The sequence below is a fragment of the Ruegeria sp. YTSA108 genome (assembly GCF_059610185.1).
In genome coordinates, this window is record NZ_JBXWND010000002.1 from 389,318 (window position 1) to 446,368 (window position 57,051).

Sequence of the window (57,051 nt, forward strand, 5' to 3'; positions counted from 1 at the left end):
TCGCGGATCGCATCAACGAAGGACAGTTTGGATCCGCCATCGGTGGTCAGATCCTCAACCAGCAACACACGCTCGCCCTCGTTCATCGCGCCTTCGATCCGGGCGTTGCGGCCATAGCCTTTGGGCTTTTTACGCACATATGTCATCGGCAGGGCCATGCGTTCAGCGACCATCGCGGCAAAGGGAATGCCCGCAGTTTCGCCGCCAGCGATATTATCGAACGCTTCAAAGCCCGCATCCCGCATCACTGTAACGGTCAGGAAATCCATCAGAGTAGACCGGATGCGCGGGTACGAGATCAGCTTTCGGCAGTCGATATAGGTCGGGCTGGGCAGTCCGCTGGCCAATGTGAATGGCTCGCGCGAATTGAAGTGAACGGCCTTGATTTCCAGTAGCATCCGCGCGGTCAGACGGGCGATTTCGGTGCTGTCGGGAAAGGAACTGGGGATCATGGCGGGACCTCTGAGCTGAAAAACCTTCGGGGCTGATAGCCTGCTGCTGCCGTCAGAGTCGAGAGGGCAGGCAAAAGAAAAGCGGGCCCAAATGGGGCCCGCTGTAAGCTTTCATAATGGCTTGGTGATTAGCTTGACATGTCGTAGGCACGTTCGCCATGCACCGACAAGTCAAGGCCATTGGTCTCAGTCTCGGCATCCACACGCAGCGGCGTGACGGCTGAGACCAGCTTGATCAGCACAAAGGTCACCACAGCGGTAAAGACGCCCACGATTGCCAGCCCGCCAAGCTGCGCGGTCCAAGTACCCAGACCGAACAAGGCGATCATGATCGTGCCAAAGATGCCGCCAACGCCATGCACTGCAAACACGTCCAGCGTGTCGTCGATTTTCAAAATGTTGCGCATGACATAGACCGCTTCCTGACACAGGATACCTGCGACTCCGCCGATGATCAGCGCCTGAACCGGGCCGACGAAACCCGATGCTGGGGTAATCGAGGCGAGACCGGCGATGGTTCCGGTCACAAGACCCACCATCGAGGCTTTGCCAAAGCGAATTTTTTCCCACAAGGCCCAGGTCAGGGATGCAGTGGCCGCCGAAAGATGCGTCACGGTCATCGCCATCGCCGCACCACCATCTGCCGCCAGTTGCGAGCCGCCGTTGAACCCAAACCAGCCGACCCACAGCATTGCGGCGCCGATCATGACATAGCCCGGATTATGCGGAGGCGTTGTGCGATTGCGGCGCGGGCCGAGTGCAACGGCAATGATCAAAGCGGCCAGACCTGCCGTTTCATGCACCACAATGCCACCGGCGAAATCTCGCACACCAATCTCGCCAAAAATGCCGCCATCGCTCAGCATTCCGCCGCCCCAGATCCAATGCACCACCGGCGCATAACACAGCAGCATCCACAGGGCAGAGAAGGTCAGAACAAAGCCAAAGCCGACCCGTTCGACATAAGCACCGACGATCAGGGCGGGGGTGATAATGGCAAAGGTCATCTGGAAGGCAAAGAACAGAATTTCGGGCAGGGTGCCGGCCAGGCTGTCGGCATCAACACCATTCAGAAAGGCCTTGTCCAACCCGCCCCAAATCCCGCTTTCACCGGGGCCGAAGGCGATGGAATATCCTGCGACCAGCCAGAGAATGCTCATCAAGCAGGCGATGCTAAAGCAGTGCATGAACACGCTCAGCACGTTGCGGGCGCGTACAAGGCCGCCATAGAAGAGGGCCAGGCCCGGAAGTGTCATGAACAGGACCAGTGCGGTTGCTACTATGATCCAGGCGGTATCGGCTCCATTCATCAGCCACTCTCCTTTTCAGAATGCGTGGCGGGGCTTGAAGCGGATTGCGACTGGGGAAAAAAGAGGCAGAGCCCAAAAAAGCAGCCTATTTCAGGGGCCTTTTTTGAAGAGTTGATTAATTGGGCGTCAAATTGTCGAGCATGCCCGATTATTGGGCAGTGCTGAAAAGTGCCTTTGACAGCAGTGCCAGCGCGTGATCCCGCGCAGCGCGGCGCACCCGATCGCGGCCCAATGCGCCGAATTCGACGGTTTCTGTCATGGGTGGGATGCCGTCACCGGCCACACCAAAACATACCCGGCCTTCGGGTTTAAACTCGGACCCGCCCGGGCCTGCAATGCCGGTAACCGACACTGCCAGATGCGCCTGTGAATTCCGCAAGGCACCCTCGGCCATTTCGCGCGCGACCTGTTCAGAAACCGCGCCATGGGCATCCAATGATTCCTTGCGGACACCCAACATTTGCTGTTTGGCAGTATTTGTGTAGGTCACAAAACCGCGCTCAACGACCGCAGAGCTGCCGGGGATGTCGGTTAGAGCCGCAGCGACCATCCCGCCAGTGCAGCTTTCGGCGGTGGTGATCATCACCCCTTTCGCTTTGGCGCTTTCTAGCAGGTCGGAAACGGTCACAACCCCAGAACTCCGTGGCTGAACCCGGCGGCCAACATGATGCCTATGGCCGCGAATACCCCGGCAATCACATCGTCCAGCATAACGCCCATCGGATCGCCGCGCCGGTCGGCCCAACCCACGGGGCCGGGTTTCAGGATGTCGAACAGGCGGAACAGTACAAACCCAGTTACCCAACCTGGCCACAGCGCTGTAATGTCGATCCCGTGCGCCCAACTGGGATAGGATATCGCCCAAAGTGCGAGGAACTGACCTGCGACCTCGTCAATTACAATCTCGGAAGGGTCGTGGTCTTCTTGCCCGGCGGTCATCACCCGCGTGGCCCACAGACCGCCGAAAAACACCGCGACTGTCGCGACCGCCAGTAAGGGGAAGCCGCCCAGAGTATGCAGAACCCATACCAAGGGCAGGGCAACCAAAGACCCCCAGGTGCCGGGGGCGGGTCGCAGATATCCGACGCCACAAACAGTGCCAATCAGCTGTGCAACGGTCATGATTTCACCAAACAAGCTGTTGCAATAGAAGCAATTCCTTCACCACGCCCGGTAAAACCCAAACGCTCGGAGGTTGTGGCCTTGACCGAAATCTGATCCTGGCGCAATTGCATGATCTTCGCCATCTCTGCCCGCATGGCCGCGGCGTGAGGCCCGACCTTGGGGTATTCGCAGACCAGCGTGCAGTCGACATTCGAGATACGATATCCCATCTGCCCGGCCAACTCGACCGCGTGGCGCAGGAAAATTTCGCTTGCCGCGCCTTTCCATTGGGGATCTGAGGGCGGAAAGTGCTGTCCGATATCCCCTTGTGCCAATGCTCCGTAAATCGCATCGGTGACTGCGTGCATACCGACATCCGCATCAGAATGGCCTTGAAGCGATCGGTTATGCGGAACTTTGATACCGCACAGGATTACGTGATCCCCGTCACCAAAACGATGCACGTCGTAGCCGTTCCCCAGCCTTACATCCATATCCGTTCCCAATATGCGTTCCGCCCTGGCAAAATCCTCGGGTCGGGTGATTTTCAGGTTGTCCGTATCGCCCGGCACGATGCAGACGTCCAGCCCGGCGGCGCGCGCGACTTCCACGTCATCCGCGGAACCTCCGGGATGCGCGGTGTGGGCAGCGACGATTGCGTCATAGTGAAAGCCCTGCGGGGTTTGCGCTGCATGCAACCCGGATCGATCCTGCGTGCCAGTGACCATAGTGTCGCTTGCTGTCCACAAGGCGTCCGTCACCGCAAGGCCAGGTGCGGCACCGGGGAAATTGTCCAGAGCGGCCAGAACGGCATCAATGATCTCGGTGCTGACACAAGGACGTGCGACATCGTGGATCAAGACGCGGGTCACATTCATGCCGTTCAACGCCGACAACCCGCTGCGCACCGATCCTGCTCTGTCTGACTCGCCTTCCGCGAGGATCAGATCGGCGCTTTCAAATTCTTCCCAGGCGGGGGCATCCTCCTTCGACAGCACAAGGACGATGTGATCGACTTGCCCGCGGAATCGGTCGATGGTCCAGTCGGCCACTCGACGACCTGCCAGATGGCGCCACTGTTTTGGCGTGCCGCCTCCGGCGCGTTGACCGCGTCCTGCGGCGACAATGATAGCTGCGGTCGTCATGTGTCGTGCTCTCCGACGAGTTAAGGGCAATGTTTAGGGTGCGGTGAAAGCAGAGGCAATCACTCGGCTTCATCTGCTTAAAAAATAGGCAAACGATGATTTTGCATGCTTGTTCATAGCGGTTTTGTTGTTCATATGCACTCAATTCGATATCAAAGCTGCAACTGCTCAAGGATTAAGCACGTTGACTCTGCGACTTGCCGACAAAGATTTGAACCCGCCCGTACTACTGGCGCCCATGGCCGGAATCACTGATCGCCCGTTTCGCGATCTGGTGATGCGCTTTGGTGCCGGTATGGTGGTCAGCGAAATGGTGGCTAGCCAGGAAATGGTGCAGGCCAAACCCGGTGTGCGCGAACGGGCCGAGCTGTCTGCGGATGTGGAAAACACTGCCGTCCAGCTTGCCGGACGCGAGGCGTATTGGATGGCCGAGGCGGCCCGCCAGGTCGCTGATCGGGGTGCGCGCGTGATTGATATCAATATGGGCTGCCCGGCCAAGAAGGTGACAAATGGATATTCGGGCTCGGCCCTACTGAAGACACCTGACCACGCGCTGACATTGATCGACGCTGTTGTCAGCGCCGTGGACGTGCCCGTGACGCTGAAAACACGGTTGGGATGGGATGACAAACTGCTGAACGCGCCCGATGTGGCAAGGCGGGCGCAGGATGCGGGGATACGAATGGTCACGATCCATGGCCGCACACGTTGCCAGTTCTACAAAGGACATGCCGATTGGAGCGCAATCCGGGCGGTCAAAGAAGCGGTCTCGATTCCGGTGATTGCGAATGGTGACATAGTTGATTCTGGCGCTGCACGCATAGCACTGGATCAGTCCGCCGCCGATGGGGTCATGGTTGGGCGTGGGGCACAGGGTAAACCGTGGCTACTGGCGCAGATGGGGCATGAGTTATACGGGGCAGAGGCGCCAGTCATTCCCGCTGGTTGTGATTTGATCGACATGGTTCGTGCCCATTATCAGGCCATGCTGGGGTTTTATGGTTTGGATCTGGGCCTGCGCGTCGCTCGCAAGCATCTCGGCTGGTATATGGATGAGGCTGGAACACCGGCCCCGTTGCGCCGGGCGGTGCTGACATCGCGCAACACGGATGAGGTGATGCACCTGCTGAGTGTTGCACTTGGCAGTGATGCAGAGGAGGCGGCATGACCTCGGATCACAGCATCTGGACCTCGCTGCCCGTTCCTGCCTTTGTCATAGATGCAGATGACCGGATCGCAGACATAAACTCCGCCGGTGAAGGGTTCCTGAATGCCTCGCGCAAATCCGTGATCGGGCATCCCGTCTGGGATCAGATTGCCGTGGACGCTCCATTAGAAGAAGCGTTTCTGAGAGCGCGTCATCAAGGTACGCCACTATTTGTGAACGATGTGGATGTAGGGTCAGGCAACCGCGCGCCGTTGCAATGTGCGCTTCAGATCGCACCGCTTGTTGGGCATCCGGGGTCAATGATCATGATCATCACGCCGCGTGAACTTGCTGGGCGTATGACCCGTGGAAACACGGTGAAATCTGCTGCGCAATCGGCGATCGGCATGGCCGAGATGCTTGCGCATGAAATTAAGAACCCTCTGGCAGGAATTACCGGCGCGGCGCAGCTTCTCAGCATGAATATCTCGCAGCAAGACCTTGAATTAACAGATCTTATTGTCGAAGAGAGTCGCCGTATCGTAAAACTGTTGGAGCAGGTTGAACAATTCGGAAATCTCTCTGAGCCCGATTTCAAACCGGTCAACATACATGACGTGCTGGATCGGGCACGGCGGTCGGCCCTGTTGGGTTTCGGTGCCCATATGACGATCATCGAGGATTACGACCCGTCGTTGCCACTTGCTTATGGCGACCCGGATCAGTTTCTGCAGGTCATCTTGAATTTGTTAAAGAATGCCTCGGAAGCCGCTGACCCTAAAGGGGGAACCATACGTTTAAGGACGTATTTTGAACATTCTTTCCGCCTGCGACGCAGCGACGGGTCAGGTCATTCTCTGCCACTGCAAATCGAAGTGACCGATGACGGCCCCGGTCTGCCGGAGAAGATTCGGGGCGAGATATTCGACCCGTTTGTGTCGGGCAAGGAAAACGGCACCGGCCTGGGGCTGGCGCTGGTCAGCAAGATCATTTCGGACCACGACGGCTGGATTTCGGCCGAGTCGGTTCCGGGACGAACGGAATTTCGCATCTCTCTGAGACGCGCGCCGCGTGACGCGAAATAGTCAATAAACCGCCGGAAAGAGCAAGAATAAGGAAAGCACCTGATGGATGGAACAGTACTGGTTGCAGATGACGACCGCACAATTCGGACCGTTCTGACACAGGCCCTGACACGCGCTGGGTGTAAGGTGCATGCAACCTCGTCGTTGACCACTTTGATGCGTTGGGTGGCCGAGGGCAAAGGCGACGTGGTCATATCCGATGTAGTTATGCCGGATGGCAATGGGCTCGAGATGTTGCCAAAAATCGCACAGGACCGACCGGGATTACCGGTCATCGTGATTTCGGCGCAAAACACGATCATGACGGCCATCCAGGCAGCCGAGGCGGAAGCTTATGACTATCTGCCGAAACCCTTCGACCTGCCGGATTTGATGAAGCGTACCGCGCGCGCGCTGGAACAGAAACAGCGCACGCCGTCAGATGCCGGTAACACGTCCCAAGAGCGTCCGGAAGAGCTGCCTCTGGTGGGGCGGACACCAGTGATGCAGGCGCTGTATCGCTTGGTGGCGCGGGTGATGAATACCGATCTGTCGGTCATGATTTCGGGCGAGAGTGGAACGGGCAAGTCGTTGATCGCCAAAGCGATACATGATTTTTCCGATCGCAGGACGCTGCCATTTGTAACGGCCACTGCCGCCGACCTGCTGGATCTTGAAGGCCCGGCGCGCGTCATGGCACGGGTGCGGGGCGGTACGCTGCTTATCGACGAGATCGCGGATATTGATGACGAACTACAGGCGCGTCTCGTTCGGATGATGGACACTCCAGGCGATCATGTTCCTCGGTTCATGGCTACGAGCCAATCGGACCTGACCGAAGCCATGGAGAACGGGCGCGTCCGGCAAGACCTGTATTATCGCCTTTGCGGTGCGACAGTGCATGTTCCGGCCCTTCGCGAAAGGGTCGATGATATCACCTTGCTTGCCGATCATTTTCTGGCGCGTGAAGAACGCGAACATGGCGCGAAACGCTGGTTCAGTCCGGATGCGGTCGAGCTGGTACGGCGCTATTCCTGGCCCGGAAATGTACGGCAGCTTGAAAATGCGGTCCGTCGTTTGAGCCTGACCAGCCGCGCCGATGAAATCTCCAAAACCGAGGTCGAGTCGGTGCTGGGCAGCCAACCCGAAGCCGAGCCGGTGCTAGGCAATGGAGAACGCGAAAAGCTCTCGGCTTCGGTCGAACGCCACCTGCGCCGCTATTTCGATCTACATGGAAATATGTTGCCACCTCCGGGTCTGTATCAGCGTATTTTGCGTGAGGTTGAGGCGCCTTTGATTGAACTGGCCCTGGATGCGACCGGGGGAAATCAGGCAAAATGTGCTGATCTTCTAGGGATTAACCGGAATACGCTGCGCAAAAAGATAACAGAGCTCGATATTCAGGTGACACGGCGGCGCAAACTGATGTAATATCGCCACACAAAGCGTGGCATCCGGGTTTCGACCGGGCAACGACCACGACATATGGCGGTAAGTCGCGCAAGCGGCACATCAGGATGAGGGCAGACGGTGGCAACCCGAGCACAGAGCGGGCTGATTTTATCAGTCAATCGGTGGCGAAAATCCCGAAGGCTGCGCAATTTTGGAACTTTGGGTCTGGTTTTGCTGGGCCCGGTGCTGGCTTTGACCACTTATCTGGTCATTGGTCCATTCGATCTGGGGGCAACCGCGCCCTCATTGCGCCTGATCCTGCTTGCGGATCTGGTCTATGTTCTCGTGGTTGCGGCGCTGGTTCTGGGTCAGGTAGGCAACCTGATCGCAGCACGCCGGGCCAAATCCGCGGGGTCCCGTTTGCACCTGCGACTGATCGGAGCCTTCACACTGTTGGCTCTGGTGCCGACTGTCACGGTTGCAATCTTTGCCGGTCTGACGGTGAATATTGGTCTTGAGGGCTGGTTTTCCGACCGCGTAAGGCAGGTTGTCGGATCCTCGCTTACTGCTGCGGAAGCTTATGAACAGGAACACCGAGAGGGCCTGACGCAGGACGCCGTCGTATTAGCGCTTTTTCTGGACAATGCCCGGACGCGTGATTTCTATATTTCCGATGCTGAACTGCGAGAGGTTCTGGCGCAAGGGCAGGCGCAAATCCAGCGCGGTCTGCGTGAGGCCTATGTCATTGATGGAAATGGTGAAATCCGATCCCGGGGGGATCGCTCTTATCTGTTCAACTTCGAAAAGCCGACCTCTGAACAGATGGCCCAAGCGACTGAGAATGAATTGCTGATCATTGCCGATTGGCAAAACAGTGAATTCAGGGCGCTTGTGCCTTTGAAGGCTTATCTTGATCGGTATCTCTATGTCAGCCGGGAAGTGGACGGGCAGTTGCTGACGCTGCTGGACGATACCAAGGAAACAGTTCAGTTCTATCAACAGCTTGAAAGTGAACGCGGACGGGTATTGTTTGAATTCGGCCTGCTTTATCTGGGTTTTGCCGTGATCCTGATCCTGGCCGCAGTGTCGCTGGGAATGTGGTTCGCCGAGCGTCTCTCGCGCCCGGTTGGACGCCTGACCACCGCTGCGCAGCGTGTCGGGGCAGGCGATCTGGGCGTTCAGGTTATCGAAGAAGCCACCGATGACGAAATTGCGATGCTGGGCCGTTATTTCAATCAGATGACCCGACAGTTGAAAGGGCAGCGCGATACTCTTTTGGAGAACACACGGCAGATCGAACGCCGGCGTCGGCTGTTCGACTCGGTTCTGACCTCGGTCACATCCGGTGTTGTTGGTGTCGACCCCGATGGTTGCGTGACGTTTGTGAATCGATCCGCCGAACGCCTGTTGGATTGGTCCCGTGGAGAGGAACATCTTGCCATTGGCATTGCGGTGCCCGAATTCATGCCTTTGTTCGAAAGCCTCAAGGACAGCGGGCAAGAGGCTGTGCAGGGTGAAATCAAAGTCACGCGAAAAGGCCATTTGGAAAACCTGTTGGTCCGCATGGCGATCCGCCGCGGCGAAGATGGCGGGCTTGAAGGATATGTGGTTGCCTTTGACGACGTGACCGATCTGGTCAGTGCACAACGAATGGCAGCCTGGGGTGATGTGGCGCGCCGCATCGCGCATGAGATCAAGAACCCCTTGACCCCGATCCAGCTGAGCGCCGAGCGGATCAAACGAAAGTTTTCGTCCAAACTGGATGAGGATGATTGCGATATCCTTGTATCCATGACCGATGTGATCGTTCGCCAGACGAATGACCTGCGGCGGATCGTGGATGAATTCTCAAAGTTTGCGCGCATGCCGGAACCGGATCGGCACGAAGAAAATCTGGTGGGGTTGGTGCGCGAGGCTGTTCTGTTGCAGCAAGCCGGTCAGCCGGATGTCGAAATCGAAGCGATGCTTCCAGATCAGCCGATTTCAGGTGATGTAGACGCAACAATGCTGAATCAGGCGCTGACCAACCTGATCAAGAATGCAGGCGAAGCGATTGAAACGCTGAAACAAAAAGGGGCACCTGAGAACCTCAAGCCTCAGATCAAGGTTACTGTGATCGGCGACGATGCGGGCACAGTAATTACCATTGCCGACAACGGTATCGGCTTGCCGGAAGATCGTGCGCGGCTGTTTGAGCCTTACGTGACCACACGCGACGAGGGCACCGGGTTGGGGCTGCCGATCGTCAAAAAGATTATCGAAGAACATGGCGGGGTGCTGACACTTGAGGACGCCCCCGTATTTGACGGACAGGACCATTTTGGCGCAATGGCCGTGATCCGTTTGCCCGGGAGCAATACTTCCTCAAATTCAGCGCCGAAAAAGCAGGCAATTGATACAAACAAACTGAAAGCAGGCCAAAGATGAGCGACATTCTGATTGTAGATGACGAGCGTGATATTCGCGAGCTTGTGTCCGATATTCTCGAGGACGAAGGCTATTCCACCCGGCTGGCTGGCAACTCGGACGAGTGTATGGCAGCCATCAATTCCGAACCCCCGGGGCTTTTGATCCTGGATATCTGGCTGAAAGACAGCCGGATGGACGGGATTGATATTCTGAAGACTGTAAAGCGCGACAACCCAGACATTCCGGTGGTGATCATTTCGGGCCACGGGAATATCGAAATCGCTGTCGCTGCGATCAAGCAGGGGGCGTATGACTTTATCGAAAAGCCCTTTAACATCGACCAGCTGATGGTTGTGATCCGCCGCGCGATGGAAACCTCGCGCCTGCGCCGCGAAAACGCCTCGCTAAAGCGGAAAGAGGTCACAAGCTCGGATATGATCGGCAAATCGGCCTCGTTCCGGGCAATGCAGAGCCAACTGGACAAGGTAACCAAGTCCAACGGGCGTGTGATGCTGACAGGCCCTGCCGGTTCAGGCAAGGAAATCGCCGCGCGCTATATCCATGCAGAATCGAACCGGGCAAATGCGCCTTTTGTGACCGTGAACTGCGCCGGGATCGAGCCGGAGCGCGTTGAAGAGGTTCTGTTTGGCCGTGAAACCACCGAACGCGGGGTTGAGGCAGGCCTGTTGGAAGAGGCCCATGGTGGCGTCGTCTACTTTGACGAAGTGGCAGATATGCCCATGGGAACCCAGTCAAAAATCCTGCGGGTTCTGGTTGATCAACAGTTTCAACGGGTTGGAGGTACCGACAAGGTTCGGGTCGACCTGCGGGTGATCTCTTCGACCAATCGTGACCTTGATGCAGAAATCGCCGCTGATCGTTTTCGGGAAGAGCTTTACCATCGTCTGAATGTTGTGCCTATTTCGGTGCCTTCGCTAGAAGACCGGCGCGAGGATATTCCGGTTCTTGCCGAGTTTTTTATTGAAATGTGCAATGAATCCCAAGGCCTGCCGGTGCGCGAGATTTCAGACGAAGCTGTCGCGTTGCTGCAGACCATGACCTGGCCGGGCAATGTGCGTCAGCTTAAGAACCTGATCGAACGGGTGCTCATTCTGGGTGACGGTACGGGCCCGATCGAAGCGCGTGAGCTGCCAAACGAAGAAGAAAAAGCCGATGAATCGGGACGCGTCGTTCTGTCCGGGGCATTGGCGACCCTGCCGTTGCGCGAAGCTCGCGAGGCGTTCGAGCGTGAATATCTGCTGACCCAGATCAACCGGTTCGGGGGCAATATTAGCCGCACTGCCAGCTTTGTCGGCATGGAACGCAGCGCGCTTCATCGTAAGCTTAAATCTCTGGGCGTTGTGACCTCGAACAAATCGGGGGCGCGAGTTGCACAACTGGACGAGGCTGAACCGGCGGAGTGATCCGCCGGCCTTTACCCTGCCTGACCTGGGGTAATTATCTGAAACGTTCCGTTGTCGAATTTGACGAAACATGAATCGGTGCTGAGCGGTGGCAGCTGTGTTGTTGGGACCGCAGCAACACGCGACTTTACGCCCTGCTTGCAAGGCGGAAGGCTGACCGGGCGATAGCCTTTCTGCGCCATGCATTGTGCTTCCAGCTTGTTGCGCAGCCCTTTGTTCACATCGACCGTATAGATCTGACCGGGCTGCCACCAGCCTCCGGTGCGATGACACCTTCCCCGACCATCGCAGTAGGTGCGACCTGGCCAATAGGTTGGTGCCCCTTGTCGCACCTGATTGGCAACGGGGGCGTCTTTGAGGGACTGAACCTGACATCCGGTCGTTTCCGACTGCATTTGCGAAACTGTCTCGCCCTCTTGATAATACAGGGAAAGCGGCCCACACGCAGTTAGCAACAGAGTCAAAGAAATCGTGAGAGCTATTGTTTTCATACGCTTACCTTGCCTCAGCTTTGCTTGTGTTACAAACTAATTGACCGTCTGGGGGGCATCTGTCATTCAAAGATTTCAGGCAGAAGGGCCAATAGCATGAAGGTCATCATTTGCGGTGCGGGTCAGGTTGGCTGGCAGATTGCACGGCATCTTTCGGGCGAGTTGAACGACGTTACTGTGGTTGACAACAATCCTGATCTGGTGCGACGGGCGACCGAAACCTTGGATGTTCAGGGGATTGCGGGATTTGCAAGCTATCCGGATGTTCTGAACCGAGCGGGCGCGCGCGATGCGGATATGATTATTGCTGCCACCCATTCGGACGAGGTGAACATGGTCACCTGTCAGATGGCACATTCGGTTTTCTCCATTCAGCGCAAAATCGCCCGGCTTCGGTCGAAATCCTATCTCGAGGCGATTCATTCGGATCTGTATCGCCGCGATCACCTGCCGATTGATGTGGTGATCAGCCCCGAGCGCGAGGTTGCCGCCGCGGCGATGCGCCGGTTGTCTGCCCCATCCGCATTTGACACCGAGATGTTCATGGACGGCAAAGCGCAGTTGCTTGGCATACGCATCGCCGAGGATTGCCCGATCGTGAACACGCCATTGCGGCAACTGACCGATCTGTTTTCGACGCTCAGCTCTATCGTGGTGGGTGTCCGGCGCGAGGGTACGCTGTTTGCACCGGAATCCGAGGACCAGCTGTTTGTCGGTGACGAATGCTATGTCTTTAGCAATGTCAAAGACGTGGACCGTACGATGGAGGTTTTCGGCAAGGCGCAAAAACGGCAGGACCGGGTGGTGATTGTCGGCGGCGGCAATGTTGGTCTTGAAGTTGCTCGGACATTGGAAGAACGTGAAAGCCGCGTGCGTGCCAAGATAATTGAACGAGACCGCCACTGTGCGGAAGTGGCAGCCGAAGCGCTTGAGCGAACGATTGTCCTTCACGGTGATGGTCTGGACGCGGCGCTGCTGCGCGAAGCTGGCATCGAACGCGCGGATGCAATGTTGGCCGTCACGGATGATGACCGTGTAAATATGCTGGTTGCCGTGCGTGCCAAGGCCGAAGGCTGTGCTCTGGCGATTGCACTGATCAATGATCCCAGCATGGTTGCCCTGATGGGGCCGCTGGGTATCGACGCCTATATCAACCCCCGCGCCACCACCGTCAGTTCGATTCTGCGCCATATTCGGCACGGACGCGTGCGGCAGGTTTATTCCATCGGCGATGCCGAGGCCGAAGTGATCGAGGCCGAAGTACTTTCAACCTCGCCCATGGCCGGGCAGAGGCTGCGCGACATTGATTTCCCCGAAGGTGTGCTGGTTGGCGCAGTGCGTAAGGGCGATGAGATGTTGCGCCCCACCGGTAGTCTCAGGATTGAAGAAAAGGATGTGGTGGCGATTTTTGCCTTAGCCAAAGACGTGCCCGAGGTGGAACGGCTGATGCAGGTCTCGATCGATTTCTTCTGATGGCGCATGCACGGAAAAAACAGGTTAGCCTCATTCGGCGATTGCCGCTGTTTCTTCTGCTCTGGGGTATTTTTGCCGCCGCTATGTGGATGCCTGCCATATTTGCGCTGGTGCTGGATGATCACGAAACGTCCCGGTCGTTCTTCTATTCCGGGTTGCTGGGGTTGTTCGTGGTCGGGATCATCTCGCTGGCAACATCCAACAGAATGCCGCGCCGAGGGACATTGGGCCAGTTGGCGGTCTTGTTAGGCTGTTTCACCGTATTGCCCTTGTTTCTTGCGATCCCTCTGCATGATGCGTTGGGTAATACGAGCTTTCTGAACGCCTATTTCGACATGGTCAGCGCATTGACCACTACCGGGGCTGATTTGTTTCCTGATCCAGACCGGTTGTCGGCGCCGTTACACCTTTGGCGGGCTCAGGTCGGATGGATGGGCGGGCTTTTGATGTGGATTTCAGCGGCCGCGATCCTCGCGCCGTTGTCGCTGGGCGGGTTCGAGGTGACAGCCCGTGGTCAACCCGGTCGCCCGGTTTCAGGCGTGGCGCAAAGCGAGATGGTAGACCCGCGCGGGCGTCTTATCCGCGTCACGCTGACTTTGACGCCGGTTTATGTCGGGCTGACCGCTGTCATTTGGCTGTTGCTCGTGATCGCAGGAGAGCAGGGCCTGACCGCCATCTGTCATGCGATGTCGACCATGGCCACATCGGGTATCTCACCGGTTGGTGGGCTTGAGGGAGCGCAGGCCGGCGTAACCGGTGAGGCCATCCTGTTTCTGTTCCTGTTCTTCGCTTTGTCGCGGCTTACCTTTTCCTCGGACACAGCTACCTCAGGATATTCGCGGCTGGATAAGGACCCCGAGTTCCGGATCGGGCTCATGATCGTTGCAGGCGTAGCGGCGCTGCTTTTCTTCAGGGTTCTTGCCGGCGTCAGCGAAATTGGCGGCCAGATGGAACCTCTTCAGGCGTTGAGCGTAATTTGGGGCATGATTTTTACGGTCTTGTCATTTCTGACAACCGCGGGGTTCGAAAGTGCGAACTGGGATGATGCCCAGCAAATTTCCGGTCTGGGCACCCCGGGATTGATCCTGATGGGGCTTGCGCTGATCGGCGGTGGAGTTGCAACAACGGCGGGCGGGGTAAAGCTGTTGCGGGTTTTTGCTCTGTACCTTAACGGCGCGCGCGAAATTGACCGTTTGATTTATCCGTCTTCGGTCAGCGGAGTAGGTGGTGGAAACCGCCGCATCCAAAGCGATGGGGCCTTTATCGCTTGGATATTTTTCATGATGTTTGCCCTGACAGCTGCTGTGTTCAATGTGTTGCTTGCTGCCATGGGTACGGGGTTCGAACACGCTATGGTGCTTAGCGTTGCAGCGCTGAGCACGACAGGGCCGTTGATCGAATTGGCAACCGATGTTCCTATCCGATTGATCGACCTTTCGGGCGGTGCCAAGCTGACCATGTGTGCCGCTATGGTGATCGGCAGATTGGAAACGCTGGCGATTATTGCCTTGATCACACCCGCTCTATTGAGGGGTTAAGAAACAATAACCATGCTAGTGACTGATTTTTCATCTGGAATATCGGTTAACGACACTCCATACTCCGCCGGAGGGAGCGCGTTGGTCCGCAGCGCGTAGCAAGAACAATGGCGAGATTATAAGAATATGGCTTCGGACAGACAGAATCTGCAGGACGCGTTCCTGAATAATGTACGGAAAGCAAAAGTCCCGGTCACAATTTTCCTGATCAACGGTGTGAAATTGCAGGGTGTGATCACCTGGTTCGACAACTTCTGCGTATTGTTGCGCCGCGACGGACAGTCGCAGCTGGTCTACAAACACGCGATTTCGACCATCATGCCATCGCAGCCGATCAGCCTGTATGAGGGCGAAGACGCCTCTTGATGGAACATGAAAGGGTGCGCACCCGAGCGTGGGTGCTGCATCCGGAAATCAAATCAGATGAACAGCGCCGCGTTCCAGGACCGGCGCTGGCAGAAGCGGTGGCGCTGGCCGCTGCATTGCCCGACCTTGATGTGATCGGATCCGAAGTTGTGCGCTTACCTCGAGCGCAGGCCGGTTTTCTGTTCGGTAGCGGCAAGATCGAGGAACTGGCCGAACGGTTGCACGAGAACGAAGTCGAGCTGGTTTTGATCGACGGATCGGTTACGCCCGTTCAGCAACGCAATCTTGAAAAGGCGTGGAAGGTCAAGATCCTCGACCGGACCGGGCTGATCCTCGAAATCTTCAGCGACCGTGCGCGCACCCGTGAGGGCGTTTTGCAGGTGGAAATGGCCGCGCTGAGTTACCAGCGGACCCGGCTGGTGCGTGCCTGGACCCACCTGGAACGGCAGCGGGGCGGATTGGGCTTTGTGGGTGGCCCGGGTGAGACCCAGATCGAAGCTGACCGTCGGGCCATTGATGAACAACTGGTGCGCTTGCGTCGTCAGTTGCAGAAGGTGGTCAAGACCCGCACGCTGCATCGCGCCGCGCGGGCCAAGGTGCCATATCCGATTGTGGCGTTGGTAGGTTATACCAACGCGGGCAAATCAACCCTGTTCAACCGCCTGACCGGGGCCGATGTCATGGCCAAGGACATGTTGTTCGCCACCTTGGACCCCACCATGCGTCGGGTCGAACTGCCTGACGGTCCCGAAGTGATCCTGTCGGACACGGTGGGATTCATTTCGAACCTGCCCACCGAATTGGTCGCCTCATTCCGGGCCACGCTGGAGGAAGTGTTGGGCGCTGATATCGTGGTTCATGTGCGCGATATCAGCCACGATGGATCTGAGGCGCAGGCGAAGGATGTCGAAACTATCCTGACTTCACTGGGTATTGACGATACGCGGCCCCGGATTGAGGTCTGGAACAAGATCGACCTGCTGTCCCCGGATGAGCGCGAAGCCGCGATGGCGCGGGCAGAGCGGGATCAGGGGATTTTCGCGATTTCAGCCGTCACCGGCGAAGGGATCGCCCCGCTTTTGGCGGAAATTGCCGTCACGCTACAGGGCGTACGTTCTGAGGCAACGCTGGAACTGGGATTTGCCGAAGGCAACAAGCGCGCGTGGTTGTTCCGCCAGGAGGTCGTGCAGTCCGAAAAGCAGACCGAAGATGGCTTTGTGATCGACGTGCTGTGGACAGAGAAACAAGCTTCGCAATACGCAGCGCTTTGAACCCTGACTGGGGAAGAACTTTCCTATACCCATCGAACAAAGTGGTCCGTGATCAGCCGTCAATCTGGCGCTGAAAATCCTCGGCATCGAACCAACCCAAAGAGTTCTGGACCTGGTTGGTGTCGGTCATTTCCCATTCTTCCCAGCCCCGCGTCACGACGTGATTGCCGGTTTTGGAATGGTGCCCTTCAAGGGTCCAGACAAATATTGCGTGGCTTCCCGCCCAGCGAAACATGTCGCAGCGGACCTCAAGATCGGGGAAATCAGTGTAAAACCCGCGCGCCATTTCCGCCACCGCAGCGCGGCCAATGATCGGTTCTCCACGGTTGATCGTGATCTGTCCGTCGGGCGCATAGAAACTGGCAACGGCCTCGGGGTCGCCCGAGCTCCAGGCGATCGCATAATCTCGCGCGAGATTGTTCAGCTTATCCCGGATACTGGCCATTTGGTCCCCCGCACACAAATCCTAGGCCTATGGATCGTATGCCAAACGCCATTCAGCGTCCACGCGATGGAAAATAAACGGGCGAGGTCTTGCCGAAGCACGGAACTTAGCGGGGGATAAGGGTGGTCACTCCGACGGCGGCTGCATGTGCCAGGTCGAGGTCCAGGGACATCGGGATGTATTCACCCCGACGCCAAAGCTGGGCCTGATCGTCATAGTAGCGCGACAGGAAGTGACCTGACTGGCCCGTAGCCGTGATAAAGACCGAGCTGTCGGGATCCGCAAAATCATATACGCCGCGATAGCCTGCACCGTGCACGTTCTGAAACGGATCGGGGCCTTCGCCCGATGTTCTGCCGCGCAGCAGGGTGTTGTCGCCACCACTGGTGGACTGTCGGATATTCACAAAGAATCGCAACACCGGAACCGATCCCAGAACCGGGTGGTCATGTGTCGCTTGGTGCGCGTCACCCCAGCGTAGAGATTCCAGTGATCCTCCGTATTTTTCGGAAATCCAGATCAGCGCATCGTCCAGCGCCATGCGCGCCATATCGGTGCAGGTCTCTGTCGGCGCGCTCTGACGCACATTACACCAGGCCGAAGCTCCGTCGATGTCGCGATAGACACGTTCGATGAACAGTGGTTCGACATGTTTGTATTCAGCCGCCAGGGGGCCAAGCTCATCTGCGATCAACCGGATTTGCAGCGCCCGAACCCAAGCAGCATAGATCAGGGGTTCTGGCAGGTGTTCATTCATCTCACCATTCCACTCGGCCAAAAGGTTCAGCGCGATCTGGCGCTGGCGTTCCTGGGTACCTTCGGGGGCAGAGGCGCCGGTGTACCACAGATCAGCCCCGATCAGCGGAAGCAGAGAGCGCGCGGTAAAGCTGACCGTGTCCAGCTGTGCCTCGATAAAGCTGTCGCGCGTGTGTACCTCGCGCGATTGCATCAGCCGTTCCCAGCGATGGATGCGCTGCGTATCCCCCCATTCATACGAGACATGTTCGGGAAATGGCCGGTCGATGATCTTGTTGTTTGTGTTGCCCAGAATGCCGCCCGCAGGTGCGACGAATTCGGGGTTGTCAGCATAGGGCAGGCGGCCTTGCCACCGGTTTTCGGCCAGCCAGCCAGGCGTCGGAATACGCCCCCGGCTTTGGTTCTTTGCGGCACGGTGCGGCATTGCACCGATCAGCTTCATGCCGATCGTGTCCTTGTCGACCAATGACAGGTTCTGAGATGGCGCCATGAACAGCTCGGCTGCGGTGATGGCTTGTCGGACAGTGTCCGCATTCATCAGCGCCATTGAGGCTGACATGGAAGTGTCCCGTGCGCTCAGGGCTGTCCAGGACAGCGAGGCGACATGACCCGGCGGCGTGATCGTCCCAAGATCGTAATGGGTGCCCGGCAGAACCGGTCCGTTCTCGGTCCAACGCAGGGTCAGAGTGATTGGGGCTTCGTCTTTGATCTCGATGATCGAAGGGCGGCTGCGAAAGGTCTTGTATCCTTCGGGGGTCAGGTATTCCTCGGGGTTTTCTGGGTTCAACTGCTCGATATGGATGTCCTGATCATCCAGATAGGATGAGGTCAAACCCCAGCCCAGCCGATCACTGCGTCCGGTCATCACCGCCGGGATGCCGGGGATCGTGGCACCGATCACGCCGCCTTTGGCCAGTTCCAGACGGGCCAGATACCAGATACCCGGCGCTGTGAAACCCAAATGCGGGTCATTGGCCAGAAGCGTCCCTCCGCTGGCAGATCTTGTGGGCGCGGCAGACCATGCGTTCGATGCTCCGGCCAATCCGCGCTTTGGAAAGGGCGAGATGGGCGTGTCCGGCATCGACGATCCGGCCGCATATCTGGGCAGGTTAGGAAACAAGGTGGCGTATTCGGGCAGAGCGGCGATTCCCGGCCCGGGAACATCAGGCAGAATATCCGTCAGTCGGGTCTGGTCATCCAGCATAAGCGATGTGCGCGCGCGCAGCACTTCATCCTCAAGATGGCCAGAAAGTTGCAGGCTCATGAGTTTGATGACGGCCAGGCTGTCGCCCGGTTGCCAGGGCGATACAGGCGCATTGAACAAAAACATCTCTGGCGCACCGCGGCCCAATGCGTTTTCGTTAATCTCGGCAAGTCGTGCATTCACCCCGGCGGCATAAGCGCGCAGGGCCTCTTTGGTATAGTCGTCCTGGGCTTGTACCGACCGGTGTGCAAGCCCGTACAGATCAAACCGTCGCAACAGCTTGTCGATATGAACAGTGCGAGCGCCAAAGACTTCGGACAATCGGCCCTGCGCTGTCCGGCGCAGAACGGTCATCTGCCAGAGGCGATCCTGTGCATGGGCATAGCCAAGCCCAAAGAAGACATCCGGGTCTGATGCGCCCAGAATATGGGGAACATTCGCTGTATCCCTGACAACCTCAACCGGCGCAGTCAGGCCATCAACTTTAACGGTCTGATCGTAATCCGGCAGGGATTGACTGGCCAGAAAATACACCAGCATTACAGCCGCCAATGTCAGCAGAACAAGGCCCGAGGCGATACGCACAAGCCAGCGAAAGACAATTCCCATCAGCGGTCACATTTCCGTTCACTCTATGATTGTGTAGACACTAGAGGATGGCTGGACGGATCGAAAGAGGAACCGCATGAGAACATGCGTGTTTACCGCAGTTTGAATGAAAAACCCCGCCTCGGGCCAAAGGCCGAAAGCGGGGTTTCTTGAAGGGGGAGGGTAGTCCGGTATCAGGGAATGATGCGGGTGTATTTCGTGCCTTCGACCGTCGCGCCGAACTTTAGCCCTGCCTGTCCGAAGACCGCCGCCAGAACCGGCGAACGCAGGGTGGTGGTGTCGGTCGACAGAGAGTCGCCCGTCGCATCGACCACGTAGCCGACTTCGGCCCCGGCGGTCCATCCGCTGGAACGGCGGAAATCGTTCAACGCATCCTGTGTCATGAAGAACAGGACATGCGCATATTGCTGGGCACCGATTTGCAGGCCGGCGGTTCCCGAAATTGCGGAATAGTAATCAACTGTCGCGCCCTGAATGCGTAGCGCGCCTGTGCCGTAGGCACCGCCAAAGACGATTAGTCCGGCATCGGTTATCAGAGGCATGACCAGCATGCCGTTGGCCTTGTTCGCGATTTCGAGCGTGTTGGGGTAGGTGGCGTACATCTGGTTCAATGTCGCATCCACACGGGCGTCAATCGTCGCTGCATTGGAACTGCCGACGCCATTGCCGCAAGCGGCGGTCACTGACAGACCGGCCATGCCAAAAGCAAAGCCACGACGGCTTAATCGAGTAGGTTTGGAACTGCTCATGTTTTTTATCTCTGTATAAATGCCTGATTGTCGGGTGCTCCCGATCTTGTCCGCAAGAATACGCCGATTGTCGCCTCGTGTCACGGGAAAGCTGCCCAGTGACCAAAGATAGTCGGCGAAAAATCGCGGAAACGCGGGGGATTAGCCCTGCAGGATCCGGGCGGCCTGAGGCGCGAAATAGGTCAGTATCCCGTCGCAGCCCGCGCGTTTGAACGCCAGCAGACTTTCGAGCATGACCTTCTCTCCGTCGATCCAGCCATTCTGCGCCGCGGCCTGTATCATCGCGTATTCACCCGAGACCTGATAGGCATAGGTCGGCGCGCCAAACGTGTCCTTGACCCGGCGGCAGATGTCCAAATAGGGCATGCCGGGTTTGATCATGACCATGTCTGCGCCTTCGGTCAGGTCACGCTCGATCATGCGCAGCGCCTCGTCCGAGTTTCCGGGGTCCATCTGATAGGTCTTTTTGTCCCCCGTCAGCGCGCCCGAGGCGCCCACTGCATCTCGGAACGGTCCGTAGAACGCACTCGCATATTTGGCCGCATAGCTGAGGATCATCACGTTGTGATGGTCTGCGCCTTCCAAGGCGCGCCGCATTTCACCGATCCGGCCATCCATCATATCTGACGGGCCGATGATGTCGGCGCCCGCATCTGCTTGCGCCAGCGTCATCTTTACCAGCGCCTCGATCGTTTGATCGTTTATGATCTCACCATCGACCACATAACCGTCGTGGCCGTTGATATTGTATGGGTCCAGCGCCACGTCCGTCATCACTGCGATATTGGGTGCGGCTTTCTTGATGGCGCGAATGGCTCGGTTGGACAGGTTATCGGGGTTCCACGCTTCGGCGCAATCTTCGGTCTTTAGGGATGCGTCGGTGTAGGGAAAGATGCAGATTGCCGCGATACCCAGGGCCTGCGCCTCGACCGCAGCCTGTGCGATCAGATCGACCGAGCGGCGCATGACACCAGGCATCGAGGGGACAGGCTCTTCAATACCTTCGCCGTCTCGGACGAAAACCGGCCAGATCAGATCATCGGTGGTCAGTGTATTCTCGCGGACCAGCGCCCGCACCGCCTGTGATTGGCGTGGTCGACGAAAACGGGCCAGGGGATAGGGGGCAATGGTCGGTTTCATGACGCGCTCTCCTTGTAAATTCCAGCATTGGGTGGCATGAATTCCGTGTAGTCTCAAGGGTAACGATGGACGCGTCTTTGCGAAGAAGGTCCCTGAAGACGGAAATTAAGGGCTGACGCGTGGACTTATACTCTTCGATTTTTGAACTCATCGACATGCGCAGCTTTTCGAATCTCTGGTATTGGATCGGGCTTGCGGTGTTGTGGTCATCGGCCAGCCACTGGGCCATGGGCGTGCCGTATGACCTTGTTGTGCGCGCAAGACGGGTAGGCGGGCAATCGGAACAGGATTTGATGGATATCGTCCGCATTAACGGAAACCGATTGCTCTATATATTGGATGTATCCGGCCTCGCGATATTAGCGTTTAGTTGTTTTCTGTTCACGGGTCTCGCCACTTTGGGGTTCTATTACGGTGTCGAATTCGCGCAGGCCGTGTTTTTGTTGCTGTTTCCGATTTGTCTTGTCGTGCTGATCAATGTATCAGCCGCACGGAAACTGCGCCGGGAAACACCCAGTCTGGAGTATATTTCCAAGATTCTTACGCGCTGCCGGATCTATACGCAGATAGTTGGTATGATTTCGATCTTGATCACTTCGCTTTGGGGTATGTACCAGAATTTTTCCATCGGCGTCCCGGGTTGGTAAAATCAGAAAGGCTTGGCGATGACGGGTCCGAACCAAGTAATCGTTGGCGGCGCCCCCGAAGGGTTTGACGCACAGCTTGTCCTGAATGAGCTGGCGCGCTCGGGCGGGCCGGTGTGCCATGTTGCGCGTGATGACAAACGGCTAGAGGCGATGCGCGCGGCGCTTGCCTTTTTTGCGCCTGACATGCCGGTATTTGTGTTCCCAGGTTGGGATTGTCTGCCATATGATCGGGTATCGCCCAATGCGGATATCTCGGCAGCGCGTGTGGCCACCCTTGCTGCACTTGTGCACCAGATGCCGCAGCAATACGTGCTGTTGACAACTCTGAACGCCGCAACCCAACGCGTGCCCGCCCGTGCAGTGCTGCGAGAGGCGGCGTTTACCGCCCGTGTCGATCACCGCATTGATGAAACCGCGCTGCGGAATTTCCTTGTGCGCATGGGGTTCACCCAAAGCCCGACCGTGATGGAGCCTGGCGATTATGCCGTTCGAGGGGGTATCATCGACATTTTCCCGCCCGGCGAATCCGGGCCGGTGCGGCTGGACCTGTTCGGGGATGTTCTGGATGGAGCACGTCGGTTTGATCCGGTGTCGCAACGTACGACCGAAAAGCTGGCTGTTGTGGAGCTGGCACCAGTGTCCGAGGTCATTCTAGATGACGCGGCCATCACCCGGTTTCGGCAAAATTATCGCATCGAGTTTGGTGCGGCGGGCACAGATGATCCCCTGTACGAGGCCGTTAGCGCAGGGCGCAAGCATCAGGGGATCGAACACTGGCTGCCGTTCTTTCACGAAAAGCTGGAAACGCTGTTTGATTATCTGCCCGGTGCCACCATCTCGCTGGATGATCAGGTCACGCCCGCGCGTTTGGCGCGGTGGGACACGATTGCGGATCAATACGAAACGCGGCGGCTCGCGCTTGAGAACCGGTCGCGCATGGACACGGTGTATAAACCGACACCACCGGGCCTACTGTATCTGGATGACACTGCTTGGGAACAAGCTGTCGGCGATAGGCGCGTTCTGCAATTCAATGCATTGCCTCAGGCCCTTGGGCCCGGGGTGATTGACGCAGGTGGACGGATTGGACGGAATTTCGCGCCCGAACGGCAGCAGGAAAGCATCAGCTTGTTCGGAGCACTGGCCAGCCATATCACGGACAGAATGGCTAAGGGGCCGGTTCTGATTGCGTCTTACTCCGAGGGTGCCCGCGAACGTCTGACTGGGCTGATCGAGGATGAAGGCCTTGCCGAAGCGATCCCTGTGCCCGACGGTACGCGCATCGGCAAACGCGGGCTGCATCTGGCCGTCTGGGCGCTGGAGCACGGGTTCGAAACGCCCGACCTGACCGTGATCGCCGAACAGGATGTGTTGGGCGACCGGCTGATCCGGCAGCCCAAAAAGCGCCGCAAGGCCGAGAATTTCCTGACCGAAACCCAATCCCTCAGCCCGGGTGATTTGGTGGTCCATGTGGATCATGGCATCGGGCGTTATCTGGGGATGGAGGTCGTAACGGCGGCCGGTGCCGCCCATGAATGTCTGCTGCTGGAATACGCAGAACAATCCAAACTGTACCTGCCGGTCGAAAACATCGAACTGCTGTCGCGATACGGTCATGATGAGGGTCTGCTGGACCGATTGGGCGGCGGCGCGTGGCAGGCCAAGAAGGCCAAGCTGAAAGAGCGCATCCGCGAGATGGCGGATAAACTGATCCGCATCGCTGCCGAACGGGCTTTGCGCAAGGCCCCGATCATGGACCCGCCTCCGCACGCGTGGGAGGAGTTCAGTGCGCGCTTTCCCTATCAGGAAACTGACGATCAGCTGCGCGCAATCGGTGAGGTCATGGAAGACATGCATTCCGGCGCGCCGATGGATCGTCTGATTTGTGGCGACGTGGGCTTTGGCAAGACCGAGGTCGCAATGCGTGCCGCTTTCGTTGCCGCAATGTCGGGCGTGCAAGTGGCGGTGATCGCACCGACAACGCTGTTGGCGCGTCAGCACGCGGCCAGCTTCAAGGATCGCTTCCGGGGCTTCCCGCTTGAGGTGCGGCAGCTGTCCCGCTTCATCTCGGCCAAAGAGGCGCAACAGACCCGTGATGGGTTGGCGCGCGGCACGGTGGATATTGTAATCGGCACCCATGCCTTGCTGGCAAAAGGGATTCGGTTCAACAATCTGGGTCTGCTGATCATCGACGAGGAACAGCATTTCGGTGTTGGCCACAAGGAGCGTCTGAAACAGCTGCGTAGCGATATCCATGTCCTGACCCTGACCGCGACGCCGATTCCACGAACGCTGCAACTGTCCCTGACCGGCGTGCGTGACCTGTCGATCATCGGCACACCTCCCATCGACCGGCTGGCGATCCGCACCTATGTCAGTGAGTTCGACGCGGTCACGATCCGCGAAGCCCTGCTGCGTGAACATTACCGTGGCGGGCAGAGTTTCTATGTCGTCCCGCGCATCTCGGACCTACCCGAGATTGAAGAATTCCTGAAAGAGCAACTGCCCGAGCTGACTTATATGGTGGCGCATGGGCAGATGGCGGCGGGGGAACTCGACGATCGGATGAATGCGTTCTACGACGGCAAATACGATGTCTTGCTGGCCACCACGATTGTGGAAAGCGGGCTGGATATCCCGACTGCAAATACGATGGTTGTGCACCGGGCGGATATGTTCGGGCTGGCGCAGCTCTATCAGATCCGCGGCAGGGTCGGGCGGTCGAAAACCCGCGCCTATGCCTATCTGACCACAAAACCGCGCGCCCGTCTGACTGCCACGGCCGAAAAACGCCTGCGCGTTCTGGGCTCGCTCGACACGCTGGGGGCGGGGTTCACGTTGGCGTCTCAGGACCTTGATATTCGAGGGGCGGGTAACCTGTTGGGCGAGGAACAGTCGGGCCAAATGCGCGATGTGGGCTATGAACTCTATCAGTCGATGCTGGAGGAGGCGATTGCCAAGATCAAAGCCGGTGAGATGGAAGGCCTGTCGGATGCAGATGACCAATGGGCGCCGCAGATCAATCTTGGCGTCCCTGTCCTGATCCCAGAGGATTATGTGCCCGATCTGGATGTCCGCCTAGGCCTGTATCGCCGTTTGTCGTCGCTGTCGACCAAGGTGGAATTGGAAGGCTTCGCCGCTGAATTGATCGACCGCTTTGGCACGCTGCCGAAAGACGTCAACACCCTGATGCTGGTCGTGCGCATCAAGGCGATGTGCAAACGGGCGGGGATTGCAAAGCTAGATGGCGGGCCCAAAGGCGCGACGATCCAGTTTCACAACGACAAATTCGCCTCGCCTCAGGGGCTGGTCGAGTTCATCCAGAACCAGCGCGGGTTGGCCAAGGTCAAGGATAACAAGATCGTCGTGCGCCGCGATTGGAAGAAGGACAGCGACAAGATCAAGGGGGCCTTTGCCATCGCCCGTGATCTGGCGGAAAAGCTGCTGGCCGAAAAGAAAAGGGCCAAAGCCTAGTCACCGCTGACAAAGGTGCACAGCTGCCAGTCGCCGGCGTCGGATTTCGCCAATGCGGCCCGGAACCCGGTCATGGGCCACAGGAAATCGCTGTGCATATAGCCCTGACCCCCATCAGTCAGCAGAACCCTCTGGTATTGCGCGATGGGAGAGAAGTCGCGGATGATGACGACCTCATAGCTGATGAGGTCCAGTATCGCCGCGCCTCGATTTGGTGCGTTGCGCAGAGTTACATCCTGAGCGGTCACAAAATAGGCCAACGCCGGATCCAGCGAAGCGGGTAGGGTGAGCTGCCATTGGTGGGGCATCCAGAACTCGCCATCTTCGTTGAAATAGCCAGGCTGTGTCAGGGTGTTTTCCAGATCGGACCAAAAGGTTTCAACGACCTTTTCCCTGTCATCATCATCTTGCTCTGACGTTGCCGGTCCGGGAGTAAGATACTCGCGCAGCTCGTCCGGGCCGCCATTGCCGCCGTGGCTAAGGTAAATATCCGGGCAGGCAACAGACAGCACGCCTTCGATGTCGCGCTCGGCTACCATGTTCAGCAGGTTTGCCCGGAACGAGACGAGGGTGACATCCCGCTCGGCCTCGTCGACCGGCGGAAAGGATTGTCGATCCGCCAGCGCCGGGCTGCAGAGCAAAGCGAGCAGAAAGGCGTATCTCATTCGGCGGCCCTCATGGCGGCTTGAGCACAGAAACAGGACGCGCCAACAGCCCGGTCCGCACGAGCCAGAGCCAAATCCAGCCGTTGCCTGATCTGCACGATCTCAACCGTCTCACCGCGCGCCTTCAGGCAGTCATGCAGGCCCTTGAGGCTCCAGACATTGTCAGGATGGACAGAGGCACGGCTGAGCGTACCGCCCAACCCCAAATCCTCGCGGTATATGGCCTCGGCTTCGGCGGTATGCCCTTGTTCGAACAGCAATGCACCCAACGCGTGTCGAGTGGGCTGCATCCATCCCCATGGCTCGTCATAGGGCAAGGTGTCGTCCAGTTCGACCGAGCGGCGCAGATGGGCGTAGGCCGCATCGTAGTTTTCCATGCGATACTCGATTTCGCCACGCAGCATTTCGCGGGCAATGTCCAGCAGGTCGATCACACTGTTATTGTGCAGCAATCGCGTTTCTGGCACGCGGGCCTTGGCAGCGAGGAACAACTGCTCTTCAGCTTCGGCTTCGCTGACCTGCCCTGTGGCGGCAAAAGCAATGGCCCGGGCATAATGCGTGGTTGCCGTGAGAGTGCAGTACAGATCGGGGTCCGAGGGCAGCTCAAGCGCCATTGCCTCTTCCCAACGGCCAAACCGGATCAGGATATGCGGGCCCATTGACATGTAACTTTCGAAGAAATCCGCCATAGGCGGGCTTTCTATGCGCAGCATGTCTTCGGGTGTGGTGTCCCACAATCCCTGATTGGCCCGCAGAGCCGGTTCCATCTGTCCCAGAAATAGGGCGCCATATATGACAAAATGATAATTGTGCTGGCGGTAGCCGGTGTAGATGTTGAACGCGCCTTCGCGTTCGTAATATTTCAGGTCGGCCTCAACGGCTTTTTGGTTCCAGTGGACGACGTTCTGGTAATGGCCGCACAGCACATCGATATGGGTGGGCATATGCACCAAATGGCCCGCATCGGGAACCAGCGTCCGCAGAACATCCCCCGCTTTCAGCGCTTTTTCCGGGGTCGGAGACATCTCCATCAGGTGGACATAAAGATGCAGTAACCCGGGATGAGACATCGCTGCTGGATCATCAGCCATCGCCTCCTCCAGCGCTTTTTGCGCCTCGACCGTGGCGGCCCCTTCGGCGGGCTGGCCGGTCGTCAAATCCCACATTTGCCAGGGAGTGAGGTTCAAAAGCGCTTCGACATAGATCGTGCGCAGGTCCAGATGAGCGGGCTGCGATGCAAACGCTGCGCGCATAGCATCGGCAAAATCGTTATCCCAGTTGTGCATGTCGTCAATGGCTTCGCGCTGGGGATAGCGGGCGGGAAGCGCGCGGATCAACGCTTGTTCAACCGGCGTACATTCGCCCGCAAGAGACATGGCCAGCTGCGTCGCATCATAGGCCAGCGCCAGCGCCTTTTGCCGGCCCGCGTCATCGTGCAGGTCCCAGGGCATGTTGTAATTCGGCCCCGCCGCATAGGCGACGCCCCAATGGGCCATGGCGCAGTTCGGGTCATGCTCTAGCGCGCGCTGAAAACAGACGACGGCCTCTTCGTGGTTATAGCCATAGGTCCAGACCAGCCCCCGGTCGAACCACAGTTGCGCATCGGGCGAAGAGGTGCTTACCGGACAGGAATGCGTGCCCAGATCGTAGTAATCGCTCATTGAATATCTCCCCTCGAAACAAGGGGAGGATAACGTGTTTCACGCGCTCTGCACAGATCAGGCGGGCAATCTGTCTTCTATCCGGCCCATATACAGCATCAGGCCGAACCCCATCGTGCACATAGTCAGGACACCTATTGCCAAGGGCAGGATCGATCCGTCAAACAACTGTCCCAAGGGGGCTGCTACTGCAGCGGCCAGAACGGTTGATACCGCGCCTATGACTGACGCTGCCATGCCCGCAATATGGCCCATCGGCTCCATCGCTATGGCATTCAGGTTGCCCATCGTCATACCGGCCATGAAGAACACGGCAGTCTGCCAACTGACAAAAAGCGCAAATGAGGCGCCATCAGAAAGGTCCAGACCATTCATTACCATGACAAAACACGTAAAGATGATCTGTGCGCCCAAAGTCCAGGTTACAATCCGGCGCATCCCCAATCGGATGACCAAAGTCGCGTTCAACAAACTGGCCGAGCCAGCCATCAGAGCAACGAAACCAAACCAGAAGGGGAAACTGTCTGCTCTGTCGTAGATGATGTCATAAACAGGTTGTACCATCGTCAGCATGGTGAACAGCATCCCAAGGCAAAGCGTTTGCACCATGATCGAAACCCGCACAGTCGGGTGTGCAAACATCTGCCGCGCGGCATCAATCATAAGCGGCAGGCGCAGGGGGCGGCGATTTTCGGGTGCCAGAGGTTCGCTCAGACGCAGGCCCATCCACGTGATGGTGATCAAAGAGAACAACATGAACGAAGCGAAGATGCCACGCCACCCGGCCAGAGCGATCACCCCGGCACCCATCATAGGCGCGATGGCGGGAACCAGCGTAAAGATCATCATGGCAATCGAGACGATGCGGGCCATCTCACGGCCGGAATAGAGGTCACGGATAATGGCCATGGCCACCACGCGTGGGGCCGCGCTGCCGATGCCTTGAAAGATGCGCGCAATCAACAGCATCTCAAGCGAGGAGGTGGCCCAGGCAACTGCGGCAGACAGGATATACAGCGCAGAGCCGACGTAAATTACCGGCTTGCGCCCGAATGCATCCGACAGAGGGCCGGTGAAAAAGGTGCCGATCCCCATGCCCAGCACAAATGAGGTCAGGATCAACTGCGCCTTGTTTGCATCACCTGGGCTGAGTTGCGCGCTGATCTGCGGCAGGGCGGGCAGCATCGAGTCGATAGAAAACGCGATTGTCGCAAACATCATTGCGATCAAAGCGACAAATTCTCCGCGCGGCATGCGATTACTCATGGGGCTCTCCTGACCCGTTCGCGCTATCACAGCGGATTGGGCACGGCCAGTGATCAGAATGCACAGGAGGCTGTGCTATTTTGCAGGGGAAGCCTCGATTTGAGACATGATTTCACCGATCACGCGTTCCCACATTTCCGGTGGTTGCGCGCCGGGGACAGCATGTTGGTTGGCAACGATAAAAGTCGGTACCGACGTCACACCCATCTGCCGGGAATGCGCGTCACGGTTGCTGATGTCGGTGCGGTCGGCGTCGGATTTCAGCAGCTTCATGACGACGGCGGCGTCCATCCCCTGACTGTCGGCAATATCCGCCAGAACCTCGTGGTCGCCGATATCGCGACCCTGTACAAAATAGGCCTGAAACAGGGCATCAACTATAGCGTTCTGCTTGTTTTCGATCCCGGCCCAGTGGATCAGCCGATGAGCATCCAGCGTGTTCGGGGTGCGCTTCATCCCCTCAAAGTCGATGCCCAAACCTGCATTTTCGGCATGCTCGACCACCGGGGCATACGCACGGATGGCACCGTCTTTGCCGCCGAATTTGCGCTCCAAGTATTCGCGCCGATCCATGCCTTCGACCGGCATATCGGGGTTCAGCTGAAAGGGGTGCCATTCAATGATGAATGGATGATCCGGAGTTGCAGCCAACGCCTTGTCCAGATGAGTCTTGCCAATATAGCACCAGGGGCAGATCGGGTCAGACATGATGTCGAGCTTGACGGTCTGGGTCATGTATTGGTCGCCTTGAAATAGGCCGGCAGCGCCCGGCGCAAAAGTTTGCCATTGCCGCCTGTTGGCAGCTGAGGCAGATGGATAAAGGCGCGCGGTTGCTTATAGCGCGCCAGATTTGTCTCGACATAGGCGCGCAGGGCGTCCTCGTCCAGCTTTTCCGGCCCGGTATAGAATGCCACTATGACAAAACTGTCCTGCTTGACCTCAACGGTGGCCGCGCCGACCTGCGAGATGCCGGGATATCGGGACAATGTGGCCTCGACCTCGATCGGTGAGACCCGGTAGCCGCCTGCATTCATCATATCATCGTCTCGGCCAAGATAGGTGATCTGACCATCAACTGCCATTGCACCCTGATCGCCGGTCAGAAACCACTCGCCCTGCATCCTGGCCAGCGCTTCGTCCGGCGCGTTGAGATAGGTCAGCATTAGGCCGGGGTCTGATCGGTGGATGGCGATGGTCCCTTCTTTCCCCTGTGGAACCGGCCCGTCTGGACCCAGAATTGCCACACGTCGCCCGGGTTGTGGTTGCCCCAGTGCATCGCCACGTGCCGGATAGGCTGGGCTTGAAGAGATGAAGGTCGAGCATTCGGACATTCCAAAAGCTTCATACAACTCGCGCCCGGTGATCCGTGTCCATTTCTGGTGCAGATGCCGTGAGAGTTTTTCGCCAGCGCAAAGACCGTGCCTCAGATCGGGAAGGTGCAGATCGTTTGCTTCGTTCAAAATTTTCCGAAACACGCCCGGAGCTGCAGCAAATATCGTGGCACGGTGATTGCGCAGCATATCGGGTAGGTTCGACAGATCGGTGCCGGGTTCCGGTATCAACGCTGTCGCGCCAATAGTCCAGGGATCCATCAGTCCTGTCCCCAACGTATAGGTCCAGTTGAACGCACCTGCATGGCACAATCGATCCGTTTCCTGCAGGCCGTACCACCCATCCACCATCATCTGCCGCGCCCAAATTGCACGATGGGCATGTGCAACGGCCCGTGGCTTGCCCGAGGTGCCAGAGGTATAGACCACATAAGCCATGTCTTCGGGGTCGCCCATCCGAAACTCGGCCAGAGGTAGATCGCGCATCTCGCGCAGTTGGCTCAAAGATATTTGGTTCGGGTGATCCGCGCTGGCGATATCGGGATCGCGCAATATGGCGGCGGGCTTCAGATCTTGGATGATCTTTGCCGTTTCCGGCTGTGTCAGCTGTGACGATGTCGGCACGGGTACAATGCCGACCGCGATTGCACCCAGATAGGTTATTGGAAAATCAACCGTGTTCCCCAAACGCATCAAGACCAGATCGCCCGGTTTCAGACCGGCCCCCAGCAGACCTGTACCGGTTGCAAGGATCGCGCGTTTCAACGCAGAAAAGCTCCAGTTCTGTGCCGACGTTGCGCCAAGTACCGACAAGGCAATCTTGTCGCCATTGCGATCTGCTTGACGCAACACATGCGCGGCCAGATTGAAAGGGGTGGGGCAGGCCTTGGGCGGGCCTTGATCGAAAAGGGAAAGCATGGCGTCTGGCTAACGCGGCAACTGCTGCGTTGCAAGCGGGACAGGCTGGCCCTATAGAGTGGCGCATGAGAACCAAAGAGCAGACATCTCTGATCCGAATTGCCCGAAACTCGGGCGAGCACACAGAGGTCGAACCGCTGGACCTTGGCGTCCGTGTGCGTGAATTGCGCAAGGCGCGCAACTGGACTTTGGAACAAGCGGCCAATCAGGCGGGATTGGCGCGTTCAACACTCAGCAAAATCGAAAACGGGCAGATGTCGCCTACATACGATGCGCTGAAGAAACTGGCGATCGGGCTGGAAATCTCTGTTCCGCAGCTGTTCACGCCGCCACAGCGCGAGCAGGTGATCGGGCGTATGGCTGTGACCCGGATGGGGCAAGGCACCAGCCACGCAACCACAACATACGAGCACGAACTGCTGGCTGAGACGCTTACGAAAAAGCAGATGCTGCCCTATCGCGCCCGTGTACGTGCCCGGTCGATGGATGAGTTTGACGGGTGGGTCCGCCACGATGGCGAAGAATTCCTGTACGTGCTGACGGGTGTCGTTCGCCTGTATACCGAGTTCTACGAACCCGTCGAAATGCGCCGCGGTGACAGCGCCTATTACGACGGCAGCATGGGGCATAATGTCGTTTCGGTCAGTGAAGAAGACGCGATGATCCTGTGGGTGACGTCACTTACCTAGATGTTTGGTGACTTCACGGGTTAGCGCTTCGGTGAACAGGAAATCCTCAAGCTCTTCATGTGCCTCGTTCACCGTCAGATGATGGCGTTCGGCCAGATAAGCCTCGAATTGCGCACGGTCGCGCCCGACCGCATCCATGTCTCGGTCGCGCAAATTGGGAAACCGCCGTTTTGCACGGGCGTACATTTCATTCCAATCTTGCGTCAGATCGTTCCACTTAAACATCAATTGGGCTTTCTGTTTGTCTGGCTACAGATCTGCTCGGCCCTGAATTCAGGGTACGAATGGTGTTTGCAGGTAGGGCTATGGCAAAATGTCGCACCTTGAGCGTGCGAAGTTTAAATCAGTTAGGCCCGCCACAGGAAATCTGAGACGGGCCTACGGACCAAATAGTTTTGAGTGAGTGGAGGCTGGTCCGAAAATACTGTTCCTGATGTTGTAACACAGCTATGTGTCGGTAATGTTTGGCGTAATTCAAATTGGATACATTTGTACTAGTCGCAGGCTATATCTTTCGAACCCGTTACGTAAAGCCCCTTGTTGAAATTTTTCAAATTTGTCTGAAACTAGGGATCGCATCAATTTATAGCGGAATGCCCACAGCCTTTACCTGCATGTCGTGGTACTGCGGGTCTGTGCCAGAATCCGCCGAAGGGTATGAGACCCACACAGCAAACGCCGAACGGGTCTTATTGCATCACATCTGCAGCGGTTGCGATCCTCTGGAACGAGATTGGCACGGACAGTTAGCAATTAGGAAAGGACGGGGCCGCCTCTTTTGAGGCGCTGCTATTCCTCGTACCACCAGACCTGCGGCATGTATTCCGGCCCGTCACCGTATATGGGCAGGGTTTCCGGCTGTTTCAGCTCACGCGCATGTGCAATCCGGCCGACGTCAAAGCTCCAGATCGGGATGACATACCGGCCAGCGGTTAGAACGCGATCCAGCGCGCGGGTCGCAGACACGAAATCTTCGTGGCTTTCAGAGGCCAGCATCGTATCGATCAAACCGTCCACTGCTGGCGACTGAACCCCCATCAGGTTACGTGTTCCTGCCGTGTCAGCATTTTCACTGCCCCAATACAGGCGTTGTTCGTTACCCGGCGACAGGGAAAGAGCCCGGCGAAATGGGGTCATGTCAAAATCATGCGCATCCATCCGAGAGGTGTATTGTGCGTCGTCGATTTTTTCGACTGTAAGCTCGATGCCAAGCCGTTCAAGCGTACGCGCATAGATTTCGGCGATCGTTCCGACATTCTGGACAACGTTGAGGCTGCCCTGGCTGATGACCATGTCAACGATGAACGCTTCGCCATCTGCGTTTCGCAACACGCCATCCTGAACTGTCCAGCCAGCCTCTTGCAGAAGCTTGGTTGCCTTGCGCAGATTGGCCCTGTTGCGTTCCGAACCGTCACCTACCGGCAGCTCGTAACCTTCCAGCGTACCGGGCAACAGTGTATCGGCGTACGGCTGCAGCAGTTCAGCCACCTGACCGGTGGCAGTACCGGGTTGCATCGCCAGATCCGAGCCCGAGAAATACGAGGTTATCCGCGGTTGCGCGCTTCCGGTGACGGTGTCGTTGATGAATTCGAAATTGAAAGCCAGAGTCAGAGCCTCGCGCACGCGCCAATCATCGAAGGGTGGCTTGCGCGTATTCATGACAAATCCGGTCATGCCCGAAGGCTTGCGATGCGGGATTTCGGTTTTCAGCACATCGCCGCGCTGTACCGCGGGGAAGTCATACTGGTTGTTCCACTTATCGGCGTTAAACTCGCGCACGGCTGAGAGCTCGCCTGCTTTGAAGGCCTCGAATGCGACTGTGCCATCCCCGTAGAACTCGATCCGCATCTCATCCAGATTCATGGTGCCGCGCCGAAACGGAATGTCAGCGCCCCAGTAATCCGGATTGCGACGCAGGTTCACATACCGTCCGGCTTCGTACCCGTCGATGACATATGGTCCAGACCCCAAGGGGATGTCTTGCAGCGGCGCGTCGGCAAAGTCTTTACCCTCCCACTGTGCCTTCTGAAGGATCGGGCGCATCCCGGCGATCAACGCAAGCTCGCGGTCGGGGTCGTTAAACGTGATGCGGACGGAACGCGGTCCGGTTTGTTCGATACTGTCGATCTTTCCCCAAAGGCCGCGATATCTCAGATGCCCTTCGGTTCCCAAAGTCTCATATGACCATATGACATCCTCGACAGTGACTGGTGACCCATCCGAGAATCGGGCATTCTCTCGCAGGGTAAATTCGACCCAGGATCGGTCTGGAGCCGTCTCAACTGATTCGGCTAACAACCCGTAAAGAGTGAAAGGTTCGTCCCAGGAACGCCCCATCAGGCTTTCATGGGTCCAAAATCGCAACTGCCAGGGTGACGTGCCTTTTTGCACAAACGGGTTAAGGCTGTTATAGCCGCCGGTATTTCCAAATACGACTTTGCCGCCTTTGGGTGCATCAGCGTTGACATAGGGTAGCGACACAAAATCCGGTGGTAGGGCAGGGTCGCCATACATAGCTATGCCATGGGTCGATTCTGCATGGGCTGCTGCAACGGCAAAAACACTAACGATTCCCGCGATCATAGGGCGAACGGGGCGAAGGAAATCGGGGCTCATTTTGGAAACAATCCTGCTCTGGCCTTATTTTGTTGGGATTCACCGTAGCCATGATTTTTCATATTATCAAACTTTTAGCTTGGACGAAGGCGTAGAATTGCTTATAAAGGGCGTACTGCTCGATAGGTTTCTTGCCTGTATGAAACCTGCCTCAATAACTTAACGCCCGCTTCGTGCGGGCGTTTTTTTGTGCGATTTTCGCTGATACAGCGCCCTCAATCTTTCCCCGTTTTCTTTGCAGGTGCAGCATGGCACTGTGCCGTCAACACGGAATCTGACGGAGAGCACCCATGAGTCTTTCGGGCAAAACAGCAATCATCACAGGATCGAATTCGGGCATCGGGCTGGGCATCGCCCGCGAGCTGGCCAAAGCCGGGGCGGATGTGGTGCTGAATTCGTTTACTGACCGCGACGAAGATCATGCTCTGGCCGCAGAGATCGGGCAGGAAACCGGAACCAACGCGCGCTATATCAAAGCGGACATGTCCAAGGGTGACGAGTGTAGGGCGCTGATCGAAAAGGCTGGAGCCTGCGATATCCTGGTCAACAATGCCGGCATTCAGCATGTGGCGCCGATTGATCAGTTTCCAACCGACAAATGGGACGCGATCATTGCGATCAACATGAACTCGGCCTTTCACACCACTGCCGCCGCGTTGCCGATGATGCGCAAGGCGGGCTGGGGACGGGTGGTGAATATTGCATCGGCCCATGGGTTGACGGCATCGCCTTTCAAAGCCGCCTATATCGCGGCCAAGCACGGTGTTGTCGGGATGACCAAAACCGTAGCCCTCGAGACCGCACAAGAGCCGATTACCTGTAATGCGATTTGCCCGGGATATGTGCTGACGCCGCTGGTCGAAGAGCAGATACCCAATACGATGAAAGAATACGATATGAGCCGTGAGGATGTCGTGAAGAATGTCCTGCTAAAGCGGCAACCTTCGAAAGAATTCGCTACGGTCGAACAACTGGGCGGTACGACGATCTTTCTGTGCTCGGATGCGGCGGCGCAGATCACCGGCACGACGATTTCAGTTGATGGCGGGTGGACCGCGCTCTGAGCCTTGGGGAGTAGGGCAGTGATACGTATCAATCTGGCTTTGCAGGGCGGCGGCGCGCACGGCGCGTTCACTTGGGGTGTGCTGGATCGTCTGCTGGACGAAGATGATATCGAAGTCGCGGCGATCACCGGAACATCGGCAGGTGCACTGAACGGTGCGGCCTATAAGTCTGGCATGGTACGGGGCGGCCGGGAGGGCGCGCGCGCCAATCTTGATGCGCTCTGGGCTCGTATGGGGGCCGTCGACGATACGAACCTGACCAACTGGATGCGTGCGTTTGAGCCCTCACATATCGCACAGTCCATCGAAAATTCGCTGCCGTTTGCTGTAGGCGACGCCTGGTCGCGATTGGTTTCGCCTTATGCCTATGGGCCGTTCTACCGTAACCCCTTGGAACCTGTGGTCGAGCGCTTTGATTTCGATGAAATATGCGCTGCCGAAGGTCCGCGTCTGTATGTCTGCGCGACATGCGTGCGCAGCGGAAAGATACGGGTGTTCACAGGGAATGAGCTGTCGACTGAGGCCATCCTTGCTTCCGCCTGTTTGCCAACCCTGTTTCAGGCGGTCGAGATATTCGATCCAAAATCGGGCCGGACCGAGGCTTACTGGGATGGCGGATATACCGGTAATCCAGCTCTGTATCCCTTGTTCAATTCCGATCTGCCCGAGGACGTGGTGATCGTGAACATCAACCCTCTGGAACGGGAAGAAATCCCAAAGACGCCGCAGCAGATCCAGAACCGGATCAATGAGATTGGCTTTAACTCATCGCTGTTTCGGGAACTGAGGGCCATAAGCTTCGTTCAGCGCTTGCTGGAAGATGGCAAGCTGAAAGCGGGCGAAATGAGCCGTGTTTTGGTTCACATGATTGCCGATGACGCGTTGATGAATGACCTCTCGGTCGCGACCAAGACAGTGCCCAACCCTGTGGTCCTGCATAAACTCAAAGAAGCTGGCCGCAATGCAGCTGATCAGTTTTTGACAGATCACAAGGCCGATTTGGGTGCACGCAGCACGGTCAATCTGCCGGAAATGTTTGGATAGTCACTCTGGTGGCTGGGTCGGGTCTTTGTCGTTCGGGTAAACAAGACCGGCCGAAATCACCAGCTTGGCGGCATCTTCGATCGACATGTCCAAAAGGATGACGTCCTCGATCGGAAAGAACAGCAAGAACCCCGATGTCGGGTTGGGTGTCGTCGGAATGAACACGCTGTACAGATCGCCACCCGCTTCTGCACGTTCGTTGACTTCTCCCTTGGCGGTGGTCGAGACGAACCCGATGGCCCAGATGCCACGGCGCGGATATTGAACCAGACAGGCTTTTTCAAATGACCGTTCAGTCTGGGCAAAGACGGTCTCGGAAATCTGCTTGATGCCTGAATAGATGGACCGGATGACCGGCATCCTGTTCACCAGGCTTTCGGTGAACGAGATAAAGGATCGGCCCAGGATGCCCTTGGCAACCCAGCCCACCACGACGGTGAACACCAGAAAAAAGATGACACCTACACCGCGCAGGTTGATGCCAACATATTGTTCAGGCTGGAATTGGTGGGGAACCAGCGGCAGAACCGCACTGTCGATCCAGCCGACAACAGACCAGATCAGCCAGATCGTCAACCACACCGGAGCAATAACGACGATGCCCGTCAGAAAGGACGCGCGCAGCCTTGAGAACAGGCCGGGCTGTCGGTTGGGTTCTTCGTCAAAAGGAGTGTTCATTGCGGTCCTGAGTGGCTTGCGAATTTAGTTAAGCAGTCCTTGGCCTTGGTACAATAGCTATATGTCAATCCGCCTTGGCGGACAGGGCGCGGGCGATCCCGGCTGCCAGACGGGCATTGTTGCGGACCAATGCGATATTGGCGGTCAGAGAACGACCTTCGGTCTGCTCATAAATCCGTTGCAACAGGTAGGGAGTAACCCCTTTACCGCTGATCCGATGCGCATCTGCATCCGCCTGGGCCGAGGCGATGATCGGGGCCAGTTCCTCGGATGGGATCTGATCGGCCTCCGGGATCGGATTGGCGACAAGTTGGCCGCCGGGCAGGCCAAGCGCGCGTCTGGTCGCATGTGCGTGCGCGACGTCTTCCGCACTGTCCATGCGCAGAGGGGCTGCCAGCGGGGATTTTGCCGACCAGAAGGCCGGAAATTCGTCCTGGCCATAGGCAATGACCGGAACGCCCAGTGTTTCCAGAACCTCAAGCGTCTTGGCCAGATCGAGGATGGCTTTGGCGCCTGCGGCAACAACCGTGACCGGGGTATGGGCCAATTCGTGCAGGTCAGCAGAGATATCGAACGAGGTCTCAGCCCCTTGGTGGACGCCTCCAATACCGCCGGTGGCGAAAACGTCGATCCCGGCGTGATGGGCGGCGATCATGGTTGCGGCGACCGTTGTTGCACCGGTCCCACCGGTTGCCATGCAGGCGGCCATATCGGCACGGGACAGTTTGGCGACCCCATGCACTTGGCCCAGCGCTTTCAACTCTTCGGCTTCCAGACCGACGTGAAGCGTACCATTGATCACCGCCATGGTGGCTGGTACAGCGCCCGCCTCTCGGATGTCTTGTTCAACCTGTGCCGCAACCTCGATGTTCTGCGGGTAGGGCATACCGTGGGTGATGATCGTGCTTTCCAGCGCAACGATAGGTTGGCCTGCGTCTTTGGCGGCGCGGACCTCGGCAGAATATTGAATGTTGATCACAGTGGGGTTTCTCCGGAAACGTAAGTTGCGGCGGCATGCAGGGCACGTGACAGGGCCTCATCGCTTGGGGCACCGGTGGCCTCGGATGCGATATGCGCCGCCATGAAGGTATCACCCGCGCCGGTCACACGGGTGACTAGAACGGATGGGGGTTTTTGGGTCAAGATTTCCTCAGCGCAGGCAACGGTTGCCGAACTGCCGCCATCAGTCACCAGCACGCGCAGCGCGCCGCGATCTAGCAGCCCCTTGGCGGCGCTTGCCGAATCCGCGAATTCGCGCTGGCACAGGATGCCAGCTTCTTCGAGGTTCACATAAAGCGTCGCGCGGGCATGTTTGAGGAAAGGCAGCAGGCGATCGGCCTTGCCGGGTGAGGCCGGTGCCACGCGCAGGTCGGCCCCGGCGAAGGCTGGGCTTTGCGCGATTTCTTCCAAAAGCGACAGCGTCAGGTTGCCATCCAAAGCGACAGGGCCACTGAATGGCATGGTCTCTGTGCCTAATGGGCCTTGCATCAGGGGTTTCAGAATTTTTGCCCCTGCAGCCTCAAGTGAATGGGCGTCCGCAATCGCGGCAATCAACCCATTGGCGCCCTCGACAGCCATATATCTGTCGGTCGGCAGGTCCTGCGAGCGATAGATGTGATCCGTTACCATCCCTAGCCGGGCGCAGGCATTGACCAGCTCATCCCCTTCGGGATCGCGGCCAATGGCGGTCAGCAGGGTGGGCGTCATGCCAAACCGCACCAGCGTCATGGCAATGTTCATTGCCACGCCTCCGGGCAGGCGGGTGATCCTGCCGGGAACATCCGACCCCTGCCGCATGGCGCTGGCAGAACGCCCGATCACGTCCCACAGGACAGAACCGATACAAAGAATTTCGCTGTTCTGAGTCATGTCGACGTCATGCCGCAGCCCCGGCGTGGGTGCAAGGGTTAACGCTCACATCCTGCTCAGCCCATGGCGGTGATCAGGTCGTTCAGTCCAGCGGCCGGGTCATCTTGTGACCAGATCTCATCCCCGATGCCAAAGAAATCGGTGCAGGGGCTGAGGTCACGGATCAATTCGGGGGTCAGGCCGCCTTCTGCCACAACCGGCACTTCGATCATCTCGGACCACCACTGGAACAGATCGAGCTCGGCCACGGTTCCGTCACCCAAAGAGGACGTACCAACCGGGCCAAAAGCCACATAATCCGCCCCGGCCTCACCAGCCGACATGCCGTCATGGCTGGAGGTGCCGCAGAAGCAGCCGACAATGGCATCCGCACCCAATTCCTTACGCACATACCGGACCGAGCGCGCGCCATCATCCAGATGCACACCATCCAGGCCCAGACGCTGGGCCAACAGGACATGGTTGGAAATCACCAGCGCCACGTCCCGCGTATGTGCCACCTCGCGACAGGCATCAGCGGCGCGGGCAATCGTATCCTCGTCATTTCCCGCAAGGGCCAGACGGATGCAGGCGATTTCGGTGCTGTCCAGAACGCGGGCCAGTTGGTCGGGGAACGTGCTCAACGTGATGGTCGGCGGGGTGATCAGGTAAATCTGCGGCTGCTCGGGGGTGTCCATCGGCGCGTCCTTAGCTTTAAGTCTTTTGCGCGGTTTAGCGGATTGCGGGCCGGAAGCAAACTTTTATGCCTGTTTCAGGCAGAATTGGCGCCGCCAATGGCTTGCCCTGCGTTGGCGCGACGATTACAGCAGGCGCAGTTTTCGGAGACAATCATGCCAAGCGACAAATCCCAGCCCTCATTTGTGCTCGTGCGCCCGCAGATGGGTGAAAATATCGGTGCCGCCGCGCGGGCGATGTGGAATTTCGGGCTGGACCGGATGCGGATCGTGGCCCCACGTGATGGCTGGCCAAACCCCAAGGCGGTGGCCATGTCCAGTGGGGCGGGCCGTCTGCTGGATGAGGCGCAGCTGTTTGACGATCTGGCTGGCGCGCTGTCTGACAGTACCTATGTCTTTGCTACTACGGCCCGCCAGCGCGGGTTGACCAAGCCGGTCTTCAGCCCCGAACGCGCTATGCAGATCGCGGCCGAAAAGGTCGCTGCGGGCGAAAAAGTCGCCGTGCTGTTCGGCCCGGAACGGGCAGGGCTTGAGAATGAGGATATCGCCAAGGCCAATGCCATCATCTCGGTCCCGGTGAATCCGGAATATGCCTCATTGAACCTTGGACAATGCGTGTTGCTGACCGCCTATGAGTGGATGCGCCAGACAGGCGACGTCGTGCATGAGGCAACCGATCTGGGCAAAGGCGACTGGGCCACAGGCATCGAGGTCGAAAAACTGGTCGAACATTATGAAGACCGGCTGGAAGAGGCGGGGTTCTTTTACCCGCCTGAAAAAGCCGAAAGCATGAAGACCAATCTGCGCAATCTGTGGTCACGGATGCGGATGACGCGGGCGGATGTGCAGATGTTGCACGGGGTCATGCGTCAGATGGTCCGTTGGAAAGACAAAGGGTAAGGCTGGACCTCGTCCCATGGTGGTCCTAGCTTGCAACGAAATTCAAGACACATGAGGAACGCATGAGCGGCAAGCGCAGCATCTTCGAAGAGGTCTCAGACTCTGAAAAACAACAAGCGGTTCAACCTGGTATGATTGACCGGGGCCGCGGTGGTGCGCGTAAGGCTATCCGGGCCTGGCTGATGATCCTGTTTGCGCTTGTGGTTGTGATGATTGCGGTGGGTGGGCTGACCCGCCTGACCGATAGCGGGCTGTCGATCACCGAATGGCGCCCGCTCACCGGGGCTGTCCCGCCGATGACCGAAACCGACTGGCAGGCCGAGTTCGACAAGTACAAGCAAATCGACCAGTGGCGCATCCAAAACCAGTGGATGGAGCTTGCGGACTTCAAATCCATCTATTGGTGGGAATGGGGCCACCGGCAGTTGGGCCGTGTGATCGGGCTGGTCTGGGCGCTTGGCTTTTTCGGGTTCCTTATTGCCCGCAAGATACCAACAGGCTGGACCGGCAAGCTGATGATCCCCGGTGCTTTGGGTGGGATTCAGGGAGCGGTTGGCTGGTGGATGGTTGCGTCAGGCGTGACGCAGGGCGAGGGGATGATCGCCGTTGCCAGCTATCGCCTGGCGATCCATCTGGGTCTGGCCTTTGTGATCTTGGGTTTCCTCGCCTGGTATATGTTCGAACTTGGCCGGGATGAGCGTGACCTGATGCAGGCCCGCCGCGCGAAAGAGGCCAAACTGTTTTCCCTGTCTACCGGCCTGATGCATTTCGCATTCCTGCAGATCCTCATCGGCGCACTTGTCGCAGGTATCGACGCTGGGCGGTCTTATACCGACTGGCCATTGATCGGCGGGCAGATTTTCCCGCCGGACGCGGCGATACTGGAACCGATGTGGCGGAACTTTTTCGAAAGCCCCGGGCTTGTGCAGTTCATCCATCGTTGCGCGGGTTATCTGCTGTTGATCTTTGCCATCGTTGTCTGGCGGCGTGGCAATTCCAGTGCGCATCCGCAAACGCGCTTTGCCTTCAACATGATGTTCGCTGCCTTGTCGCTGCAGGTGGTTGTCGGGATCATGACCGTGATCTACGCGGCCCCCTGGCAGATCGCCATTTTCCATCAGTTCATGGCCGTGATCGTGTGGACTCTGATCCTGCGTGCGCGCTTCCTGACAGCCTATCCCATCGCAACTTCGATCCGCGGAGCCTGACCCAGATGACTGCCTATGATAAACTGATGGCCTTCCAACGTGAAACTTCAGCCCTTGGTCAGATTGCCGGGCGTCTGGGATGGGATCAGGAAACAGTTATGCCGCGCGGCGCAGCACCGCAGCGCGCAGAAGAAATGGCCGCGATCGAATCTGTTTTGCATGCCCGACGGTCTGATCCGCGTGTGGCAGAGTGGCTGGAGCAGGCCGACCCGCAGGACGATGTCGCCCGCGCGCAACTGCGCGAGATCCGCCGGTCCTATGAGCGGACCGTGAAAGTGCCCGCCGATTTGGCCAAGACCATCGCACGCGTTACCTCAGCCGCGCAGGGCACATGGGCACAGGCGCGCGCCGATGAGGATGTGGCGGCCTTTTTGCCCGTGTTGGAAGAGGTTGTGGCGCTCAAACGTCAGGAAGGTCAGGCCCTGGCACAGGGCGGTGATGTCTATGACGCCATGGTCGAAGATTACGAGCCCTATACGACCGGCACTCAGATCGCTGCGATCTTTGACCAGATGCGTCCGCGTCTGGTGGCATTGCGAGCAGCCGTACTGGATCAGCCCGGACCGGCCGCCCTGACTGGGACGTTTGACTCAGCGACCCAGATGCGCCTGTCACAGAAGCTGGCCACCGGATTCGGTTACGACCTGAACACTGGCCGGGTCGACAAGGCCGTTCACCCGTTCAGCTCGGGCAGCGGATTGGACGTGCGGATCACCACGCGCACCAGCGAGACCGATCCGTTCAACTGTTTCTATTCAACCATTCACGAGGTCGGCCACGCCGCCTATGAACAGGGCATCGACCCGGCCTACCTTTTGACCCCGCTGGGGCAGGGCGTGTCGATGGGCGTGCACGAAAGCCAGAGCCGGATTTACGAAAACCAACTGGGTCGATCACGCGCCTATACCGGCTGGCTGTTTGGCCAGATGGTCGAGGCTTTTGGCAGTTTCGGCGTCGCCGATGCCGATGCGTTCTATGCCACGGTCAACCGGGTCCATAACGGCTATATCCGCACCGAGGCGGATGAGGTGCAGTACAACCTGCACATCATGCTGCGCTTTGATCTTGAGCGTGCGTTGATGAGCGGCGATCTGCAGGTCAGAGACCTTGAGGGTGCATGGAATGACCGGTTCAAGGCCGATTTCGGCTATGCGGTTGATAAGCCCTCGAACGGGTGTCTGCAGGATGTCCATTGGTCCGTCGGTCTGTTCGGGTATTTCCCGACCTACTCGCTGGGCAATGTCTATGCCGGATGCCTGAATCAGGCTCTGCGATCCGCGCTGCCCGATCTGGATACTCAACTGGCCGAGGGTGACACGTCGGGCGCCACCGGTTGGCTGCGCGAAAACCTCCAACGCCACGGCGGCCTTTTCGCCCCACGCGAGATCATCCAACGCGCAAGTGGAATGGAACCGGGTCCAGAACCACTGTTGGAGTATCTGGAGCAAAAGTTTGGATCGTTGTACGGGTTGTGATAGTGGGCCTAACTGGGCCTGACCAGACAACGCACTCAATCGTACACCCAATTCGTGATAGGAGACGAAAGCTTGCTCTGAGCCCAAACCTGCCGAGAAAGCGCCAACCTGCTTATAAGTTGACACTTGTCAAGGATCGAGACTTTTAGTTCACCTACTCTGACAATGGATTGTCCACTACTTAGGCGCTTCCGACATGAACGGATTTATCCAAATTGGTATAGCAATCAGTATTATAGTTTGGGCAGTTCCCTCAACTGCCCAGAGGGCGAATCCCCATTTGATCTACGAAGAGAATTGCGCATCTTGTCACCTGCCGCATGCAGGAGATTTTGTCTCCGAAAAATTGATTGTGTCAGAAAGCGGCATTGTCGGAAAAGCTTCTGGTCGTCCCGTCATTGATTATCTGAAGGCAGGACACGGCGAGTTGTCAGACGAAGAAATCAATGTGCTGATAGAACAGTTTGAGTTCATCCAAGAATCTGGCCGTCTATTCCAAGAAAAATGCATTATTTGCCACGACAACGCCGCCGAATTTGCGCGCCAAAAGTTGATCTTGCGCGATGACATAGTTACGGGCCGGTACACAGACAGAGATGTCGCAGAGTTTTTGTTGCAGCACGGACGGCTTGATGCTTCTGAGGCACAAAAGATGGTTGAGGTCCTTATGCGCCAACTTCAGGTAAAATAAAGAGCATCAAAATACCACGCGATGCAGGTCGGTTCTTAGCCTTAATTCGGGCATTAGGTCTATGCATTGATAGGCAGTTTTGTCCGCACACCAGACACCCAGAAACATCGCCGAGGCCAGAGAGCCTCGGCTTTCATTGCTTATTCTTCCGTCTCGTCCTCATCACCCTGATCTGCGATCCAGGCAACGGATACGACCTCTTCGCCTTTGCCGGTGTTGAACACCTTCACGCCACCTGCTGACCGCGAGCGGAATGAGATGCCTTCGATCGGGACCCGGATCGACTGACCCTTGGACGTGGCCAGCATGATCTGATCTTCGATATCGACCGGGAACGACGCCACAAGTGCCCCGCCGCGCATCGCCTTATCCATCGCCGCAACACCCATGCCACCGCGCCCGCGAACGGGGTAGTCGTGGCTGGAGCTCAGCTTGCCCGCACCGCCCGTGGTGATCGTCAGGATCATGTTCTCGGCCGCAGACATCTCGGCATAGCGTTCCTGCGTGATGGTGCCGGGGGTTGCTTCATCCTCATCCGTCTCACCGTCATCGGCGATGCCTGCCACTGCGCGGCGCATCTTGAGATAGGCGGCGCGTTCATCCGGATCAGCTTCAAAGTGGCGGATCACCGACATCGAGACGACACGGTCGCCACTGCTCAGCCTTATGCCCCGAACACCGGTGGATTCGCGTGAGTTGAACACGCGCACATCAGTGGTGCGGAATCGGATTGCGCGGCCCGAATTGGTGACCAGCATCACATCTTCGTCTTCTGAGCAGATGCGTGCATTCACCAGTTCGATGCCTTCGGGCAATTTCATCGCAATCTTGCCGTTGCGGCGGACATTGGTGAAATCCGACAGTCGGTTCCGGCGCACATCGCCTGCGCTGGTGGCAAAGATGATCTGCAGGTTTTCCCATTCTTCGTCCGGCACATCCACGGGCATGATCGCCGCGATGGACACCCCGGTCGGAATCGGCAGGATGTTGACAATGGCCTTGCCCTTGCCAGTGCGCCCCGACTGCGGCAGACGCCAGGTCTTGAGCTTGTAGACCATCCCGTCAGTGGTGAAGAACAACAACTGTGTATGCGTGTTCGCCACGAAAAGGTTGGTAACGACGTCCTCTTCCTTGGTCTGCATTCCCGACAGGCCCTTGCCACCACGTTTTTGCGCCCGGAAATCGGCCAGCGGAGTACGCTTGATGTAGCCGCCCGACGTGACGGTCACGACCATATCCTCACGCTCGATCAAGTCCTCGTCTTCCATGTCGCCGGACCAATCGACGATCTCGGTGCGACGGGGCACGGCAAACTGTTCACGAACGCTGCGCAGCTCATCCCCGATGATCGACATGATGCGCTCTCGCGAGGACAGAATATCCAGGTATTCCTGGATCTTACCCGCCAGTTCTTCCAGTTCGTCCGTAACCTCTTTGACACCGATCTGGGTCAATCGCTGCAGGCGCAGGTCGAGGATCGCGCGGGCCTGAACTTCGGTCAGGTTATAGGTGCCGTCGTCGTTCATCATGGACAGAGGGTCGTCGATCAGGCGCAGATAGCTTTCGATCTCAGCCGCGGGCCAGCGGCGGGTCATCAGCTTTTCACGCGCTTGCGCGGCGTCAGCGGATGAGCGGATGGTTGCAACCACCTCATCCACATTCGAAACTGCCACGGCCAAACCGCACAAGATGTGACTGCGTTCGCGGGCTTTGCGCAGGTCGTACGCAGTGCGACGGGCGACGACGTCCTCGCGGAAGTCAATGAAGGAGGTCAGGAACCGGCGCAGAGTCAGTTGCTCGGGTCGCCCACCATTCAGCGCCAGCATGTTGCAGCCAAACGAGGTTTGCATCGGCGAAAAACGGAAAAGCTGGTTCAATACAACTTCGGGCGTGGCATCACGTTTCAGTTCGACCACCACGCGTACGCCGTTACGGTCGGATTCGTCCTGAACGTGGCTGACGCCTTCAATCCTCTTCTCACGCACGGCCTCGGCGATCTTTTCGATCATCGAAGCCTTGTTCACCTGATATGGAATCTCATCAACCACGATGGCATAGCGGTCTTTGCGGATTTCCTCGACGCGGGTCTTCGAGCGAATTATGACGCTGCCGCGCCCTTCCAAATAGGCTTTGCGCGCGCCGGACCGGCCCAGCATTACGCCGCCGGTCGGGAAGTCGGGGCCTGGAACATACTCGATCAGCTGCTCGGACGTCAGATCGGGATCGTCGATCAGGGCGAGGGTGGCGTCGACCACCTCACCAAGATTGTGCGGCGGGATATTGGTCGCCATGCCCACGGCAATGCCGCCAGCGCCGTTGACCAGCATGTTCGGGAACCGTGCGGGCAGGACTGTCGGCTCTCTGTCTTTGCCGTCATAGTTGTCCTGAAAATCGACGGTGTCTTTCTCGATATCCGCCAGCAGAGAGGCGGCGGGCTTGTCCATCCGCACTTCGGTATAGCGCATGGCCGCCGGGTTGTCGCCGTCCATCGAGCCAAAGTTGCCCTGACCGTCCAGCAGCGGCAGCGACATCGAGAAATCCTGAGCCATCCGCACCAACGCGTCGTAGATCGCGCTGTCGCCGTGTGGGTGGTATTTACCCATTACGTCGCCGACCGGACGGGCCGATTTGCGATAGGATTTGTCATGGGTGTTTCCGGTCTCGTGCATCGCGTAAAGGATGCGCCGATGTACCGGTTTCAACCCATCGCGCAGATCAGGAATCGCACGGCTAACAATGACCGACATCGCATAGTCCAGATAGGACGTGCGCATTTCGGATTCGATGGAGACCGTCGGGCCACCGTAAACGGGGCGTTCTGGTGGGTTTTCTTCCATATTTTCAGGAACTTCTGGCGTATCGCTCACGTAAACTGCCCGTTCTGTATGCAGACTCTATATCTTGTGGATACACCTTATCAGACCCGGCACATAAGGTGCAAGCAAGCAACCATTTTGCAAGTGAGAAACTCCGGTAACATCACGGTAACATATTGTTAACTAAGGATTAGGGTGTTTTCGTGATACAATAGGGGGACCTTGCAATTAATATTGAGGTCGAAATGGAGCGCAGCGAAACGGAATTGATGCTTAAAGGATATGGGCTGACAACGGCGGAATTATTCTACCACATGCCCGACTATATCCATGTTCTAAACACCTTCATCTGGCAGGAATACGATCTGGCGCCGGATCATCCGAAACTGTTCGAGTTCATTGATTTCTGGCAGCGAGAGATCGAAGGCCCCTTACATTCCGTAAAATTCACCCACCGTAAGATGATCGCGCCCGGAGAGTGGCGCAATCAAGTTGGCGAGTTTCGGGTGAATTAGCCGCCCTGACAGATTATTGGCTGTGTAACGAAAGGGCGTGTTCCATTTGATTTTCTTAGGCTAGGGTCGTGTCCAAACCATTGATCAGCTAAGGAAATGCCGCATGCCCAGAATGTTGCTGTTTGTCGCCGCCGTTTTGCTTGGTGGGCCAGTCGCCGCTGAGGGAGTTTTGGACAAGATCAAAAAAGGCGCGTCAAACGCGGCTGACGTTGTAGGGCAAGGGGCCGAAACCGTTGGCGAGACAATCGATAAAGGCGCGAAAGCTGTTGAGGGTACGGTTGACTCGACCACCGAATTGCTAAGCAATGAGGCCACTCCGGAAGAGACGCGCGCCAAGCTGGACACATTGGCCACGCAGATTCTGGATCAGTTGCTGGCCGAAGATCCCGAAGCGCGTGCGCTGTACGAGGTCTGTGCCGGCTATGCCGTGTTCGACTCGCGCAAGGTTACGGTGTTTCCAGTCTCGGCTGGGTATGGGCGGGGTGTGGCGGTGTCAATGGACACCGACCAGCACACATATATGAACATGGGAACAGGCGGCGTGGGTGGCGCGATCGGCATCGGCGGCTTTGAATCCAAGTTTGTGATCATGTTCGAAACCCCTGCTGATCTGGATAAGTTCATCACCCAGGGCTATGACGCGACGGCCGAAACCCGCGCCATGTACGGCGATGAAAACACGACGGAAACCGTGCGCTTCACCGATGGCCGGTCTTTTTTTGAACTGTCCAAGAAAGGGTGGCGCGTGGCAGCGGGCGCGTCGGGCTCAAAGTTCTGGAAATCGCCGGAACTGAACTGATCACCCCGAACAGCTGGCCCCGCCCAGGACGCAGAATTTGGCGCAATGCGGATGGTTCAGATGCACGTCCGCTTCCGCCTCGGCCAGCGTATGGCCCATCTCGAATTCCGGCTCATAAGGCAGCAGCGTGCAGGCCAGAACAGCCGGTTTTTCAGCGCCTTTGCGTTTGACCACCATCCGGGCGCTGGCACACATCACGGATGCAGGAGATTTGTTCAGGATACCCCAGCAGGCGGTGGTGATTTCCGGCACTTCCACGGTCTCGTCCATTTCCGGGAAAAGGACCGTTCGCGCAGGGTCATGCGCGTCGATGCCAAACCCGTGGTGGTTGAATAACGTAGCATATCCCTGACGGCTTTTTTCATCGTCCTCGCCCCATACGGTTCTGCCGGCAACAGCCATCCGGAATCCGCCATCGCGTAGCCACTTCATACCTTCCACGGTTTTGTCAAAACTGCCTTTGCCACGTTCCTTATCGTGCAGGTCGGCACGATAATGGTCGAGCGATACCCGCAGCGTCAGTTTCCCAGCGTAGTCGCGCTGAAGTTCAGTCAATCCCTCGCGCATCTTCTGGCGCATCATTGGCCGCATGGCGTTGGTCAGGATCAACACCTCATAGCCGCGTTCCAGCGCAGCGCGCGCCATCTCGATCATGTCGGGGTTCATGAACGGCTCACCACCGGTAAAGCCAATCTCACGCACGGGCCAGTTTCTGTCTTCGATCTGGTCCAGATAGTCTCGCACTTCATCCGCCGAGATATAGACCAACGCATCATTGGTCGGGCTGCTTTCGATATAGCAGTTGACACATTCGATGTTGCACAAAGTCCCGGTATTGAACCAGAGCGTCTCGGGGTTGGTCAACGCCACCGAGGCACGAGTCTGGCCATCCGCTGTCACCAATTTGTTTTGAAACTTGCCGATATTGACGATCTGAGGGGCGTTGTCTTTCATTCCGGTTTCCGGTTCTTTTCTGTTGTCACCTTGAATTAGAGGTTTCAGACCGTTTCGCAAAGTGAGACATGGGTGAGCTGACAGAGAATTGATGTCGCGGAAATCCGCAAAAATGGTTGCGCTAACATTGGACATTGAGCATAGGGCAAGGTAAGGAAAACACATGGTTTCTCGCGTCATACCTGTAGACCCCTTTGATCTGGTCATTTTTGGCGGAACCGGCGATCTGGCGCAGGGTAAAATCCTGCCTGCTCTGTTTCGCCGGTTTTGTGCTGGCCAGTGGGCTGAAGGCGCGCAAGTAATCGGGGCGGCCAGAACGGATTACGACCGTGACAAGTTCCGCAATTTGGTCCGCAACTCGCTTGAGGCACATGCCGGACGACACAGTCAGGACACCGCTGCACTGAACGCGTTTTTGCAGCGGGTTGATTATGTGACATTGGATGCTGTTGCGGATCATGGCTGGGTCGAGCTTGCGCAGAAACTTCAGCCGGATCGGGTTCGGGCGTTCTATTTTTCGGTGGGGCCGCGGTTGTTTGGCCCTCTGGCGGAACGGATCGAGGCTTATGATCTGACTACGCCGCAGACGAGGATCGTGGTTGAAAAACCCTTTGGCCATGATCTGGAAAGTGCGCGAGCTTTGAATGCCACGCTGGCCGCGCATTTCAGGGAAAGTCAAATCTATCGAATCGACCACTATCTGGGCAAGGAAACCGTCCAAAACCTGATGGCTGTTCGGTTCGGCAACATGTTGTTCGAACCACTTTGGAACAGCCAGTATGTCGACCATATCCAGATCACCGTAGCCGAATCCGTCGGAATTAACGGCCGTGAAGAGTATTACGAGCGCGCAGGCGCAATGCGCGACATGATGCAGAACCACCTGATGCAGCTTTTGTGCCTGATCGCCATGGAACCTCCGGCCAAGTTCGACCCGGATGCGGTGCGTGATGAAAAGCTCAAGGTCATTCGCGCTCTGGACCCAGTAAAGCCACATCATATCGTGCGGGGGCAGTTTGAGGGCGAAAGTTCAAGTTACCGCAAAGCGGTTGGAAATCCGCGCTCGACCACGGAAAGCTATGTGGCGCTGCGGGCGCATATCAGCAACTGGCGATGGGCAGGAACACCGTTCTACTTGCGCACGGGCAAGCGCCTTGTGGCCCGGTCTTCGGTGATCAACGTGATGTTCAAAGACGCGCCGCACTCGATCTTTGGAGCGGATGCCGGGCGTCATGCGAATGCGCTGTCGATCCGCCTGCAGCCAAATGAGGGCATCACGCTGAAAGTGACGATCAAAGAGCCCGGGCAAGGAGGTATGCGTTTGGTCGACGTGCCCCTGGATATGAGCTTTGCCGAGGCATTGGGCGCCGAGAACCAGGACCCGCCAGACGCCTATGAACGTCTGGTGATGGATGTGATCCGAGGCAATCAGACGCTGTTCATGCGCGGTGATGAGGTCGAGGCCGCCTGGGCCTGGACAGACCCGATCATCGCAGGATGGCAGGCGCGTGGCGACGTGCCGAAACCTTATGAGAGCGGCAGCACTGGGCCGGGCGACGCCGAGCTGCTGATGAAACGGGACGGTCGCCGTTGGCAAGGGATAAACCCATGAAAATTCAGGAATACGCCGACCGGGATATGCTAGCCATCGACGTGGCCAATGCTATCGCCGGAGATCTTGAGGCGGCGCTGCTGCATCACGATCTGGTCTCTTTTGCTGTGCCGGGCGGTACCACACCCGGGCCGGTCTTTGACGGATTGTGCGCCGCTGATTTGGATTGGGATCGGGTCCGAATTCTGCCAACGGATGAACGGTGCGTGCCCAGCGACAGCGATCGCGCAAATGCGCGGCTGATCCAAGAGCGTTTGCTGACCAATCGCGCCTCGGTCGCGCAATATGTGCCGCTGTATCTGGATGGCAAAGATCCGGAATCGGTGCTGCCCGAAATTGAAAGCTTGATTGCGCCTGTGCTGCCTCTTTCGGTTCTCATGCTGGGTATGGGCGAAGATATGCACACCGCCTCGCTGTTTCCGGGGATGGACGGGTTGGCCGCCGCATTGGACGGGCATGCGCCACCTTTGGCCGTGGCCCGACCCGAAGTTCAGCCCGAGGCGCGGATTACATTAACGGCTCCGGTCTTGGACGGCGCATTGTCTAAGCATCTGGTGATTTTTGGGGAAACCAAACGCAAGGCGCTGGACCGGGCCATGTCCCTGCATCCCAAAGAGGCGCCGATTGCTGCTGTGTTGGGCGGCATGACGGTCCATTGGGCGGAGTAGAGTTATGAACCTGGATACTCTCAAGGCATTTGCGTCAGATGGCGGTCGTTCCATTTTGGACTTGTTCGAACAAGACGTGGATCGGGCACAGGTTTTCTCGACCTCAACGGGCGATATGCTGTTTGACTATTCAAAGACGCAGATTGACGCAGATATTCGCGCAGCCCTGATCCGCCTATGCGACGAGGCGGGGCTTGCCGACAGGCGCGACGCGATGTTTGCGGGTGCCAAGATCAATGAAACCGAAGAACGCTCGGTTCTGCATACGGCATTGCGGAATCTGGATGGCGGTCCGGTCGACGTGGATGGTCTGGATGTCATGCCTGGCGTTCTGGATACGCTGCAGCGGATGCGTGTCTTTGCCGAAGAGGTGCGCGGTGGCGCGGTGGCCGGGGCAGGGGGCAGCTTTACCGATGTGGTGAATATCGGAATTGGTGGGTCTGATCTGGGACCGGTTATGGCCACGCATGCACTGGCTCCGTATCACGACGGGCCGCGGCTGCACTATGTCTCGAATGTAGACGGGGCACATATTGCCGATGTTCTACGGCAGCTGGATCCGACGCGGACACTTGTGATTGTCGCGTCCAAGACGTTCACGACCATTGAAACCATGACCAATGCCCGCACCGCGCGCGCCTGGATGGTCGATGGCGGCGGGGAGCCGGCCCGACAGTTTGCTGCGGTTTCCAGTGCTTTGGACAAGACTCAGGCCTTTGGCATTCCCGAACAGCGCGTGTTTGGTTTCGCCGATTGGGTCGGCGGACGTTATTCGGTTTGGGGGCCTGTGGGCCTGCCGGTGATGATTGCCGTAGGCTCGACGGCCTTTGACGCGTTTTTGCGTGGTGGACAGGCAATGGACGTGCATTTTCGCGCCGCCGATTGGTCCGAGAATATGCCGGTGATGTTGGCTTTGACCGGTATCTGGCATCGGCAGGTTCTGGGATATGCCAGCCGGGCCGTGCTGCCATACGATCAGCGTCTCCTGCGCTTGCCCGCATATTTTCAGCAGCTCGAGATGGAGTCGAATGGCAAATCCGTTGCCATGGACGGCAGTGCGCTGACCATTCCTTCGGGTCCGGTGGTCTGGGGTGAGCCTGGTACCAATGGTCAGCATGCGTTTTATCAGCTGATCCATCAGGGCACAGACGTTATCCCTTGCGAATTCATGGTCGCTGCCGAGGGACATGAACCTGAGCTGACCCACCATCACCGGCTGCTGCTGGCCAACTGTCTGGCCCAGTCCGAGGCGCTGATGCGCGGCCGATCGCTGGACGAGGCGCGGCAGCGCATGGCCGACAAAGGGTTGACGGGTGAAGAATGCGAACGTCAGGCCCGACATCGGGTGTTTGCTGGCAATCGTCCCTCGACCACGCTGATGTACCCCAAACTAACGCCTTTTGTTCTGGGTCAGGTCATTGCCCTGTACGAGCATCGCGTATTCGTCGAAGGGGTCCTGTTGGGGATCAACTCTTTTGACCAGTGGGGCGTTGAACTGGGCAAGGAACTGGCGACTTCACTGGGGCCAATCGTGGACGGTGCAGAAGGTACCGAGACCAAAGACGGGTCAACCGCCGCCCTTGTTGCCTATGCCATGTTGCACCGGGAAACCGAATAAAAGCCAGCTTTACAGCCCTGGCATGACGCATTCTTCTATTGTCAGACAATTAAATGCTTGGCAGGGTTTCTTTTGACCGCGCCGATTGCAGAAGATGCGTGGCAAACAAGAAGGTGCTGCAAAAAGCGGCCCCGACACAGGGAGGATGTCCATGCTGGGACAAATGATGACGCAACCGTTGCTGATCTCGTCACTGATCGAGCATGCCGATCGCTATCATGGCCAAACCGAGATATATTCTGTCGAAACTGACGGCAGCTTGACTGAAACGAACTGGTCGCAAGTCGCCGCGAACGCACGAAAATTAGGTTCTGCACTGTTAGGTCTTGGGCTGGAACCGCACGCTCGGATAGCGACATTGGCATGGAACAACCGCCGCCATCTGGAAATCTACTATGGCACTTCGGGTGCTGGATTCGTCTGCCACACCGTAAACCCCAGGCTGTTTCCAGAGCAGCTGACCTATATCATCAATCATGCGCAGGACCGGGTTCTGTTTTTCGACGCCACATTCATCCCGCTTGTCGCCGCTTTGAAGGACCAACTGACAGAGGTGCAGCATTTCGTGTTAATGGGTCCGCGGAATGATGACGCAATCGCGCAGGTTCCAGGGGTGCAGTTCTATGATGAGCTGATCGAAACCGGTGATTCCGGCTTTCAATGGCCCAGACTGGACGAAAACACAGCCTCAAGCCTTTGTTACACCTCGGGCACAACCGGAAACCCCAAGGGGGTGCTCTATTCCCATCGCTCGACAGTTTTGCACAGTTTTGGATCCAACACGCGTGACGTGATCGGGTTTTCGGCGATGGATGTGGTACTCCCAGTTGTGCCGATGTTCCATGTGAACGCTTGGGGATCGCCGTACGCTTGCGCGATGTCGGGGTCTCGGATGGTATTACCGGGACCAGATTTGCATGGCGAGGCATTGGTCAATTTGATTGACAGCTATGGGGTGACACTGGCCATGGGCGTGCCGACGATCTGGCAGGGTCTGCTGGCCTCTGCAAAGAAGTCGGGCAGTCAACTGTCCAGTCTTGAGCGCACAGTTATTGGTGGGGCCGCATGTCCGCCGTCGATGATCGAGACGTTCCGCGAAACCTATGGTGTCGATACAGTCCACGCCTGGGGGATGAGCGAGATGAGCCCGCTGGGAACCGCGAACCAGCCCTTGGCGAAACATGGAAAACTGCCCAAAGAAGAGCAGTATGGGCTTCGGGAAAGTCAGGGCCGTCCTTGTTATGGGGTCGAATTGAAAATCGTTGATGATTTCGGCAATGAGCTTCCGCGTGACGGTGAAACACAGGGAGACCTGATGGTGCGCGGATACTGGGTATTGGACAGCTATTTCATGATGCAGGATCAGGGTCTGCTGCAAGACGGTTGGTTTGCCACTGGCGACGTGGCGACACTGGACCCGGACGGGTATATGACGATCCGAGATCGCTCAAAGGACATCATCAAATCCGGCGGTGAATGGATCAGTTCGGTCGAGCTCGAAAATATCGCGGTGGCACATCCAAAGCTGGCAGGCGCAGCCGTTGTGGGTGTGCCGCATCCGAAATGGGACGAACGGCCCGTTCTTGTGGCGGTGAAAGCCGAGGGGGCAAACCCAAGCGAAGAAGAATTGCTGGCGTTTTTTGGTGGTAAGATCGCCAAGTGGCAGATCCCGGACAGGGTAGTCTTTGTGGACGCGCTGCCACTGAACGCGACTGGCAAGATCCTGAAACGCAACCTGCGGGAAGACTTCAAAGATGTGCTGAGTACCTAGCGCAAGATCACTGGCCTGGCAGACACAAGCGAGATGGTTTGCCGGGTTTTCTGACTTCGCGGCGAACGTAGATCTATAGCCCCTCAGCCTTCTGAAGTTCCACGCCTGAAATCTGCCAGTTTGGGCTTCCTCGTGCGCCTGAAATACTCGAATGAACTGCCGGGCCAGTTGGTGGTTATCCGCTCGCCATCTTTGTAATAGCTGCGCTCGATCCGCGCCCACTGACTTTTGGCAAGACGCTGTTGCATCTCGTCATCGAAACGCAATGCCGCCTCAGGTTTTACTTCGATCGTGCCGTGATCGGCCGCCTTGATAAGTTGGATGACAAAACCGATTTGCGCTTCGATCATGGCCAGAACCGTCGTGTGGCCAAGGTTTGTGTTTGGTCCGTAAATAATGTGCAGATTAGGGAATTTGGGAACCGAGATGCCAAGATAGGCCCGCGCACCACCTTCATCCCAAACATCGCGCAACAAGATACCATCACGTCCCTTGATATCAATAGCTTGCAGGAAGGGGTTGGATTGGAACCCAGTGCCAAGAATGACCACATCATGGTTGCGTTCGGTACCGTCTGTGGTCTTGATCCCGTCTTTGGTGAAACAGTCGATTCCGTCCGTCACCAACTCAACCTTGTCCTGGTTTAAAGTCTGATAGTAGCTGTCCGAGACCAAAAGACGACGCGCGCCGGGCGGGTATTTGGGCCGAAGCGCCTCGCGGAGTTTTGGGTCCGATATCGTCTTTTCCAGATGCCGGTTCAGTATGTTCTGCATCAGCATCTCGTGCAGTTTCGATCCTTTCATGACTGGAAAGATCTTGAATTCATTCTCGGCCCAAAGGCGGAACCGATAAAGTTTTTGAAGGAAAGGCATCGAACGCATCAGCGACTTGAAGCTCTCGCCATAGGTCTTGTTGCCTTTGGGCATGACCCAATTTGCCGTGCGTTGATAAACTGTCAGACTGCGTGCCTGTTTGGCGATCTCTGGGATGAACTGCAGCGCGCTGGCTGCATTTCCAATCACGGCAACCGATTTGTCCTTCAGGTCGATATCATGGCGCCATTCGGCAGAATGGAATATGGTTCCCCCGAAGAGTTTCATCCCCGGTATCCCAATACGGTTGGGAAAGTGCAACTGACCAACCGAGCAAACCACGTGGCGGCAGAGATAGGTTTCATCTCCATTGCCCCTGGTCGTCACAGTCCACATTTCACTTGTCGGATCGAAGCTTGCTGAAGTGACGGCGCAGCCAAGGCGTAAATGCGCGATCACTCCGAATGTTTCCGCACAATCCCGGATGTAATCCAGAATCTCTTTCTGTCCCGACCATTTTCGGCTCCAGTCCGGCGTTTTGCTGAAAGAGTAAGAATACAAATGCGAGGGCACATCGCATTCCGCACCGGGATAGGTGTTATGCTGCCAAGTGCCCCCAAATTCAGTGGCCTTGTCGAGTATTGCGAAGCTGTCGATTCCCGCTTGTCTGAGCTGGTAGCCCATACCAATGCCGCCAAAGCCAGCACCTATGATCAAACAGTTCACCTGCTTCATGATACTTCCTTATGCTCGTATGTCCGTTTCGCGACTTGCCAGTGGCGTTTCTGATCTGCCTGGTTTGGCTTTGGGACAAGCGTGACCGGCATAAAATCTTCTTTCAATTTATCTCAAGTTCACCTGAGCCTGCTAATAACTTGGGCCCAGACTAAGTCCTTCAATGCAAATGTAATTGGGAACTTATCCCTCAACTTTGAGTTGAATGGAATGAAAAAATTAGAGGATGAACCTTTGAAACCGTTTATCATCTGCCCTGAGTTATGGCGCACGGCCTGAGGCAGGGTGTTTTTATAGTCGTGAAGATTTTGGAAGATTGGCTCCGGCGGTAGGGATCGAACCTACGACCAATTGATTAACAGTCAACTGCTCTACCGCTGAGCTACGCCGGA

Annotated in this window: 48 protein-coding genes and 1 tRNA gene (1 of these 49 running past the window's edge); 24 read left to right on the top strand and 25 right to left on the bottom strand. The window is 57.4% G+C overall.

The window, feature by feature from the left end; genetic code table 11:
- The 5 genes from AC2FHW_RS05010 to AC2FHW_RS05030 form a co-directional block, all read right to left on the bottom strand.
- On the bottom strand, nucleotides 1-452 hold the 5' portion of the coding sequence (locus AC2FHW_RS05010; protein WP_142633501.1) for an orotate phosphoribosyltransferase. The gene continues 229 nt to the left of window position 1, outside the view; the window shows 452 of its 681 coding nt (coding positions 1-452); its start codon is at nucleotides 450-452; the stop codon falls past the left edge of the window.
- Nucleotides 453-580: 128 nt separating this feature from the next.
- Complete coding sequence (locus AC2FHW_RS05015; protein ID WP_281972005.1) at nucleotides 581-1,762, bottom strand: ammonium transporter; 1,182 nt, start codon at nucleotides 1,760-1,762, stop codon at nucleotides 581-583.
- Between the two features lie 148 nt (nucleotides 1,763-1,910).
- A complete protein-coding gene (locus AC2FHW_RS05020; RefSeq protein WP_496695626.1) occupies nucleotides 1,911-2,390 on the bottom strand; it encodes a CinA family protein in 480 nt (159 codons plus the stop codon).
- Nucleotides 2,387-2,884, bottom strand: coding sequence for a phosphatidylglycerophosphatase A family protein (locus tag AC2FHW_RS05025; protein ID WP_142633508.1), 498 nt, complete (start codon nucleotides 2,882-2,884; stop codon nucleotides 2,387-2,389). Before AC2FHW_RS05025 ends, AC2FHW_RS05020 begins: the two co-directional genes overlap by 4 nt.
- Nucleotides 2,881-4,011, bottom strand: coding sequence for a bifunctional 2-C-methyl-D-erythritol 4-phosphate cytidylyltransferase/2-C-methyl-D-erythritol 2,4-cyclodiphosphate synthase (locus tag AC2FHW_RS05030; RefSeq protein WP_496821513.1), 1,131 nt, complete (start codon nucleotides 4,009-4,011; stop codon nucleotides 2,881-2,883). The genes AC2FHW_RS05025 and AC2FHW_RS05030 overlap by 4 nt, the downstream gene beginning before the upstream one ends.
- A gap of 184 nt (nucleotides 4,012-4,195) precedes the next feature.
- Here AC2FHW_RS05030 and dusB point away from each other — a divergent pair, with 184 nt between their 5' ends.
- The 5 genes from dusB (at nucleotide 4,196) to ntrX (ending at nucleotide 11,447) form a co-directional block, all read left to right on the top strand.
- Complete coding sequence (dusB, locus tag AC2FHW_RS05035) at nucleotides 4,196-5,179, top strand: tRNA dihydrouridine synthase DusB (protein ID WP_496706054.1); 984 nt, start codon at nucleotides 4,196-4,198, stop codon at nucleotides 5,177-5,179.
- Complete coding sequence (locus tag AC2FHW_RS05040; protein ID WP_282021918.1) at nucleotides 5,176-6,243, top strand: two-component system sensor histidine kinase NtrB; 1,068 nt, start codon at nucleotides 5,176-5,178, stop codon at nucleotides 6,241-6,243. Before dusB ends, AC2FHW_RS05040 begins: the two co-directional genes overlap by 4 nt.
- Before the next feature lie 42 nt (nucleotides 6,244-6,285).
- Entirely contained in the window at nucleotides 6,286-7,653 is a 1,368-nt protein-coding gene (locus AC2FHW_RS05045) for a response regulator (RefSeq protein WP_282021919.1), read from the top strand.
- Nucleotides 7,654-7,752: 99 nt separating this feature from the next.
- A complete protein-coding gene (locus AC2FHW_RS05050; RefSeq protein WP_271947352.1) occupies nucleotides 7,753-10,041 on the top strand; it encodes a sensor histidine kinase NtrY-like in 2,289 nt (762 codons plus the stop codon).
- Nucleotides 10,038-11,447, top strand: a complete 1,410-nt coding sequence (ntrX, locus tag AC2FHW_RS05055; protein ID WP_142633520.1) for a nitrogen assimilation response regulator NtrX — start codon at nucleotides 10,038-10,040, stop codon at nucleotides 11,445-11,447. The genes AC2FHW_RS05050 and ntrX overlap by 4 nt, the downstream gene beginning before the upstream one ends.
- 11 nt (nucleotides 11,448-11,458) lie before the next feature.
- On the opposite strand, the gene AC2FHW_RS05060 is transcribed toward ntrX, so the two are convergent.
- A complete protein-coding gene (locus AC2FHW_RS05060; RefSeq protein WP_142633522.1) occupies nucleotides 11,459-11,938 on the bottom strand; it encodes a hypothetical protein in 480 nt (159 codons plus the stop codon).
- A gap of 96 nt (nucleotides 11,939-12,034) precedes the next feature.
- Between AC2FHW_RS05060 and trkA the strand changes: the two genes are divergently transcribed.
- From trkA to hflX, 4 genes are all read left to right on the top strand, one after another.
- Nucleotides 12,035-13,411, top strand: coding sequence for a Trk system potassium transporter TrkA (gene trkA, locus AC2FHW_RS05065; protein ID WP_142633524.1), 1,377 nt, complete (start codon nucleotides 12,035-12,037; stop codon nucleotides 13,409-13,411).
- Complete coding sequence (locus tag AC2FHW_RS05070; RefSeq protein ID WP_142633526.1) at nucleotides 13,411-14,949, top strand: TrkH family potassium uptake protein; 1,539 nt, start codon at nucleotides 13,411-13,413, stop codon at nucleotides 14,947-14,949. The genes trkA and AC2FHW_RS05070 overlap by 1 nt, the downstream gene beginning before the upstream one ends.
- 126 nt (nucleotides 14,950-15,075) lie before the next feature.
- On the top strand, nucleotides 15,076-15,315 hold the full coding sequence (gene hfq, locus AC2FHW_RS05075; RefSeq protein ID WP_010440340.1) for an RNA chaperone Hfq: 240 nt from the start codon (nucleotides 15,076-15,078) through the stop codon (nucleotides 15,313-15,315).
- Nucleotides 15,315-16,586, top strand: coding sequence for a GTPase HflX (gene hflX / locus AC2FHW_RS05080; protein WP_496675852.1), 1,272 nt, complete (start codon nucleotides 15,315-15,317; stop codon nucleotides 16,584-16,586). The genes hfq and hflX overlap by 1 nt, the downstream gene beginning before the upstream one ends.
- Nucleotides 16,587-16,638: 52 nt before the next feature.
- Here the strand turns inward: hflX and AC2FHW_RS05085 are convergent, their stop codons facing one another.
- From AC2FHW_RS05085 to hemB, 4 genes are all read right to left on the bottom strand, one after another.
- Complete coding sequence (locus AC2FHW_RS05085) at nucleotides 16,639-17,031, bottom strand: SgcJ/EcaC family oxidoreductase (protein WP_496691158.1); 393 nt, start codon at nucleotides 17,029-17,031, stop codon at nucleotides 16,639-16,641.
- A gap of 106 nt (nucleotides 17,032-17,137) precedes the next feature.
- Nucleotides 17,138-19,600, bottom strand: coding sequence for a penicillin acylase family protein (locus AC2FHW_RS05090; protein WP_496821516.1), 2,463 nt, complete (start codon nucleotides 19,598-19,600; stop codon nucleotides 17,138-17,140).
- A 173-nt stretch (nucleotides 19,601-19,773) separates the two neighbouring features.
- On the bottom strand, nucleotides 19,774-20,349 hold the full coding sequence (locus AC2FHW_RS05095) for a lipid-binding SYLF domain-containing protein (protein ID WP_142633534.1): 576 nt from the start codon (nucleotides 20,347-20,349) through the stop codon (nucleotides 19,774-19,776).
- 141 nt (nucleotides 20,350-20,490) lie between these two features.
- On the bottom strand, nucleotides 20,491-21,489 hold the full coding sequence (hemB, locus tag AC2FHW_RS05100) for a porphobilinogen synthase (RefSeq protein ID WP_496675841.1): 999 nt from the start codon (nucleotides 21,487-21,489) through the stop codon (nucleotides 20,491-20,493).
- A 119-nt stretch (nucleotides 21,490-21,608) separates the two neighbouring features.
- Here hemB and AC2FHW_RS05105 point away from each other — a divergent pair, with 119 nt between their 5' ends.
- Both AC2FHW_RS05105 and mfd read left to right on the top strand, forming a co-directional pair.
- Nucleotides 21,609-22,136, top strand: a complete 528-nt coding sequence (locus AC2FHW_RS05105; RefSeq protein ID WP_142633539.1) for a component of SufBCD complex — start codon at nucleotides 21,609-21,611, stop codon at nucleotides 22,134-22,136.
- Nucleotides 22,137-22,154: 18 nt separating this feature from the next.
- Complete coding sequence (gene mfd / locus AC2FHW_RS05110; RefSeq protein ID WP_496821517.1) at nucleotides 22,155-25,610, top strand: transcription-repair coupling factor; 3,456 nt, start codon at nucleotides 22,155-22,157, stop codon at nucleotides 25,608-25,610.
- Here mfd and AC2FHW_RS05115 read toward each other — a convergent pair.
- The 5 genes from AC2FHW_RS05115 to AC2FHW_RS05135 form a co-directional block, all read right to left on the bottom strand.
- Nucleotides 25,607-26,275, bottom strand: coding sequence for an SH3 domain-containing protein (locus tag AC2FHW_RS05115; protein WP_496821518.1), 669 nt, complete (start codon nucleotides 26,273-26,275; stop codon nucleotides 25,607-25,609). The two genes, mfd and AC2FHW_RS05115, sit on opposite strands and share 4 nt — an antisense overlap.
- Nucleotides 26,272-27,936 carry a hypothetical protein gene (locus AC2FHW_RS05120; protein ID WP_496821519.1) on the bottom strand — a complete coding sequence of 555 codons (1,665 nt, stop codon included), beginning with the start codon at nucleotides 27,934-27,936 and terminating at the stop codon, nucleotides 26,272-26,274. Before AC2FHW_RS05120 ends, AC2FHW_RS05115 begins: the two co-directional genes overlap by 4 nt.
- Before the next feature lie 57 nt (nucleotides 27,937-27,993).
- A complete protein-coding gene (locus AC2FHW_RS05125) occupies nucleotides 27,994-29,202 on the bottom strand; it encodes a multidrug effflux MFS transporter (RefSeq protein WP_142633545.1) in 1,209 nt (402 codons plus the stop codon).
- A 75-nt stretch (nucleotides 29,203-29,277) separates the two neighbouring features.
- Nucleotides 29,278-29,937, bottom strand: coding sequence for a DsbA family oxidoreductase (locus AC2FHW_RS05130; protein ID WP_142633547.1), 660 nt, complete (start codon nucleotides 29,935-29,937; stop codon nucleotides 29,278-29,280).
- Nucleotides 29,934-31,451 (bottom strand): class I adenylate-forming enzyme family protein, encoded by a 1,518-nt coding sequence (locus tag AC2FHW_RS05135; RefSeq protein WP_496710297.1) that lies wholly within the window; start codon nucleotides 31,449-31,451, stop codon nucleotides 29,934-29,936. Before AC2FHW_RS05135 ends, AC2FHW_RS05130 begins: the two co-directional genes overlap by 4 nt.
- Nucleotides 31,452-31,516: 65 nt before the next feature.
- On the opposite strand from AC2FHW_RS05135, the gene AC2FHW_RS05140 reads away from it, so the two are divergent.
- Entirely contained in the window at nucleotides 31,517-32,140 is a 624-nt protein-coding gene (locus AC2FHW_RS05140; protein WP_142633550.1) for a helix-turn-helix domain-containing protein, read from the top strand.
- On the opposite strand, the gene AC2FHW_RS05145 is transcribed toward AC2FHW_RS05140, so the two are convergent.
- The gene (locus AC2FHW_RS05145; RefSeq protein WP_142633552.1) at nucleotides 32,129-32,365 is read right to left on the bottom strand and encodes a hypothetical protein; all 237 of its coding nucleotides are present in this window, start codon (nucleotides 32,363-32,365) and stop codon (nucleotides 32,129-32,131) included. The genes AC2FHW_RS05140 and AC2FHW_RS05145 overlap by 12 nt on opposite strands.
- A 564-nt stretch (nucleotides 32,366-32,929) precedes the next feature.
- Nucleotides 32,930-34,756, bottom strand: a complete 1,827-nt coding sequence (locus AC2FHW_RS05150; RefSeq protein WP_281972021.1) for an extracellular solute-binding protein — start codon at nucleotides 34,754-34,756, stop codon at nucleotides 32,930-32,932.
- 290 nt (nucleotides 34,757-35,046) lie between these two features.
- Between AC2FHW_RS05150 and AC2FHW_RS05155 the strand changes: the two genes are divergently transcribed.
- Together AC2FHW_RS05155 and AC2FHW_RS05160 are read left to right on the top strand one after the other, a co-directional pair.
- On the top strand, nucleotides 35,047-35,820 hold the full coding sequence (locus AC2FHW_RS05155) for a 3-hydroxybutyrate dehydrogenase (protein ID WP_142633555.1): 774 nt from the start codon (nucleotides 35,047-35,049) through the stop codon (nucleotides 35,818-35,820).
- A gap of 18 nt (nucleotides 35,821-35,838) precedes the next feature.
- Entirely contained in the window at nucleotides 35,839-36,864 is a 1,026-nt protein-coding gene (locus AC2FHW_RS05160; RefSeq protein WP_496821522.1) for a patatin-like phospholipase family protein, read from the top strand.
- On the opposite strand, the gene AC2FHW_RS05165 is transcribed toward AC2FHW_RS05160, so the two are convergent.
- From AC2FHW_RS05165 to AC2FHW_RS05180, 4 genes are all read right to left on the bottom strand, one after another.
- The gene (locus tag AC2FHW_RS05165) at nucleotides 36,865-37,542 is read right to left on the bottom strand and encodes a DUF502 domain-containing protein (protein ID WP_142633557.1); all 678 of its coding nucleotides are present in this window, start codon (nucleotides 37,540-37,542) and stop codon (nucleotides 36,865-36,867) included.
- A 64-nt stretch (nucleotides 37,543-37,606) separates the two neighbouring features.
- Complete coding sequence (locus tag AC2FHW_RS05170; RefSeq protein ID WP_142633559.1) at nucleotides 37,607-38,521, bottom strand: pseudouridine-5'-phosphate glycosidase; 915 nt, start codon at nucleotides 38,519-38,521, stop codon at nucleotides 37,607-37,609.
- Entirely contained in the window at nucleotides 38,518-39,411 is an 894-nt protein-coding gene (locus AC2FHW_RS05175) for a PfkB family carbohydrate kinase (protein WP_496821524.1), read from the bottom strand. The genes AC2FHW_RS05170 and AC2FHW_RS05175 overlap by 4 nt, the downstream gene beginning before the upstream one ends.
- 56 nt (nucleotides 39,412-39,467) lie before the next feature.
- A complete protein-coding gene (locus AC2FHW_RS05180) occupies nucleotides 39,468-40,088 on the bottom strand; it encodes a thiamine phosphate synthase (protein WP_142633562.1) in 621 nt (206 codons plus the stop codon).
- A 153-nt stretch (nucleotides 40,089-40,241) separates the two neighbouring features.
- Here AC2FHW_RS05180 and AC2FHW_RS05185 point away from each other — a divergent pair, with 153 nt between their 5' ends.
- From AC2FHW_RS05185 to AC2FHW_RS05200, 4 genes are all read left to right on the top strand, one after another.
- Nucleotides 40,242-40,985, top strand: a complete 744-nt coding sequence (locus tag AC2FHW_RS05185) for an RNA methyltransferase (protein WP_281972025.1) — start codon at nucleotides 40,242-40,244, stop codon at nucleotides 40,983-40,985.
- A gap of 62 nt (nucleotides 40,986-41,047) precedes the next feature.
- Nucleotides 41,048-42,193, top strand: coding sequence for a heme A synthase (gene ctaA, locus AC2FHW_RS05190; protein WP_271947315.1), 1,146 nt, complete (start codon nucleotides 41,048-41,050; stop codon nucleotides 42,191-42,193).
- A gap of 5 nt (nucleotides 42,194-42,198) precedes the next feature.
- Nucleotides 42,199-43,668, top strand: a complete 1,470-nt coding sequence (locus AC2FHW_RS05195; RefSeq protein WP_271947314.1) for a carboxypeptidase M32 — start codon at nucleotides 42,199-42,201, stop codon at nucleotides 43,666-43,668.
- A gap of 196 nt (nucleotides 43,669-43,864) precedes the next feature.
- A complete protein-coding gene (locus tag AC2FHW_RS05200) occupies nucleotides 43,865-44,359 on the top strand; it encodes a hypothetical protein (RefSeq protein WP_271947312.1) in 495 nt (164 codons plus the stop codon).
- 140 nt (nucleotides 44,360-44,499) lie between these two features.
- Here the strand turns inward: AC2FHW_RS05200 and gyrA are convergent, their stop codons facing one another.
- The gene (gyrA, locus tag AC2FHW_RS05205) at nucleotides 44,500-47,196 is read right to left on the bottom strand and encodes a DNA gyrase subunit A (protein WP_496821540.1); all 2,697 of its coding nucleotides are present in this window, start codon (nucleotides 47,194-47,196) and stop codon (nucleotides 44,500-44,502) included.
- A 224-nt stretch (nucleotides 47,197-47,420) separates the two neighbouring features.
- Between gyrA and AC2FHW_RS05210 the strand changes: the two genes are divergently transcribed.
- Together AC2FHW_RS05210 and AC2FHW_RS05215 are read left to right on the top strand one after the other, a co-directional pair.
- Nucleotides 47,421-47,690 carry an usg protein gene (locus tag AC2FHW_RS05210; protein WP_142633572.1) on the top strand — a complete coding sequence of 90 codons (270 nt, stop codon included), beginning with the start codon at nucleotides 47,421-47,423 and terminating at the stop codon, nucleotides 47,688-47,690.
- Nucleotides 47,691-47,793: 103 nt separating this feature from the next.
- Nucleotides 47,794-48,489, top strand: coding sequence for a lipid-binding SYLF domain-containing protein (locus tag AC2FHW_RS05215; protein WP_496821526.1), 696 nt, complete (start codon nucleotides 47,794-47,796; stop codon nucleotides 48,487-48,489).
- Here AC2FHW_RS05215 and AC2FHW_RS05220 read toward each other — a convergent pair whose 3' ends face one another.
- Nucleotides 48,490-49,443 carry a radical SAM protein gene (locus AC2FHW_RS05220; RefSeq protein WP_496813479.1) on the bottom strand — a complete coding sequence of 318 codons (954 nt, stop codon included), beginning with the start codon at nucleotides 49,441-49,443 and terminating at the stop codon, nucleotides 48,490-48,492.
- Between the two features lie 163 nt (nucleotides 49,444-49,606).
- On the opposite strand from AC2FHW_RS05220, the gene zwf reads away from it, so the two are divergent.
- The 4 genes from zwf (at nucleotide 49,607) to AC2FHW_RS05240 (ending at nucleotide 55,112) form a co-directional block, all read left to right on the top strand.
- The gene (zwf, locus tag AC2FHW_RS05225; RefSeq protein WP_496728327.1) at nucleotides 49,607-51,055 is read left to right on the top strand and encodes a glucose-6-phosphate dehydrogenase; all 1,449 of its coding nucleotides are present in this window, start codon (nucleotides 49,607-49,609) and stop codon (nucleotides 51,053-51,055) included.
- Complete coding sequence (gene pgl / locus AC2FHW_RS05230; protein ID WP_142633575.1) at nucleotides 51,052-51,723, top strand: 6-phosphogluconolactonase; 672 nt, start codon at nucleotides 51,052-51,054, stop codon at nucleotides 51,721-51,723. Before zwf ends, pgl begins: the two co-directional genes overlap by 4 nt.
- Before the next feature lie 4 nt (nucleotides 51,724-51,727).
- Nucleotides 51,728-53,341, top strand: coding sequence for a glucose-6-phosphate isomerase (gene pgi / locus AC2FHW_RS05235; RefSeq protein ID WP_496821528.1), 1,614 nt, complete (start codon nucleotides 51,728-51,730; stop codon nucleotides 53,339-53,341).
- Nucleotides 53,342-53,492: 151 nt separating this feature from the next.
- A complete protein-coding gene (locus tag AC2FHW_RS05240) occupies nucleotides 53,493-55,112 on the top strand; it encodes a long-chain-fatty-acid--CoA ligase (RefSeq protein WP_271947299.1) in 1,620 nt (539 codons plus the stop codon).
- 83 nt (nucleotides 55,113-55,195) lie between these two features.
- Here the strand turns inward: AC2FHW_RS05240 and AC2FHW_RS05245 are convergent, their stop codons facing one another.
- Nucleotides 55,196-56,659 carry a flavin-containing monooxygenase gene (locus tag AC2FHW_RS05245; RefSeq protein ID WP_496821530.1) on the bottom strand — a complete coding sequence of 488 codons (1,464 nt, stop codon included), beginning with the start codon at nucleotides 56,657-56,659 and terminating at the stop codon, nucleotides 55,196-55,198.
- Between the two features lie 317 nt (nucleotides 56,660-56,976).
- Nucleotides 56,977-57,051 (bottom strand) — tRNA-Asn (locus AC2FHW_RS05250).

Bases quoted from the DNA above. Each gene is read 5' to 3' on its own strand.
- AC2FHW_RS05115 (WP_496821518.1), bottom strand. From the start codon at position 26,275: ATGAGATACGCCTTTCTGCTCGCTTTGCTCTGCAGCCCGGCGCTGGCG.
- trkA (WP_142633524.1), top strand. From the start codon at position 12,035: ATGAAGGTCATCATTTGCGGTGCGGGTCAGGTTGGCTGGCAGATTGCA.
- AC2FHW_RS05125 (WP_142633545.1), bottom strand. From the start codon at position 29,202: ATGAGTAATCGCATGCCGCGCGGAGAATTTGTCGCTTTGATCGCAATG.
- AC2FHW_RS05195 (WP_271947314.1), top strand. From the start codon at position 42,199: ATGACTGCCTATGATAAACTGATGGCCTTCCAACGTGAAACTTCAGCC.
- AC2FHW_RS05220 (WP_496813479.1), bottom strand. From the start codon at position 49,443: ATGAAAGACAACGCCCCTCAGATCGTCAATATCGGCAAGTTTCAAAAC.
- gyrA (WP_496821540.1), bottom strand. From the start codon at position 47,196: ATGGAAGAAAACCCACCAGAACGCCCCGTTTACGGTGGCCCGACGGTC.
- pgl (WP_142633575.1), top strand. From the start codon at position 51,052: ATGAAAATTCAGGAATACGCCGACCGGGATATGCTAGCCATCGACGTG.
- AC2FHW_RS05200 (WP_271947312.1), top strand. From the start codon at position 43,865: ATGAACGGATTTATCCAAATTGGTATAGCAATCAGTATTATAGTTTGG.
- AC2FHW_RS05215 (WP_496821526.1), top strand. From the start codon at position 47,794: ATGCCCAGAATGTTGCTGTTTGTCGCCGCCGTTTTGCTTGGTGGGCCA.
- AC2FHW_RS05155 (WP_142633555.1), top strand. From the start codon at position 35,047: ATGAGTCTTTCGGGCAAAACAGCAATCATCACAGGATCGAATTCGGGC.
- AC2FHW_RS05045 (WP_282021919.1), top strand. From the start codon at position 6,286: ATGGATGGAACAGTACTGGTTGCAGATGACGACCGCACAATTCGGACC.
- ntrX (WP_142633520.1), top strand. From the start codon at position 10,038: ATGAGCGACATTCTGATTGTAGATGACGAGCGTGATATTCGCGAGCTT.
- AC2FHW_RS05245 (WP_496821530.1), bottom strand. From the start codon at position 56,659: ATGAAGCAGGTGAACTGTTTGATCATAGGTGCTGGCTTTGGCGGCATT.
- ctaA (WP_271947315.1), top strand. From the start codon at position 41,048: ATGAGCGGCAAGCGCAGCATCTTCGAAGAGGTCTCAGACTCTGAAAAA.
- AC2FHW_RS05175 (WP_496821524.1), bottom strand. From the start codon at position 39,411: ATGACTCAGAACAGCGAAATTCTTTGTATCGGTTCTGTCCTGTGGGAC.
- AC2FHW_RS05185 (WP_281972025.1), top strand. From the start codon at position 40,242: ATGCCAAGCGACAAATCCCAGCCCTCATTTGTGCTCGTGCGCCCGCAG.
- AC2FHW_RS05240 (WP_271947299.1), top strand. From the start codon at position 53,493: ATGCTGGGACAAATGATGACGCAACCGTTGCTGATCTCGTCACTGATC.
- AC2FHW_RS05015 (WP_281972005.1), bottom strand. From the start codon at position 1,762: ATGAATGGAGCCGATACCGCCTGGATCATAGTAGCAACCGCACTGGTC.
- zwf (WP_496728327.1), top strand. From the start codon at position 49,607: ATGGTTTCTCGCGTCATACCTGTAGACCCCTTTGATCTGGTCATTTTT.
- AC2FHW_RS05070 (WP_142633526.1), top strand. From the start codon at position 13,411: ATGGCGCATGCACGGAAAAAACAGGTTAGCCTCATTCGGCGATTGCCG.
- pgi (WP_496821528.1), top strand. From the start codon at position 51,728: ATGAACCTGGATACTCTCAAGGCATTTGCGTCAGATGGCGGTCGTTCC.
- hflX (WP_496675852.1), top strand. From the start codon at position 15,315: ATGGAACATGAAAGGGTGCGCACCCGAGCGTGGGTGCTGCATCCGGAA.
- AC2FHW_RS05210 (WP_142633572.1), top strand. From the start codon at position 47,421: ATGGAGCGCAGCGAAACGGAATTGATGCTTAAAGGATATGGGCTGACA.
- AC2FHW_RS05180 (WP_142633562.1), bottom strand. From the start codon at position 40,088: ATGGACACCCCCGAGCAGCCGCAGATTTACCTGATCACCCCGCCGACC.
- AC2FHW_RS05120 (WP_496821519.1), bottom strand. From the start codon at position 27,936: ATGAGCGATTACTACGATCTGGGCACGCATTCCTGTCCGGTAAGCACC.
- hemB (WP_496675841.1), bottom strand. From the start codon at position 21,489: ATGAAACCGACCATTGCCCCCTATCCCCTGGCCCGTTTTCGTCGACCA.
- AC2FHW_RS05150 (WP_281972021.1), bottom strand. From the start codon at position 34,756: ATGAGCCCCGATTTCCTTCGCCCCGTTCGCCCTATGATCGCGGGAATC.
- AC2FHW_RS05090 (WP_496821516.1), bottom strand. From the start codon at position 19,600: ATGGGAATTGTCTTTCGCTGGCTTGTGCGTATCGCCTCGGGCCTTGTT.
- AC2FHW_RS05135 (WP_496710297.1), bottom strand. From the start codon at position 31,451: ATGCTTTCCCTTTTCGATCAAGGCCCGCCCAAGGCCTGCCCCACCCCT.
- AC2FHW_RS05025 (WP_142633508.1), bottom strand. From the start codon at position 2,884: ATGACCGTTGCACAGCTGATTGGCACTGTTTGTGGCGTCGGATATCTG.
- AC2FHW_RS05040 (WP_282021918.1), top strand. From the start codon at position 5,176: ATGACCTCGGATCACAGCATCTGGACCTCGCTGCCCGTTCCTGCCTTT.
- AC2FHW_RS05085 (WP_496691158.1), bottom strand. From the start codon at position 17,031: ATGGCCAGTATCCGGGATAAGCTGAACAATCTCGCGCGAGATTATGCG.
- AC2FHW_RS05165 (WP_142633557.1), bottom strand. From the start codon at position 37,542: ATGAACACTCCTTTTGACGAAGAACCCAACCGACAGCCCGGCCTGTTC.
- AC2FHW_RS05130 (WP_142633547.1), bottom strand. From the start codon at position 29,937: ATGACCCAGACCGTCAAGCTCGACATCATGTCTGACCCGATCTGCCCC.
- hfq (WP_010440340.1), top strand. From the start codon at position 15,076: ATGGCTTCGGACAGACAGAATCTGCAGGACGCGTTCCTGAATAATGTA.
- AC2FHW_RS05140 (WP_142633550.1), top strand. From the start codon at position 31,517: ATGAGAACCAAAGAGCAGACATCTCTGATCCGAATTGCCCGAAACTCG.
- AC2FHW_RS05145 (WP_142633552.1), bottom strand. From the start codon at position 32,365: ATGTTTAAGTGGAACGATCTGACGCAAGATTGGAATGAAATGTACGCC.
- AC2FHW_RS05095 (WP_142633534.1), bottom strand. From the start codon at position 20,349: ATGAGCAGTTCCAAACCTACTCGATTAAGCCGTCGTGGCTTTGCTTTT.
- AC2FHW_RS05030 (WP_496821513.1), bottom strand. From the start codon at position 4,011: ATGACGACCGCAGCTATCATTGTCGCCGCAGGACGCGGTCAACGCGCC.
- AC2FHW_RS05060 (WP_142633522.1), bottom strand. From the start codon at position 11,938: ATGAAAACAATAGCTCTCACGATTTCTTTGACTCTGTTGCTAACTGCG.
- mfd (WP_496821517.1), top strand. From the start codon at position 22,155: ATGACGGGTCCGAACCAAGTAATCGTTGGCGGCGCCCCCGAAGGGTTT.